The following is a 57,671-nucleotide window of genomic DNA, read 5'->3' as shown; positions in this document are numbered from 1 at the left end:
ACCAGCCTTGCACCGGCATCACTGGCCGCGCGCATCAGCGTCCGTATCTGCCGGCCACTCGCCCGCAGGTTCTCCGGGTTTGTGGGATCTTCCGGGACCGTGCTCTGCGCGACCGCCAGCCGCAGTCTCCGTCCCCGCCTCCGTCTCATGTCCATCGGGGCACGATAGGGCACGCGGGCCGCTACGCAATTTCTATCGGCCGATGGCCACGGCGCCACCGAAGAATCGACATGCCGAAAAGCCACGCTGCCGCAGCGAAGCGCCGTTCGGTGCTTCGCTGCGGCCATATGCGCAAGTTCTACTGCACGTCGCCCCGGTCCCCCGCGGCGCCTGACACGCGCGCTATCCACTCCTCCACTTCGTGGGAACTGCGCGGCATCGCGGCGGACAGGTTTTCGTAACCGTCCTCGGTCACCAGCACGTCGTCCTCGATGCGTACGCCGATGCCGCGGAACTCCTCCGGTGCCAGCAGGTCGTCCGCCTTGAAGTACAGGCCCGGTTCGACCGTGAGGATCATGCCGGGCTTCAGCTCGGCGTCCATGTAGTCCTTGCGCAGCAGCAGTTGGCAGTCGTGTACGTCCATGCCCAAGTGGTGGGAGGTGCCGTGGACCATCCAGCGGCGGTGCCAGCCGCCGTGCTCCGGGGCGAGGGTCTGTTCGAGGGTGACGCCTTCGGGCAGCAGGCCCCACTCGTGCAGGCGGCGTGCGACAACCTCGTTCGCTGCGGCGTGGATGTCGCTGAACTTGTTGCCGGGCTTCACCGCCGCCAGGCCGGCCTGCTGGGCCTCGTACACCGCGTCGTACACCTTGCGCTGTACGTCGGTGAAGCGGCCGGTCACCGGGAGGGTGCGGGTGATGTCGGCGGTGAACAGGGAGTCGATCTCGATCCCGGCGTCGATCAGGATCAGGTCGCCGTCGCGGACCTCGCCGGTGTTCTTCGTCCAGTGGATGGTGTTGGCGTGGTCGCCGGAGGCGCAGATCGACTCGTATCCGATGCCGTTGCCCGCGTGCCGGGCGTACAGGCCGAAGATTCCCTCGACCCACCGCTCACCGCGCCCCTTGCGCACGGCTTCCGGCAGGGTGGCGATGATCGCCTCGAACCCCTCGTGGGTGGCGGCGATGGCCTTGCGCATCTCGCCGACCTCCCACTCGTCCTTGACGATCCGCAACCCGGACAGGTGACGGGCCAGTTCCTCGTCGGCCTCCTGCTGCTGTGGTCCGGACAGGGACGTTCCTGCCTGGGCGCGGGTGGTGTCGACGAGCTCGGCGAGCTGCGGGTCGGCGGCCCGGACCACGCGCAGCCGGGCGGCGGCGTCGTCCTTGGCCAGGTCGGCGGCGAGCGAGTCGATGTGGCGGGCGGTGAGGCCGAGTTGCGACTCGATGTCCGCGATGGTCGGGCGGTAGCCGACCCAGAACTCCCCGTACCGGGAGTCCGTGTAGAACTCCTCGGTGTCCCGCGGGGCCGGCGGGCGGAAGTACAGGACGGCGTGGTGGCCGCCCTCGGGGCGGGGGTCCAGGACCAGGGCGCTGTCGGGGTCGGCGTGTGCGCCCATCCCGGACAGGTGGGCGAAGGCGGTGTGCGGCCGGAAGGTGTGGTCGGTGTCGTTGCTGCGGACCTTCAGGCCGCCGCCGGGGATGACGAGCCGCTCGCCGGGGAACTGCCGGGACACGGCCTCCCGTCGGCGGGCCGCGTGGTCGGCGACCTCGGCACGGGGCGTGGGCGAACGGTCGTCGGTTGCCCATCCGGAGGCCATGAACTCGCGGAACTCGGTGCTGGTGGGGGTGTCGCGGTGGCCGGCCTTGGGCTGATTCTCGCTCGTCATGCCGGACATCTTGTCAGAACGACCGACCATTCGGACCCCTATCGATCAAACTGGCGAACACGCGGAATCGGCGTGGCGCAACAGCCGTCGGAAACGGCGGTCGCGCCTCCGGATCACGGTTCTCCGGCGTACCGGATCGTGGATTTCCGGCGCACCGGACCATCGGTCTCCGGCACACCGGATCATGGGTTCCGGCACTCCGGACCACGTACTCCGGCACACCGGATCACGGGTTCTCCAGCGCACCGGCCCCCTCGCGGCAGCGGACCATGAAGGCCCGCTCGAAGACGATGACGGTCTCTCCCGTCGACTTCGTTCCCGTCGTCTCCACCGTGATGATCCCCTGCCCCGGCCGGGACCGGGACAGCCGCTTGCCGAGGATCCGGCTCGTCGCGTAGAGGGTGTCGCCGACGAAGACGGGTTCCTTCAGACGGACCCGGTCCCAGCCCAGGTTGGCCACCGCCCGCGCCGACAGCGCCTGTACGGTCATCCCGCCGACCAGGCACAGCGTGATACCGCTGTTGACCAGGACTTTCCCGTACTCGGCGCCGGCGCCGTAGTGCTGGTCGAAGTGGAGCGGGTGCTGGTTCATCGTCAGCAGGGTCAGCCAGGTGTTGTCGGCCTCGGAGAGGGTGCGGCCCGGCCAGTGCCGGATCTCCATGCCGGGTTCGAAGTCCTCGTAGTCCCCGCCGTGTTCCTCGACGTACTCGTTGTCCTTGACGTGGCGCAGGGTCATGCGGTGTCACTCCGGTGATGTCGCTGAAGGGGGTCGGCGCGGGCGGCACGCCGGGGCGGAGAAGCGGGCGTGAGCGGTGCTGTCGTCAGATCGCGACCATCACGTTGTCGGAACTGCTCGTTCCTGCCCGGACGCTGACGATGCCGGCGGAACCGTCGCCGTAGAACCGGCAGAACAGCCCGGCGGGGCGGCCGCCGAACACCAAGGGACCCAGCACCGGGGCGACTTCGGCGTCGTACGGCTCGTCGGAGCCGTCGGCGATCAGCGAGACCCGGCAGGTCTGCGGCTGCACGAATTCCTGCACCACGCTGGTGCCGCCGTCGACGGCGTCGCCGACGGCGGATTCCCACACGGCCTGGTCGACCTCGCGGCCGATGACCACTTGGCGTCCGCACTCCCCCAGTCCGGCCTTGAGCACCAGCAGGTCCCGGTTCCCCAGTACGAACGGGAGCAGGTCGACCTGCTGCCCCTCGCGGTCGGTCTTCCGCTCCGTCAGGATCCGCGTCCACGGCAGGTACCGCCGGACGAGTCGGCGTTCGGCCTCGGTCATCCAGGGGCGGCCCTCCGACAGCAGGCCCATGGTGAGCTTGCTGTGCAGGAAGGTCGATGTCTGGGTGCCCACCAGCAGGCAGCCGTGGTCCAGGGCGTCCTGGACCGGCGTGGTGTCGAGACCCACGTCGAGCCAGTCCGGAATGGTGAAGTTCCGCAGTCCGATGGGATGACGCAGGTGCGGGGCGCAGTCCCACGCCGCGGGCAGGTCCTCCGGCTCGAAGAAGCGTGCGGTCAGGCCGTGGCTGTTGTAGTAGTCGGCCTCCATCTCGAAGTACCGCCGCTCCACGCCGATCACCCGGGTGCTGCCGACGACGGCCACTCTGGGTGCCAGCGCCAGCTCCGCGGCGAGCGACCGGAACATCTCGGCGCGTACGGCGAACGGGCTCGGCGAGCGGTACGGGGTCCGGCCCTCCTCGTCGGCGTGGAGCGCGCGCCACACCGCCAGTCGGCTCTGCGTCTCCACCACGCCACCGAGTGCGCCGCTGACGTTGAACTCCATGAACTGCGGCCCGTCCGGCCCGATGACCAGGTCCGGTCGGACCACGCAGTCGGCGTAGCGCTCCTCGATGAACGGGTCGCGCACCCACAGCCGGTCCTCGGTGGCGGGCATGCCGTAGGCCGTCAGCCTGTCGGCGGTGGTGGGTCCGGACTCCAGGGCGGTACGGCGCAACAGCTCGACCAGGGCGACGCTCGCCCGGAAGATCTCGGCGTAGGCCGCGCGCGGGATCGCCATCGGTGCCGCGGGGAGGACCGGCTGGTACGGCCAGCCGGTGTCCCGGAGTTCGTGCCGCAGCAGGTGGCGGATCGTGTCCGCCGGTGCGGCGGGCCGCAGCCGGTGACGGCCGAACCACGGGTGTCCGCTTCCCGTACCGAGGTCCTCATACGTGTCCATCCGGCGCTCCCTCCCCTGCTGACGGAACGGCGGACGGGCCGCCCGTTCCCTGTTCGGCCGCCCGGCACGTCCCGGACAGCGCCACCGCGGCGGCGGTGTCCTCGATGGCCATCCCGACCGTACGCAGCACCGAGGTCCGGCCGACGGCGTCGACGGCGCCGCTCACCAGCCCGCCCAGCTCGTACAGGTCCTCGGCCTTGATCAAGCCGCCGGCCAGCGCGGCTCGGATCTCACCCGCGCCGTCCAGGGCGGCGGCCCGGTCCTCGACGAGGTTCACGGCGTCGCCGAGCAGGGCCGGGTCGAGTTCGACGGCTTCCGGGTGAGTGCCCCCGATCACGTTGACGTGTGCCCCGGGGGCCACCCAGTCCGCCTCCACCACGGGCGTGCCGTCGTCGGTCGAGGTGGCCGTGCAGATGACCGGCGCGTCGGTGACGGCTTCCCTGGCGGTGTCGCAGACCGTCACGCGGACGGGGCGGTCTGCGGTGTCCCGGATCCAGTCGGCGAACTTCTCGGCACCGGCGCGCGTGCGCGAGTGGATCCGGACGGTGCGGAGGGGCCGCACTGCCGCCGTCGCCCGGATCAGGGCGCGCGCCTGCACCCCCGCGCCGATCACCGCCAGGTCGTCGGTGTCGTCGGGAGTGCACCACCGGGTCGCCAGGGCGGCGACCGCGCCGGTGCGGACGGCGGTGAGTTCGGCGCCGTCCAGCAGGGCGGTGATCTGTCCCGTCTCCAGGTCGGTGAGCGCGACGATCCCGTGGATCAGCGGCAGTCCGCGGGCCGGGTTGTCGGGGGTGAGCGTGGTGACCTTGACGCTGCCCACCCCGCGCTGCTCCCAGACGGCGGGGCTGACCAGGAGGACGCGCTGGTCGCCGTGTTCGACGACGGTGCGGGCCGGGGACCTGGTGCGGCCGGCGGCCAGGTCCGTGAACATCTCGCCGAGCACGTCGATCACGCGGGTCATCCGCCGGGTGCCGGACATGTCGGCGGCGTGGATCATCACTGGCGCGGTCATGAGGCCGCACCTCCGCCGAAACGGTTCGTCCAGGCGTCCTCGCGCGCCACCGTGGCGCGGGCCAGTCTGGCGAACGGCGGGCCGACCATGTTGCCGTCCAGGACGGCGATCCCGCCGTCGGCCGCCGTCACTGCCTCGGTGACCCGGCGCGCCAGTGCCAGCTCCTCGGGCCGGGGCCGCAGGATGCGGTTGATCACGTCGAGTTCGCCCGGGTGCACCGTCGCCTTGCCGTGGAAGCCGAGTGCCCGTACCCGGGTGGTCTCCTCGGCGAGGGCCGCCGGCTCGGCGAGCCGGAAGTTGGCCGTGTCGATGCAGGCCGTGCCGTGCCGGGCGCAGGCCATCGCCATCGCCTGCCGGGCGGCCTGCAGGGCCTCCCAGGTGATCTCCACACCGAGCGTGGCGGCCAGATCGGCCGAGCCGAGCACCAGGCCGTCGGCGGCGGCCGCGAGGGCGTCGATGCCGGTGACCGCCTCGATCGTCTCCACCGTCACGTAGATCTCCGGATGCGCGCCCGCCGACGCCAGGATCCGGCGCAGCAGGTCGATCTCGGCCGCCGAGGTCACCATCGTCATCATGACGATGCCGGGCTTCACGGGGCTGTCGGTCAGCATCAGCACGTCGTGCACCGCCGCGATGCTGCCGAGTTCGTTCATGCGTACGGCGATGTTCGCCGGCTGCGCCGACTTCTCCAGCGCGGCCCGGCAGACCGTGCGGGCGGCCTGCTTGTCCGCGGGCGGTATGGAGTCCTCCAGGTCGATCAGGTGGACGTCCGCGTCGTACGACCAGGCCTTCATCACCCGTTCCGGCGACAGGGCGGGCGTGTACAGGATGCTGCGCGGGATCGCGCGTGCCGCGCCGGTCACCGGGTCACCGATTCGGGCCGGGCGGCCGCCGGGCGTGCCCCGGCTTCGACCAGCGCGGAGCAGAGCCGCTTGATCTGCTCCTCGGTCTGGCCGGCCCGCAGCATCACCCGCAGTCCGGCGGTGCCGCGGGCGACGATCGGGAAGAACACCGGCGAGGTGTAGAACCCGGCCGCGAAGACCTGCTTGGCGCCGTCGACGACCGTCTCGTCGTTCATCGGCACCACGCGGATCGGGTACGTGCTGCCGGACTGCTCGGTTGCGACCAGCGAGTCGAACAGCGCGATGTTGGACCGCAGGCGTCCCTGCAGGCGGGTGAGTTCCTCGGTGCGGTGGATCTCGGCCGAGGCGAGCGCCGCGCCGACCGCGGCGGCGTTCATCTTCTGCGAGTAGCCCAGCGGGCCCGCGAACCGTTCGACGAGCCGCCGCGTGTCCTCGCCGTATCCGTCGAGCAGGATCGCCGTGCCGCCGGCGCCGAAGCCCTTGCTCAAGGTCGCCACGGTGATGGTCCGCTCGTCCAGCACCGGAGCGTGTGAGCGTACGTAGCCGATGCCGCGCTCACCGTATGCGGACAGCGAGTGCGAGTCGTCGTAGAAGACCAGGAGGTTGTACTTCTCCTGGAGCCGGGCCAGCTCGTCGACGGGCGCGTAGCCGCCGAGGCTGTCCGAGCCGTCCACCACGTAGGCGACGCGTTCGTAGGTGCGGCACTGGTCTTCGAGGAAGTCGAGGTCGTGGTGGCGGCAGGTCACGACTTCGGTCTCGTCGGCGCAGCTCGGCTTGGCGTTGGCCATCGAGACATGGGCGTTCTTGTCGAAGACCATCAGCGGCCGGGTGCCGTTGCCGAGGTGGCCCGACGCGATGAGCGGCAGCAGGCCGGTGCTGGCCGCGGCGGTGGAGACCGCGCTGATCACCATCGCGTCGAACAGTTCGCCCAGCGACTCCTCCAGCTCCAGCAGTACCGGTGTCTGGACGCGGGTGCGCGGGATGCAGTGGTCCAGCACGCCGAAGCGGCGCAGTGCGGCGACCGCTCCGTCGATGACCTTGGGGTGGGTGTCGAGGTCCAGGTAGGAGCAGACGGTGAAGTTGACGAATGCGTGGCCGTCGGGCATCTGGAAGACACCGTCTTCGAGGTCGCCGACGATGCCGGCGACCCCGTGTTCGTAGGACATGTTCCAGAAGGTGTTGCCGATCCCGATGAGTCTGTCGTTGTTGCGGTACCGGTGGGTGGGGGTGATGGTCTTGCGTTCGCTCATCAGGAATTCACCTCGGTGGGCTGGTAGCTGTAGACGCCCTTGAACCTCCGGTAGGCGTACGTGTACAGCGCGACGCCGAGCACGTGCGGTCTGCGGAGGATCTTCTTGGACTTGAGCCAGAAGTTGACGTTGATGTTGATCTCGTCCAGCGACTCGGCCTGGTGCCACCAGCCGAGGGGCAGGTAGAGCATGTGGCCCGGTTCGAGGACGAAGTCACGGCGCTGGGCGAGCTTGGGCGCCAGCCTCGGGTAGCGCTTCAGGTCGACGTCGTCGAGGTCGACCACCTGCGACTTGTCCCCGAACCCGCGCAGCACCGACCGCGGGTAGTAGTGCCGCACACCGGGTGGGGCGATGATGAACCGTTTGCGGCCCTCCAGCGCGATGTTGAAGTTCTCGAACTCGTCGAAGTGGTTCTTGGTGAACACGCCGCGGTGGCTGATCCACAGGTTGGCCGCGTACAGGGAGTCGCCGTAGCCGAAGAACTTCTCGGCGTCGAAGCCGATGACGGCGTTCACGTCCGCCGGGCTGCTGCGGATGTTGGACACCACCCGGTGCCAGGTGTCCGCGCTGGTCAGGTGCCGCTCGTCCGCGAAGAACTCGCGGAGCAGGATGTCCCGTGTCTCCCAGCGCCCCGGGTGGTTCTTGTCGCCCGGCTCGGTGAACAGGGTGACGGTCATCCCGGCCAGGCGGGCCGCCACTTCGTCCCGGCCGAGACCCTGCACGCTGCTCGGCAGCTCGATCACCACGGGCCGGTCGGCCTTGTACAGCCCGCGGGGGCCGACGGCCAGGAACGCGTCGAACGACATGCGGGTGATCTCCACACCCGCTGAGACATCCGTTGTCACACCCGCTGACATACCTGCTGCCACACCCGCCGTCCCTCTCGACTCGGGCACCGCGTCCGGAACTGCCATGTCGTTGGTCCTCCTTTCTCAAGGGCCGGGTCGCAGAACCCGTCAGCCGTCGGTCCTGCCGCCGCTGAGTTCCGCCACCACGTCCACGATCAGGTCTTCCTGGCCGGCGATGGCCTGCCGCCGGCCGAGTTCGAAGAAGACGTCGCGCGGGTCGACGCCGGCCGCCCCGGACAGTTCGGCGACCCGGTGCCGGAATCCGGAGAACACTCCCGCCAGGCCGCTGACGATGCCCGTCGAGGTGATCACCGGTGGTGCGGGCATGAGTTCGCGCTCGGCGAGGTCGGCGGCGTCCAGCAGCCCGTACAGGTCGACGCCCGTGGCGAACCCGCTCCGCTCCAGTACCGGGACCAGCACTTCGAGCTGGGTGTTGCCCGCCCCGGCGCCGAAGCCGCGGGCGCAGCCGTCGATGATCAGGGCGCCGGCGTCGGCCGCGGCCACCGAGTTGGCGACGGCCATGCCGAGGTTGTTGTGCCCGTGGAAGATCACCGGGAGGGGGTCGACCGCCTCGACGATCGCGCTGATCCGCGCGGTGACGTCGGCGGGCAGGAAGTGGCCGGCGGAGTCCATGATCCCCACGGCCTGCGCGCCGTATCCGACGGCCTGCGCGGCCTGCGCGGCCAGTTCGTCCGGGGCGGCCATGTGGCTCATCATCAGGACGCAGTGGGCCTCGGCACCGGCGTCCCGCAGGAAGCCCAGGTGTCGCTCGGCCAGCGACGCCTCGGTGGCGTGTACGCCGATGCGGAAGACGTCGACCCCGTGGGTGATCGCCCGCCGGAGGTCGCCGGACGTCCCCCAGCCGGGCAGCATGAAGGTACCCATCCGGCTGTGGCGCAGTGCCTCCCGGACGGTCGACAGCATGTCGTCGTCGCTCGCCGCGGCCGTCCCGACCTGCAGGGAGGAGGCGCCCAGGCCGTTGCCGTGGCCGACTTCCACCACCGGGATCCGCGCCGCGTCCGCCGCTTCCGCGTAACGGCGCAGCGCGGCCGTTCCGAGCTGGTGCCGGACCGCGTGCTGGCCGTCCCGCAGCGTCGGGTCGTGGATCACCACGTGCTTCATGAGGTCACCCCTGTCCGGGACACCCGGTCCGGCCGGGCCGCGTACTGTTCGGCGACCATGACGGCAGCGGAGTTGATGATGTCGAGGTTTCCGGCGTACGGCGGCAGGACGTCGCTGTGCGCCATGACCTGGAGGGTGATCGTCACCAGGTCACCGACCGCGGTGCAGGCGGTGACCTCGTAGCCGGGGGCGAAGGACCGCACCTGCCCGGCCACCCGGTCGGCCACCGCGCGTACCGCCGCCGGGTCGGCGTCGGCCATGCGGGCGTGGACGGCCGTCCGGAAGGTCGCCGGCGGCACCGCGGGGCTGATGTTGAGGATCGCCTTGACGTCGGTCACGCCGGAGAACGCCGTCACGGCGGCACCGGTGGTCGCCACGTACTCGTCGAGGTTCAGCCTGGTGGCGCGGCCCGCGACGTCGCTGGCCACGGTCGAGACGACTTCGAGGTACGTCACCGGGAAGCGGGCCGCGAGGGCGTGCACGACCGGTACGGACGCCTGCCCGCCGCAGCTGATCAGGTTGACGTTGCGGCCGGTCGCCGCCGACACCCCGGTCACGGTGGGCGCCACCATCTGCCCGACCTTGCTGGGCGTCAGGTCGATCACCAGCGTGCCGAGCGGTTCGAGCAGCGGCCAGTGGTCCCGGTGGGACGCGGCGCTGGTGGCGTCGAAGACGACGTCGAAGGGGCGCGCGGCCGCCAGTACGGCCTCGATGCCGGCGGCGGTGGTGGCGTAGCCGAGGCGCTCGGCGTACCGCAGACCCGCCGACTCCGGATTGCGTCCGGCCACCAGCCGGCAGTCCAGCGCGGGCGACCGGTGGATCTTGCTGACCAGGTCCCGGCCGATCGCTCCGGTGCCGATGACGGCGACCGTCACCGGTTCGACGACGTCCGGGCGGGCGGTCATCAGGCCCACGCCGAGGCTCACCGTATGCCTCCGTGGGACCGGAGCCGGCCGGTCAGCGGATGACATGAGAGGCGGCGGCGGGTGCCCGTCGCACGCCTCACCGCAGCCGGTTCGCAGGTTCCCATGATCATTGTCCTCACCCTCGACGTGCGCGACTGCTCAGTGGCAGCCCTGTCCGCAGGCCCCAACTGCAGGCACCCTGGTGCCTCACCGGGATGTCCGTCCGTTCCGGAGCGTGTGCCGTCGCGGCCGGCCACGGGGCCTCTGCCGCGACCACCGGTCAGCCGGCACGGCCGACGGGCCGCCGAGAGGCATACGTGAGGAAGCCGACGCGTGGTCGCGCTACTGGAGGACGAAGAGACCAAGACCGCCCGGCCGCAGGTCGTCGCGCCGAATGCATCGGCTGCGCACACGAACCAGGAGTCTTGACGCAGTATGTGAAAGCCCCGTTGACGGCATGCCCTCCCATGCATGCACGTTGCTGACCACCGATTCAGCGCCCAGCGGCGGCGAACATATCAGAAGACCGCGGACACAAACCCTGTCCACCGCAGGGAAATTGATCTTCCGCGGAGGTGCCCGGCCGGTTCGCCCCGGGCCTTCGGGCGACAGGTGCACCGTCCACCGACGGACCTGATCATTTTTCCTCGACGCCGCTGCGGACGCCGACTATTGTCGGCAACCCCGTGCACCTGACCGTACGGGCCTCGGCGATCGGCGACGGGTGACGGGCGTCGACGACGGGGGACGGCGTATCTGAGGGGGAGACCATGGACGGTCGGCTGCGCTGCCGGACGGTGTCATGAGTGTGTCGACGACCGACAAGACCGGCTCGCAACGGCCGCGTCTGGGAGGCGACTTCTCGCGGCTGTGGTGGTCCGCCGCCGTCTCCTCGCTCGGCGACGGCGCCACGATCGCCGCCGGTCCCCTGCTGGCGACCCACCTGACCGACGACCCCCGCCTGATCGGCGCGGCCTCGGTCGCCTTCACCGCGCCGTTCATCCTGTTCGGCATCCCGGCGGGGCTGCTGGTCGACCGTCTCGACATCCGGGCGATGATGGTGCGGATCGACATCGGCCGGGCCGTCCTGCTCACGGTGCTCGCCCTCGGGATCCTCGGCGGCTGGGGTGGACTGCCGCTGCTCTACGCGTGCATGTTCCTGCTCGGCGTCGGCGAGGTCCTCTGCCGCAACGCCGCCCAGGTGCTCGTCCCCTTCATCACCCCGAAGACCGGGCTCGCCACCGCCAACGCCCGCATCATGGCAGCTCAGGAGGCCGGCACCGGCTTCGTCGGCCCGCTCGTCGGCGCGTTGCTGTTCGGTGTGGCGGCGGCCCTGCCCTTCGGTGTGGACGCGGCCACCTTCCTGTGCTCCGCCGTGCTGGTCAGCCGTATCCGCCGCACCCGGCCGATCCGGTCCGGTCCCGAGCAGGGCGGCGGCGTGCTGTCGGAGATGCTGGCCGGTGCCAAGTGGCTGTTCGCGCACCATCTGCTGCGCAGCCTCGCCCTGGTGTCCTGCCTGATCAACCTCGCCGGGAACGCGATGCTCGCCGTGCTCGTGGTGCACAGCGGCAGGGAGCTGCACCTGGGCCCGTTCGGGTACGGCGTCCTGCTCGCCTGCCAAGCCGTGGGAGCCGTCACCGCCTCACGCTTCGCCCCCGCCCTGACGGAACGTCTCGGCCGGGAAGGAGCGCTGGTCGCCACCGCCGCCCTGATCGCCACGAGCGAGACGGTGCTGGCCACCGTCCCGTCGGTGTACGCGGCCGGTGCGGCGCTCGCGCTCTTCGCGTGCGGGACGGTGACGTGGAACGTCGTCGTGGTCGTCCTGCGGCAGACGCTGGTGCCGCAGCACCTGCTCGGGCGGGCCAACAGCGTGTACCGGCTCGTCGCCTGGGGCGGGCTGCCCATCGGTGCGGCGGCCGGAGGCATCGTCGCCGCCGAGATCGGCACCCGCGCCGTGTTCGGCGTCGGCGCGGTGGTCATGGCGGCCGTCGCGGTGGCGCTCCTCGTGGGCGCCCGCCACCGGTGGATCACCCGCGCCGAACAGGCTCCGCAAGCGACGGACACGCACTGAGCGGGCAGCCGACCGGCGCACGCACGGCGCCAGGGCGCTTCTGATGGAACTCCGCGGCTACGCGCGCCCCGGGCACCGACGCCGTACCGGACACACGGTCCGCTCCGGAAAGGACATGCGATGACGACCACGAGCCCGCCCGAACCGCCCCGGTCGCGGTTGGGCCATGCGTACGGGGAGCAGCTCGCGCGGCACGCGCCGACGGGCCACCCCGCGGCCGCCGCCCGGGAATCGGCCGAACTCACGCTGGCGTACCAGGACCGGTTCCTGAACGGCCCCGCCTTCCTCAGCGAGACCGAGCGCCGCGCCGTCGTGGGAGATCTCCACACGGTGTACGGTCTGCTGCGCTCGCTGCCGGACCGGGTGTTCGGCGGAAGCCTCGGCGCACTGGCCGCCGCGGTCGGCATGGACCCCCTGCAATCGGCGCTGATCACGCGCAGTGCCCGGACCGGGTCGCTCCTCCCGCTGGGCCGGGCCGACCTCTACCACGACGGTGCGGGGTTCAAACTTCTCGAATTCAACATCACCAGCGCGCTCGGCGGCTTCGAGAACGCCGACATCAACCGGGCCATGCTGGCGTACCCGCCGCTCGACGCGTTCGTACGACGGCACGGGCTCCGCTACCGGGACACGCTGGGCTGCATGGTGCGGAGCATGTACGCCGAGTGCGCCGCGACCATTCCCACCGGCCGGACACCCGTCGTCGCCGTGGTGGACACGGTGGACAACTTCGCCATCGTGGGGCCCCGGCTGCGAATCCTCGCCGCGAAGCTGGCCGACCACGGGGTCGAGGGCATCGCCTGCGACCTCGGCGCGCTCACGTACCCGAACGGCCGTCCCACGGTCGCGGGCCGGACCGTCGACGTCGTCTTCCGGTATTTCCTGCCCGAGGACCTCACCGACCCCGCCTCGACGGCCCAGCTGGAGTCCCTGCTCGTCGCCGCCGAGCAGGGCAGGGTGGGCCTGTTCAGCCGGCTGGACGCGGAGCTGTACGGCAACAAGGGCACCCTGGCGATCCTCTCCGACGAGCGGCATCGCGACCTGTTCGATGCCGCCGAACTGGCCTGCGTCGACCGGCTCCTGCCGTGGACGCGGTACGTGCGCCCGCGTACGACGGAGCCTGACGGCGCCCGGGTCGACACGCTCGCCTACGCCTTGGCCCACCGGCCCGAGCTGATCCTGAAGCCGACGCTGCTGCACGGTGGCAACGGAATCGTCGCCGGCTGGGACGTGGACGCGGCACAGTGGGAGAACGAGGTCGCCTCGGCGATGAACGGCCCCTTCGTGCTCCAGCGCCGTGTACGTCCCACCGCCGAGCCGTTTCCCGACGGCACCGGCGGCGTGCGGGAACTCTTCCTCAACTGGGGCATCTACGTGGGCGCACGCGGCGTCGACGACGACGGTTACGGCGGCGGCTTCGTGCGGGGCAGCACCGACCCGGCCGTGGGAGTGGTCAGCGTGGGCAGTGGTGCCGCGGTCGGTTGCGTCTTCCACGGTGGTGACTGTTGATGCCGGGCCGCGGACTCACGGCAGTCAAGGGTGGGGCTGGGACCGGAGTTTCCGGGTGAGTTCCGGGGTGTATGACGGGCTTGGTGGACTTGGTGGGCTTGCGGGGCCGCTGAGGGAGTTCGGGTGGATGTGGCATGGCTCGATCTGAATGGCGGGATGGCGATGAATGAGCCGATACGTGATAGTGCCGTGACACGACGGTAGGGGGATGGCAAGGTGACGGGACGAGCTCGACCAGCCGCCGGCCGGCGTCCACCAGACCCATCGACCGCGAGAGGGTGTGGCACGTGGCAGAGCAGACCGCTTCACCGGGGTCCTTCTACCGGCGTATCGACGCAGTGGTGAGGGCCAAGGGCAACGACCCCATCACGTGGATCCTCAAGGACAACTCGTACGTGCGCTACGACATCAAGGAAGACCACGGCTTCGAGGGGTACCCGAAGCTCATCGAGGGCAACTGGCCCGGCCTGGTGGACAGCTTCGGGCGCGGCATCGACGCCGCGCTCAACCGCCGGGACCAGCCGCAGATCGTGTACCTCTTCAAGGACAGCCAGTACGTCCGCTACGACCTGGACTCCGACAAGGTCGAGCCGGGCTACCCGCTCAGCATCGCGGAGCAGTGGTCGGGGCTGCCGACGGACTTCCAGCTCGGCGTCGACGCGGCGGTCAACCACCAGAGCAACCCGAACGTCAGCTGGTTCTTCAAGGACGACCTGTACGTTCGCTACGACGTACCGAACGACAAGCTGCTGGGCGGGCCGACGCCCATCCTGCGCGGCTGGCGCGGACTGCCGGAGAACTTCCAGCGGGGCATCGACGCGGCCGTCAACTCGGTGCTCGACACGGACAAGGTGTACCTGTTCAAGGACGACCAGTACGTCCGGTACGACCTGGCCAGTGACCGGACCGACAGCGGCTATCCGCTGCCGATCGAAGGGAACTGGAACTTCTTCGTGTGACCCGGGCAGCATGATGCCCTCGTCGCCGCAGTGCCCCGCCCGGCTGGTCCCGGGCGGGGCATCTGCTTTTTCGATGGCTGCTCAGCGGCCGTCGACAGTGCGGCCGGCGCGACCGGGAGGCTGACGGCGCGTTCCAGCCCCGTCCTCCGGCGCGGCCCGCGTCGCGGCCCTGGCCGCACATACGGCTCGGACATGCGGCTCGGACGCGCGATGCGGACGCGCGAACCGGACACCGGGCCGGAGCACGGTTCGGGCACACGGCGGTGGAGCGCGGTTCGGGCACACCGCCCGGGTACACGGTTCCGCTGTACCCCGTAGGTGAGGAACCCCTCCTGGACGTGCCTTCTCCGAGCCTCGTAAGAAGCGGCTGAAAACCGCCTAAAGCGTATGTTTGTAGGTCATTCGGCAGGGGAGTGATCCCTTCGCTTCAAGATTCTTCTCGCGGCAGCGTCGCCGCACCACCACCTCTTCAGCCGCAGTTACGAGACAGGAGTTCGCCCATGCTTCCCGCCATGTCGCGCCCCGACCGTGAACGTTTCCTCGCCGAACCACGCGTCGGGGTCCTGAGCGTGACGGACTCACGGGGCGGTGACCGGGCGCCGTTGACCGTGCCGGTCTGGTACGGCTACGAGCCCGGTGGCGAGGTCGTCGTCCAGACGGGGCGTCAGACCATCAAGGCCCAACTCCTACGCGCCGCAGGGCGGTTCAGCCTCTGCGTGCAGGACGAGGGGCGGCCCTACCGGTACGTCAGCGTCGAAGGGCCGATCACGGCGATCGGGGACCCGGTGGGTGCCGCCGTGCGCGAGGGCCTGGCCCGGCGGTACCTGGACGACGCCGAGGAGGCGCGCGGGTACCTGGCGGCCACCGCCGACCAGCTGACGGACGACATCGTCTTCCGGATGCGCCCGCAGCACTGGCGCAGCGCCGACTTCTCCGCCTTCGCGGCCGACTTCGCCGAAGCAGGCGCCGGCGAGGGCCCCGGTACGCCCTGAGCGCACCCGTCTGCTGCTCATCGCCGTACCACACGCACGTTGGAGCGAAAGAGACTCGATGACCGACACCTCCGTTTCCGTACGCCCGTTCTCCCGGCCGCCGGCCCGGGACACCGGTGCCCCCTCCCCCGGCTACCCCAGGGACAGCCTCCTTCCGGAGCTGTTCGAGGCCCAGGCGGCGGCGCGGCCGCACGCCCCGGCGGCCCGGCACGGGGAGCGCACGCTGACCTACGGACAACTCGACGCCCACGCCGACGCTTTGGCGGCGCGCCTGGCCGCTCGTGGAGTCCGGCCCCGTGACCTGGTCGGCGTGTGCGGCAGCCGCTCGCTGGAAGCGCTGGTGGCGCTGGTGGGCATTCTCAAGGCCGGTTGCGCGTACGTACCGCTGGACGAGGATCTTCCGCCCGCCCGGTTGCGGGCGATGGCCGAGGACGCGGGGCTCAGTGCCGCGGTCACCTTGCCGGGCAGTACGCGCCGGGTGCGAGGTCTACGCGTGTCCGTCGGGCTCGGTTCTCTCGACCGGCCCGACGACGCCCCCCGTGCCGACGCGTCGCGCACCGGATCCGCCACCGACTGCGCCTACGTGGCCTTCACCTCCGGCACCACCGGCCGCCCCAAGCCGGTCGCGCTCACCCACCGCGGCGTGGTCCGCCTCGTGCTGTCGGACCCCGGGCTCGCCCCGCCCGCACCGGGCGACGGGGTGCTGCACGCCTACGGGCTGTCCTCCGACGCCTCGACGATCGAGATCTGGGGCGCCCTGCTGACCGGCGCGTGCCTGATCGTCGCCGACCGCGAGGAACTGCTCTCGCCCACGGCTCTTGAGCAGTTGTTCCGTGCGGGCGACGTGACCATGGCCTATCTGACGACGAGCGTCTTCCACCTCGTCGCCCGGACGCGGCCCGCGGCCTTGGCCCCGCTGCGTTTCGTCTCCGCGGGCGGGGAGGCGATGGACCCGCGCCTGGCGAACGCCGTCCTCGCGGCCTGCCCCGGCACCACGGTGGTCAACTTCTACGGCCCGACCGAGAACGCCGTGGTCTCCACCGCCCACGTACTCGGCCCGCTGCCCGAAAACGCCGCGCACGTTCCGCTGGGACGCCCCTTCGGCGCCTCCACCTGCCACGTCCTGCGGGCCGACGGCTCGCCCGCCGGTCCGGGTGAGGAAGGGGAGCTGTACGTCGGCGGGGACGGGCTGGCCCTGGGCTATCTCGGCGACCCGCAGCTGACCGGCGAGCGTTTCGTGGCGCTGCCCTCGGTGGAACCGGGCGGGCTGCTGTACCGGACCGGCGACCGGGTCGTACGGCACGCCGACGGCCTGCTGGAGTCCCGCGGGCGGCTCGACCGCCAGGTCAAGCTCCGCGGTGCACGCATCGAGCTCGACGAGGTGGAGACCCGATTACGAGCCCATCCCGAGGTCGGCGAAGCGGCCGTCGAAGTCGACGCGCACGGCCTGACCGCCTACGTCACGGCCACCGCTCCCGGCCGCCTGCTGCCGCTGCCCGCGCTCCGCGCGTACTGCGCCGAGTGGCTGCCGCCGCAGGCCGTTCCGGCGCTGGTGCCCCTGGACCGCTTCCCGGTGACCAGCGGCGGCAAGATCGACCGCACCCGTCTGAAGTCCGCCGCACTGCTGTCCGGCCCGGACAGCCGTACCGGCCAGGAGTCCGCCACACCACCGCCCGCAGCGGGCGCCCGGACCGGCACAGGCCGGAAACCCGTCGCATCCCCGCCCGGCCCCGGTGACGCCACGGCGACCGCGCAGCGCCCGGACGAGCCGGAGGTCTCCCCCGGCCTGCTCGGCCTCCTCACCGAAGTGTGGGAGCAGGTGCTGCGCGTCCGGCCCACGCCCCAGGACGACTTCTTTCTCCTCGGCGGTGACTCCCTGCTCGCCTCGGAGGCCGTCACCCGGACCCTGACCGTGCTCGGCCTCGACGCCGCTCTGGGCTCCGCCCTCATCAGGGCCTTACTGGCCGCGCCCACCCTCGAACGCTTCACCGAAGCCGTACACCAGGCCCGCCAACACCGGGCCGGCGACGGCGCAGGCGGACCGGCGGGCGCGGAAGAACCGGCCGTCGACTTCGTCGAGGAAACCGCACTCGGCTTCAGCCTCCCGCCTGCCGAGGGCCCGGCCCCCCGACCGCACGACGCGCGGGACGTCCTCCTCACGGGCGCTTCCGGATTCGTCGGCGCCTTCCTGCTGCACCGCCTGCTGCACGCGACGCCCGCCACCCGCATCCACTGCCCCGTACGGGCGACGAGTCCCGCCCACGCCCGGCAGCGCATCCGTACCGCGCTCACCCGCTACGGTCTGCACCTCGACGGCGCCGACTGGCAGCGCGTCGAGTGCTTCCCCGGGGACCTGACCCAGCCGCGGCTGGGACTCGACGCCGACCACGCCGACGCGTTGGCCCGCTGCCTGGACCTGATCGTTCACAACGGCGCCCGGGTCAACTTCCTCTATCCCTACCGGCAGCTGCGCCCGGCGAACGTCGAAGGAACCCGCGAGGTCATCCGGATCGCCGCGCCCCGCCGGGTGCCGGTGCACTTCGTCTCCACCGTCGCGGTCGTCGCCGGATTCGGCGCCGCCGGGGTGCGCGAGGTGGACGAGGACCTGCCGCCGGCCCATGCCGAGGGATTGACCATGGGCTACGCGGAGAGCAAGTGGGTCGCCGAAGGAGTGCTGCGGCGGGCGGCCGAGCAGGGCCTGCCGGTGGCCGTGTACCGGCCGTACGAGGTCACGGGCGACCGGGCGCACGGCGTGTGCAACACCGAGACGGCCATCTGCTCGCTGTTCAAGATGATCGCCGATACGGGACTGGCACCCGACATCGAGCTCCCGATGGACTTCGTCCCCGTCGACCATCTCGTCGAGTCCCTGGTCCACATCGCCACCCACCGACCGGCCGAAGGCCAGGTCTACCACCTGACCAACCCGCGCCCGGCGATGCTGTCGGACGTCCTGGACCGGATGCGCGCGGCCGGCTTCCGCCTCGGCACCCTGCCGTACGACGCATGGGTCGGCGAGCTGGTGCGTCACGTCGCCGAGAACCCGACGACCGCCACGGCGCCGTTCGTGTCCCTGTGCGTGGACCGCAGCCGCACCGCCGACATGTCGGTCAAGGAGATGTACCTCAAGGGGACCTTCCCCGTCCTGGGACGCCGCAACGTCGACCAGGCGCTGGCCGGCAGCGGGCTGCACTGCCCGCCGGTGGACTCCGCCCTGCTGGACCGCTACCTGGAGTACTTCTTCACCTCCGGTTACCTCACGCGCCCGACGCCCGCGCCCGCGCACATATCCGCGCCCGCGCCCGCATCCCTACCTGCGCCCGCGCCCGCGCCGGGGCGGACCACACCGTGCACCTCCACGACGGGACCGGAGACCACCCCATGAGCCAGTCCGAAGCCCCCGAAACCCTCGTCCCGGTCCCGGAGGTCGAACCCGGTACCGCCGGGCCGCCGTGCGCCTACGCCCGCCTGCGTGCCGAGGCGCCCGTCGTCAAGGCGCAGCTTCCCAACGGCGAGACCGGCTGGCTCCTCAGCCGCTACGAGGACGTGCGTGCCGCGTTCGCCGACCCCCGGCTCGTACGGCCGCTGCTGTCGGCCTGGCCGCCGCGCGAGGGCGGCGACGCCCCGCCGCCGTGCCTGCCGACCTTCCTGGAGATGACCGGCGCGCATCACGAGCGTGTCCGCCGTACCGTCCTGCCGATGTTCGGCCGCCGGCAGCTGGCGTTCATGGAACCCCGGATCCGCACGATGGCCGAGGATCTCATCGACACGATGGTGGCCGGGGCGGACGGCGGCACGGCGGATCTCGTCGCCTCCTACGCCGAGCCGCTGCCCCTGCGGGTGCTGTGCGAGACCGTCGGGCTGCCGTACGAGGACCGCGGGATCTACCTGCCGCACACCCTCGCGCTGCTGGGCGCGTCGGGACTGACGATGGAGGAGGTACTCGCGGCCCTGTACGCCCTGCAGGACTACGCCGGTGAACTCATCGCCCGCAAGGAGGACGACGGCGACGGCGACGACTACATCCGCCTGTTGCTGGCCGAGGCCCGCCGGTCCGGGAGCGGGATCACCCGGGACGACGTCGTCAGTTTCGTCGTCACCATGCTCATGGCCGGTTACAAGACCAACATCCAGCACACGGGCAACGCCCTGCTCGCGCTGCTCACCCACCCCGAGCAGCTGCGAACGCTGCGCGAGGTGCCCGAGCGGACCGGCGCCGCGGTGGAGGAACTGCTGCGGTACGTCCCGCTGATGAACGCCATCAACATCCTCGTGGCGACCGAGGACCTCACCCTGCACGGGCAGCACATCCGTGCCGGTGACGCGGTCGTGCCCGTACCGGCGTCCGCCAACCGCGACCCCGCGGCGTTCGCCGAGCCCGACCGCCTCGACCTGGCACGGACCCCCAACGCGCACGTCGCCTTCGGGCACGGGCCGCACGCGTGCACCGGCGGGCACCTGACGCGGATGCAGCTCACCATCGCGATCCAGGTCCTGCTGGAACGGTTGCCCGGAATCGAACTGGCCGTACCGGCCCAGACCGTCGACTGGGACGAATCCACCCCGCTGCGCGCACCGGCCAGGCTCCCCGTCCGCTGGTGAACCCCGGCGCCGGGCCCTGGAAACGAAACCGACCGCACGACCGACTCGCAGAGAGGCACTCACCACGTGACCACACCGCCGCAAGCGCCCGCCCCCGGTCCGGCCGCGCACGACGAGCCACTGCCGCACTACCCCTTCAGCACCAAGGGCGACCGGCTCGCGCCTGAGCTCGACGAGCTGCGCGGCCGCTGCCCCGTGGCGAAGGTCAGGACCAATTCCGGCGAACAGGCGTGGCTGGTGACCGGCTACGAAATGGCCCGGCGCGTACTGCGGGACCGTTCGTTCGCCCGCTCCGCGCTGGCCGAGACGGACCGCCCCGCCCAGGACACCCCGATCCTGGCGCCCGAACTGCTCGACGCCATGAACCACCTCGACCGGGCCGGGCTGCGCGACGAGGTCCTCCGGTCCCTCGGCCGCGACCAGCCCGAACTGCCCGCCGACTGGGTCGCGGGCATCACCGCGGAGGGCCTGGACGCCATGGTCGGCCAGGGCAGCCCCGGCGACCTCCAGCGTCATTTCGCGCAGTGGGTCGCCGCCCAGTGCATGTGCCGGCTCCTCGGTCTGCCCTTCGCGGACCACGACTGGCTCACCGTACGGGCCGACCTGGACCTGACCATGGTCACCCCGGCTCCCGAGGAGCTCGCCCGCAACTGGGAGGAGATCCGTGCGTACATGGACGCGCACATGGCCGGGCGCCGCCCCGGCGAGCCGCGTGGCCTCGCCGACCGCCTCGCCGACCTCAACGCCACGCACCGGAAACCGACGGACCGGAAACTGACGGACCGGCAGCTGTCGAACATCCTGGCCGTTCTGTTCGTCAGTGGTTACGAGGACTTCGCGAGCTTCCTGGGCGTGGGGGCCTTCAATCTGCTCCAGCACCCCGAGGTCATGGACGCCGTGCGGGCCCGGCCGCAGACGATGCCGCAGTGCGTGGAAGAGCTGCTGCGGTGCAGCGTCGTCCTGGGCAACGCGATACCCCGCTTCGTGACCCGGGACGCGGACCTGGGGCCGGCTCAGGTGAAGGAGGGCGAAATGATCCTGCTCTCCCTGGACGCCGTCAACTTCGACTCCACCGCCTTCACGGACCCCAAGTCCTTCACTCCCACCCGCTCCCCCAACCCGCACTTGCGATTCGGCTACGGCCGCCATCACTGCCCCGGCGCCCACCTGGTCCGCCGCCAGTCCGACACCGCCTTCCGCGTCCTTCTCGCCCGCCTGCCGGACATCCGGCTGGCCGTACCGCCAGCAGACGTCTCCTGGCACCCGAACCGCATGGCGATCATGCCGGCCGAGGTCCCCGTGACCTGGTGAGCCGTGGGGCGGGCCCTGCGGAATGCGCCGTGTCACCACCACGGCCCACAGGGCCCGCCTCCGCGTCCACGGCGCCGAGCAGATCCGCGGCCGGCCGTCCCGAAGTTCCCGCTCCGTGAACCATCCGACCTCACCTCAAACACACAATTACCTAGACTCCGGGTTCAATACCTCCGCCGCACTTTACCTCCTTTTTACCCGCCAGAAAAACGCGGAGCCGGTGTGACGTACGCCATGTTGCGACCGGTCTTTGTTTCCCACACCATCCTTGTGACGCCGCCCCGCCTATGCTCCCGATGCACGTGACCGGGGTATGCCCGGCGCGATCCGGGCGTTGCGCCGCAATGAGTCAGCACCGAAGAAAGTGAAGCAATGATCAGGCACGTCCCTTCGCCATCCGGATATTTAGTCCGAACTCTTTTGCCTGCGCGTTCCGCGACAAGGACAGGGGAGGACCTCCGGTGAATATCCAGCCGCAAGGGGACGGGACGGAGAATTCCCAGGAACACCCTGGCATTCCTTCGTTCAGCGTCATATCCGGCGCCCAGGTCAAGAAGGTGCTGACCGGCCGGGAAGACATGGTCGTCGATCTGGTGTCCGACACCTACCGACTGCACGACGCCGGCGGGACCGTCAATCCCCCCTCTTATTTTCTTCGCTTCCCCGACCGGCCCAATTCGCGCATCATCGCGCTTCCCGCGGCTCTCGGCGGGGATTCCGGCGTGGACGGCATCAAGTGGATATCCAGCTTCCCGGACAACGTCCGGCACGGAATTCCGCGCGCCTCCGCCGTACTGGTGTTGAACGATCCGGAGACCGGATATCCGTTCGCCTGCCTGGAGAGTTCCATCATCAGCGCGGTGCGGACCGCCGCTTCCGCGGCACTCGCCGCCGACCGGCTCAGCCAGACCAGGGGCCGGGCCACGCGTATCGGCTTCATCGGTACGGGACTGATCGCGCGGTACATCCACACCTATCTGGCGGGCACCGGATGGGAATTCGACAGTGTCGGCATCCACGACCTGTCCGTGGAACACGGTTCGAGCTTCCGCGCATACCTGCAGCGAACGGACGGCGCCCGCGACGTCGTGCTCCACGACAGCGCCGAAAGCCTGATCAAGTCCTCCGACCTGGTGGTGTTCGCGACGGTCGCCGGCACCCCGCACGTACACGCCCCCGAGTGGTTCGCGCACCATCCGCTGGTGCTGCACGTCTCGCTGCGCGACCTGTCCCCGGAGATCATTCTCGGCTCGGCGAACATCCTGGACGATGTCGAGCACTGCCTCAAGGCGGACACCTCACCGCACCTGGCCGAGCAGCGGACCGGGAACCGGGACTTCATCACCGGCACGCTGTCCGAGGTCATACGTGGTGACGTACAGGTCCCCCAGGACCGGCCGGTCATCTTTTCCCCGTTCGGTCTGGGCGTCCTGGACCTCGCGGTGGGCAAACTCGTCTGGGACGAATTGCGCAGGTCCGGCGATTTGATGGTCGTGGACGAGTTCTTCTCCGAGGTCCGGCGTCATGGGTGACGCACATCATGCCCATGACGTCCGTGAGGCACACGACGCACGTGACGGCTCGCTTCGCCTGAGGACGGGGGTGCGATGTGCCGATCATCGCCAGCCCTGACGAGTTCAACGTGGAAGACTTATATGTCGACTTGAGCCCCATGGCGTCCGAGTCGCTCTACCTGAAGTGCGAAGGATTCAATTTCGCCGGCTCCGTCAAGCTGAAGGCCGCGGTCGAGATGGTGGATTCCGCGGAACGGAGCGGACTGCTCTCCCGGGACTCCGTCATCGTCGAGTCATCGTCCGGAAATCTCGGCGTGGCGTTGGCCATGATAGCCGCGAGCCGCGGCTACCAGTTCGTCTGCGTGACCGACGCGCGGTGCAACAGGGCCACCCGCGAGCTGATGGAATCCTTCGGGTGCCTGGTGCACACGGTCACCGATCCGCAGCACGAGGGTGGTTATCTCGGTGCCCGCCTGGAGTACCTGCGGAAGTTGTGCGCTTCCGACGACCGTTACGTATGGCTGAACCAGTACGCGAACCCGAGCAACTGGATGGCCCACTACCGGAAGACCGCCCCGGCCCTCTCGCGTGATTTCGAGCAGCTGGACGTCCTGTTCGTCGGGGCGGGAACGACGGGCACCCTGATGGGCTGCGCCCGGTATTTCCGCCAGAACCGGCCCGACGTCACCATCGTGGCCGTCGACTCGGTGGGGTCGGTCTCCTTCGGCGGTCCGGCGGGCCGGCGGATGATTCCGGGACTGGGAGCGGGTGTACGGCCCCAGCTGCTGGACGAGTCGCTCGTGGACGACGTGGTCGTCGTACCCGAATACGAGACCATCCGGACGTGCCATCAACTGGCGTCGCGCGGATACCTGTTCGGCGGTTCCACCGGGACGGTGGTGACGGGCGCCGTGCAATGGCTGGCCGAGAAGCGCCCGCGGGCGAACTGCACGGCGGTCGCCATCTCTCCGGACCTCGGGGAGCGCTACCTCGACTCGGTGTACGAACCCGACTGGGTTCAGCGGAATTACGGCCTGGACGTAGACCGGCAGGCCGCGCGCGGCAAGTCCCTCACCACCTCCGGAGCCGTGGAATGACATCGTCAGAGGTTCCGGTCACGATGCCGGACGTACCCATGGAGCCGCCCTGGCCGGCCCAGGGCATACCCGAACTCGTCGCCGCACAGGCAGGCCGCACGCCCCACCGGGTGGCCGTGCGCTGCGGCCGGCGGTCGCTGACCTACGGGGAACTGATCGGTGCCGCGTCAGCGGTGGCGGACCGGCTCGAACGGCACGGCATCGGCCCCGGGCAGCGGGTCGCGGTGCGGATCGACCGCTCGGCCGACCTTCCCGTGGCCCTTCTCGGGGTGCTCCTGGCAGGCGCCGCGTTCGTACCCGTCGATCCGGCTTATCCGGCGGAGCGCCAGGACTACATGCTGCGCGACAGCGAGGCGCGGGTCGTTCTCACGGTCGGCAGGCTGACGGGTGGCGCGGAGTCGGCCGAGGTCCTCCTGCTGGACGAGCCGGACACCGGCGCGTACCCGTCGCACGCGGACACCTCGAACACCGCAGACGCCGCAGACGCCGCGGTTGCGGAGGTGCGCCCGCGTGCCGGGCAGGACGATCTGGCGTACCTGATGTACACCTCCGGTTCCACCGGCCGGCCCAAGGCCGTGGCCGCGGACCACCGTTGCCTGGTCAAGGGCGTGCTGTCGATGGCGTCCGTGGTCGGTCCGGGCCCCGATGACGTGTGGCTCTCCCTCACCTCGCCCTCGTTCGACCCGGTCCTCGTCGACCTGTTCCTCCCGCTCGTGTCCGGTGGATCCGTCGTGATCGCCGAGGACCAGCAGATTCTGGACGGCCAGGCGCTGAGCGAGCTGATGGCCGAACGTCGGGTGACCGTGGTCCAGGCCACGCCCTTGGCCTGGAGCATGCTGCTCGACGGCGGGTGGAACGGAGGTCTGCGGGTCGCCCTGTGCGGGGGCGAGCCGTTGTCCCCGTCCTTGGCGGCGCGCCTGTGCGCGGGGGCGCAGCACGTGTGGAACATCTACGGGCCCACCGAAACCACCATCTGGTCGACCGCTCACCCGGTCACGGGCGCCGACGAGGGCGTTGTCCCCGTGGGCAAGCCGCTGCCGGACACCACGCTTCACCTCCTGGACGGAGAGCGCCGGCCGGTCGCCCCCGGGATGCAGGGAGAGATCTGGATCGGCGGCGGTGGAGTCACGCGCGGCTACGCCCGGCAGCCGGGATTCACGGCCGAGCGTTTCGTGCCTGACCCGTTCGGCCCGCCCGGTGGGCGGCTCTACCGCACCGGAGACACCGGACGGCTGAACGCGGCCGGGGATCTGGAGCTGACGGGACGCGTCGACCACCAGATCAAGATTCGCGGCCACCGGGTGGAACCCGGCGAGATCGAAAGCCGGCTGGCGGAGGAACCGTCCGTCGCCGAGGCGGTGGTCATGCCGCACGGGACCGGTGAGAACCGGCGGCTGGTCGCCTGTGTGCGGCCGGCGCGGGACGCGGTCGTGGACGAGACGCGGCTGCGAGCCCATGCGGCGGCGCGGCTCCCCCGGCACATGCTGCCCTCCGCGTACGTGACCGTCGGCGAGTGGCCTCGCACGCCGAACGGCAAGGTCGACCGACGCGCCTTGGCCGAGCTCCCCGTTCCGGCTCCGGCACCCGAACCCGGGTCCGGACCGTCCGACGACGGAGTGCACGGGGTGACCGACGTGCTGGCCGGCATCTGGCGGGACCTGCTGGGTGCTCCGCCGCACGGCGAGGAGGCGGACTTCTTCGCGCTGGGCGGCACGTCTCTGGACGTCATGCGCATGACGAAGGAGATCCGGTCCCGCTTCGGCGTCCGGCTGAACGCCGTGCAGCTCATGCGAAGGGCGACGCTGGGCGCCCAGTCGGAGGCCGTGGCACAAGCCCTCGCGCTCTCGGAACCCGCCCGCCCGCAGTCGTAGGCACCTCGTTGGAGAATGATCACGCATGCACGACACCGCTGAACCCCGGCCTCTCCCGGCCATCATGCGACCGGTGTGGATGGCGAGCAGACTGACGCAGGATCTGCCCGTCTACACCGAGGCAGAGGGCTTCCGGCTGACCGGACCTCTGGACACCGCCGCCCTGCGGCGGGCCCTGGACACACTCTACGAACGGCACCCGGCCCTGCGCACGACGGTCGCACCGGACGAGGACGAGCAGCCGCTGGTCCGCGTCCTGCCGGCCGGCCCGTTCCCCTGCCAAGAGCTGGACCTGCGCCGGCATCCGTACGAGCAGGCCCTCCAGCAGGGCATGCGGGCCGTCACCGAGGCGGCGCGCAGCACCTTCGACCTCAGCGACGGACCGCTGGCTGCCGCTCACTTGATCCGATGTGCCGACGAGGAGTGGCTCTTCGTCCTGGTGCTGCACCACTTGGTGTGCGACGGGGACAGCTTCCGTGTGCTGTTCGAGGAACTGGGCGCACTGTACGCCGGTACCGCTCTCCCCCCGGCCCACGCCGATCCCTTCGAGGCGCAGCGGTCGCTGCGGGAGGACGTGGACACGGCTCAGGAGCAGGCCGACCTCGACTACTGGCAGGGGCAGCTGGGCGGCGTCACGGACCAGTCGCTGCTGCCGACCGACCATGTGGGCGGGCCGCTCGCCGGACATCTGGGGGCCAGGTGCCCCGTACCGCTGGACGACGCCTGGTTCGACCAGGTGCGGGCCGCGGCCGCGGCGTCGCGGGTTTCGCCGTTCGCGGTCGTGTCCACGGCGCTGTCGGTCGTCCTGTCCCGGTTCGCCCGCTCGAACGATCTGCTGCTCGGCAGCACCATGAACATGCGCTCGGCAGCGGACGCGGACGACGCGGTCGGCTACTTCATGAAGACCATTCCCCTGCGTTTCGGCGTGGACGGTGCGGCTCCGGCCGGCGAGCTGCTGCGCTCGGCGCACGAGACCGTGCTCGACGCGATGGAGCACACCGGCGTCGAGTTCGACGAGATCCTGGGGCGGCTGCCACGCCGCGGGGACGGGCATGCCCCGTTGTTCCAGGTGGCGTTGGAACTTCATTACGAGTCGTCCGAGCTGCGCCTTCCCGGGGTGGCCGCCGCACGGTTGCCGATCGATCCGGGAATGGCGAAGTTCGACTTCACGTTCCATCTCGGGGCCGCCCGCGGCGCGGAGAGCTACCTGGAGTACCGCACCGAGCTCTACGACGCGGCGACCGCCCAGGCCCTGGCCACGGCGTTCCGTACGCTGCTCGCCGGGCTGTGTGCCGACCCGTCGTCGGCGGTGGAGCGCCTCCCGATCGTCGAGCCGACCGAGGGCGAGTCCGCACAACAGGAGCAGTCCGACCGTACCCAGGACCTCGGAGACCTCGTCCCGCTTCCGCATGCCGTCCGCGCGCGGGCCGCACGCCACCCGGACCGTCCGGCGGTGGTCTTCGGCGACGAGACGCTGAGCTACGCGGAGTTCGTCCGCCGCGCGGACCTGGTGGGGCAGGCACTCACCGCGCAGGGCGCCGGGCCTGGCGACGTCGTCGGCGTGGCAATCGGGCGGTCCGCCGCCCAGCTCTGCGCGTCGTTCGGCGCCTGGTCGGCAGGGGCCACCTGTGCCGCGCTCGATCCCGCCCTGCCCGCGGACCGCCTCGGCTCGATGATGGAGGCGGCCGGAATCAGGCTGGTGCTGGTGGATGCCGACAGCGAGGTGTCGCCTGCCTTCGCCGGTGCGCGCCGCGTGCCGGTACACACCGTGATCAGCTCGGCGGACAGCTCGGCGGACAGCTCGGCGGACGGTGCGGCCCGTACCGACGACCGCACCGTGCCGTCGTCGCCATCGACGGGGACGGGGACAGGGACAGGGACGGCGATACGCCCCGGCCCGGAGGACATCGCCTATCTCGTCTTCACCTCCGGGACCAGCGGTCCGCCGAAACCCGTCTCGGTGCGCCACCTCAGCCTGACGGCGTTCGGCCAGGCGATGGACCGCTTGGCCTTCGACGGGCTGCCGGAGTCCGCACGCGTGGCGGTCAATGCCCCGTTCTCGTTCGACGCGTCCTGGCAGGGCACCCAGTTGCTGCACGCGGGGCACACGCTCTACCCGGTGCCGGACAAGGTCAGGGCGGACCCCGATGTCATGGTCGCCTTTCTGCGCGACAACGCCATCGACGTGCTGGACGGCACCCCCACCCATATGGGTGCGCTGGTGGACGCGGGCCTGCTCGATGACGGCGCACACGTACCGCAGACTCTGGTGATCGGCGGCGAGGCGCTGCCCGCCGGGCTGTGGCGGCGTCTCGCCACGGCCGGTACCCGGGCGTTCAACGTCTACGGGCCGACTGAGTTCACGGTGAACGCCACCGGCTGCCGCATCCGGGACGCCGACGCCCGCCCGGTCATCGGCCCGCCGCTCGCCGGAGTGACCGCGCAGGTCATGGACCCCCTGATGCGTCCGGTCCCGGACGGCTTCCCCGGCGAGCTCTTCCTGTCCGGCGCACAGTTGGCGACCGGGTACGTCGGCCGGCCCGACCTCACGGCCGAGCGCTTCCGCCAGGGCCCGGACGGCAGGCGCATGTACGCGACCGGCGACGTGGTCCGCCACCGGAGCGACGGCAACCTCGAATTCCTGGGGCGCGGCGACGACCAGGTCAAGCTGCGGGGCTATCGCATCGAACCGGCGGAGATCGCCGCGGTGCTGCGGGCGGCGCCGGGTGTGGTGGATGCCGCCGTCGTGGTCCGGCACCCCGGTACGGCCGCGGCGGGGCTGCACGCGGCCCTCGTCCTGACCGACCCGTCCGGCGCCCCGGCACCGGTGAGCGCCTTCGCGGCGGCCCGCCTGCCCGCGTACATGGTCCCTTCGTCGTTCTCGGTCGTGCCGCGCCTGCCGCGGACCTCGGCCGGGAAACTCGACGCCGCGGCGCTCACGGCCCTCGCCGACGACCACCGGGAACCGGCGGTGCGAGAGGACTTCACGGATCCGGTCCAGCGGCGCATGGCGTCGCTCTGGACCCGGCTGCTGCCCCGCGAGGCCATTTCGGGCAGCGACGACTTCTTCGCGCTCGGCGGGAACTCGCTGCTCGTCAGCCGCCTCGTGCGGGAGATCACGCGGGAGTTCGGCGTCCGGCTGCCGCTGCGGACCGTGTTCAGCAGCCGGACCCTCGCAGCCCTGTCCGAGGCGGTGCGGGGCGAGCTGTCGGCCGACGCCGCTCCCGCCGACGCCGACGAGGCCCACGACGGGCTGACGGTACTGCTGGCAGAAGGCGCCGGGGCCGGGAGCGCCGACTCCGCGATGGTCATGTTCCACCCGCTCGGCGGCACGCTCTACTCGTACCAGCCGCTGCTGGGTCTGCTTCCGGCGGCGTTGACCGTGTGGGGAATCCGTTCCCCCTCGGCCGCCGACGCCGGTCCCGAACCGGCCGATCTGGCGCATCTGGTGAAGCAGTACGCCGACGAGGTCACCGAGCGGATCCCCGCACGGCGCCTGGTGCTGTTCGGCTGGTCCCTGGGCGGCTACATCGCCCTCGCGGTCGCCGCCGAGCTGGAAGCGCGCGGCGTCGTCATCGACTTCGCCGAGGTGTGGGACTGCGGCGTGGGCACCGAGGAGCCCCTCGGCGACCGGGAGTCGCTCCGGATGGCCCTGCGGGCGGCCTTCGGTGCCGACGCCCTCCAGGAGCACGCACCGCTGGTGTCCGGGATTCTCTCGGCGGTACCGGACGGGATGACGCTCGACGAGGACGCGCTGCTCTCCGTTCAGCAGCAGACCCGGGCGCTCGGCAGCGCCACCGACCATGACGCGCTGCTCCGGCACTTCCATGTGATCCGGCACCAGACGGCGCTCTTCCGGAGCTGGGAGCCCACACCGCTGCACGTGCCGCTGCACGTCGTCTACGCGGACCCCAGCCTGCGGGACGGAAGCGTCGCCCGCACGGACTGGCAGCGTTTCACCTCCGGTCCCTGGACCGAGGACGTGGTCGATGCCGACCACTACGGCATGATGCGGCCCCCGCACATCGGCACGTCGGCGCGCGGACTGCTCGCCCGCCTGTCCGCCGACGGCGCGCGTCCCGGTCCGTCCTCCACCAGAGCGAGGACCTGACCCGCGAGCAGGTGCCGGAACACCGTCGCGGCGTGGGCCCCCGCCTGCGGACGGCGCGGCGCATTCGGTACGGCCAGCCCCGTACGGCTGCGCCGCGCCACCTCGCGACGGTCCCCGCTGCCCCCGATCTCCCGATCTCCCGATCCCCCGATCCGAAGAACTTTTCAGCCCCGCAAATGAGGAGACAATGTTGGACCGCTCCACTCCCGTACGGCATCTGCTGTCGCTCAACGATGTCAGCGACGAGGAGTTGTACGCCATCGTCGACCGGTCGCACGCGTACGCGCGCGGCGCGGTCCCGATGAACCGCCCGCTCGCCGACCGCGTCGTGGCGACCTACTTCCGCACCACGTCCACCCGCACCCGTACCGCCTTCTCCGCCGGCGCCCTGCGACTCGGCGCGCAACTGGTCGCTTACGGTCCGGGCGACCTCCAGGAGAACACCGGCGAGGAGACGGGCGACACCGGGCGGATCCTCGGTCTCATGCTCGACGCCCTGGTCGCCCGCACCTCGGCCGAAGCCGCCGAGCTGCGCTCCATCGCGTCCTGGAACACCATGTCCGTGATCAACGCGATGACCGAGGACGAGCACCCCACGCAGGCCGTCACCGACCTGTCGGCCATGCTCACGACGCTCGGCCGGCTGGACGGCCTGCGCGTGCTCTACGTGGGGGAAGGCAACAACACCGCCGCGGCCCTGAGCCTCGCCCTGCCGCGCTACCACGGCACGGAGCTGTACGTACGGACTCCGCCCGGTTACGGCCTGCCGCAGCCCGCTCTCCAGCGGGCGGGCGAGTACGCCACGGCGCACCAGGCGCTGATCGAGGAACGCCATGACATGGACGACCTGCCGGACGACGTCGATGTCGTCTACACGACGCGGTGGCAGACCACCGGAACCGTCAAGCACGACCCCGACTGGATGACCTCGTTCGAACCGTTCCGCGTGGACGACGTTCTGATGAAACGTTTCCCCTCGGCGGTCTTCATGCACGACCTGCCCGCGCACCGGGGCCAGGAGGTGGACGCCGACGTCCTGGACGGCGACCGGAGCGTCGCGTTCCGGCAGGCGGAGCACAAGCTGTACGGCGCCATGGGCGTCCTTGAGTGGTGCCTGGCGGGCCTGCCGCCGGCGAACCGTGCCGCAACCCGATGACCACGCCCGATGACAACGGAGGACACATGTACCTGACCATGCTCAAGTCCAAGATCCACAGAGCCACCGTGACCCAGGCCGACCTGCACTACGTGGGGTCGCTCACCCTGGACGAGGACCTCATGGACCAGGCCGGACTGCTGCCCGGCGAGAAGGTCGACATCGTCGACATCAACAACGGCAACCGGCTCTCGACGTACCTGATCAAGGGGCCGAAGGGCTCGGGCGTCGTCGGCATCAACGGCGCGGCCGCCCGGCTGATCGGCGTCGGCGACCTGGTGATCATCATCGCCTACCGACTCTGCCCGGAGGAGACGGCGGGCGACATCGCGCCGCGCGTCGTATTCGTGGACGAGCGCAACCGGCCCACCTCGCTCTCCGAGGACCCGGCGGAGCCGGGGACGCTGCCCGGTGCGCTGCGCGGCGACGTGGCCCACTCCGCCGGCTGAGTGCACGACGCCGGCCGTCGTCCAGCCGGACGGCGGCCGGCGTCGCCGCATCCTCACCTCCCGGGACCGATACCAATTCAGCCCCTGCCGTCGGCCGTCCGCCCGGCCGCACCCGATCAAGGAATGCCATGCCGACCGTTGCCCCCGTCGCCGTCATCGTGGACGGCTATTACAACGCCGCGTTCTATCCCGCGGCCTTCGCCCGCCACGGCGTCCGCGTCATCCACGTACAGAGCACAGCCGACCCGATCCCCTCGTGGAATCCGCCGGACCCGGCGGCCTACGAGCAAAGCATCGTGCACACCGATGACGAGACGACTCTCGATCTCCTCAAGCAGTACGACCCGCTCTGCGTCATCGCGGGCCAGGAGCCCGGAGTGCCGCTGGCCGACCGGCTGAGCGAAGGGCTGGGCCTGCCCACGAACGGCTCCCGGTGGTCGGAGGCCCGCCGCAACAAGTTCGTCATGACCGAGACGCTGCGCGCGGCCGGCGTGCGCAGCGCGGAACAGCACCGGACCGACTCGGCGGAAGCGGCCGTCCGATGGGCGACCCGACGCGGCGTCTTCCCCGTGGTGGTGAAGCCTCTGAGCTCCTGCAACGCCGACGGCGTCCGCATCTGCGCGACGGCCGACGAGGTCCGGCGGGCGGCCGACGAGGTCCTGGCGAGCCGGGACGCCTTCGACCTGCCGAACACGGAGGTACTGGTTCAGGAGTACCTCGACGGCGAGGAATACGTCGTGGACACCGTGAGCCGCGACGGGCAGCGCTTCGTCAACAGCGTCTGGAAGTACGAGAAGACCCTGGCCGACGGCAAGAACCTGTACGACAGGGAGATCCTGCTGCCCGCGGACGAGGGCCCCGCGACCGAGTTGATTCCGTATGTGCTCACCGTGCTGGACGCCTTGAACATCCGTCACGGCGCGGCGCACAGCGAGGTGAAGCTGACCTCGCGGGGGCCGGTTCTGGTGGAGACCGGCGCACGCCTGAACGGCGGCATGCTGCCCAGCCTGCACGACATCTGCCTGGGGCAGAACCAGGCGGATCTGGCCGCCATGGCGTTCGTGGACCCCGCCGGATTCCTGGAGACGTACGCCGGGAAGGTCTGCGAGCGGCGCCGGCCTGCGATCTGCTACATGGCCGCCACGACCGCGGAGGGCGTCGTCCAGGCCGTCGACGAGGAGACGCTGGCCGCCATCAACGCACTGCCGAGTGTGCACCGGGTCGACCTGCACCTGAGCCCGGGACAACGGATCCGGCCGACCGTCGACGCGGCCACCTGCGCGATGCGCGTCTACCTGACCGGACCGACCCAGGACGCGATCCTCGCCGACTACGCACGTGTCCGCACGCTCAAGGACTCGGTATACCGCCTCTGATGTCCGTTCTCAGCAACGTTCTCAGCAACACGGTCGCGGCAGTGCGCCGACTCGGGCCCGGGAACCGCGTCCTGTTCCTGGCCACGTTCATCTTGCAGGGCGGCAGCGTGGTCCTCCCGTTCCTCACGGCGTACCTGGTGAACCAGGACCGGTACGCCATCGGAACGGTGGGCCTCATCGTGGCGTGCTACAGCGTCGGCGGACTGCTGGCCGACCTGTGCTCCGGGCCACTGCTGCGGGCGCTGACCGCTTCGACACTGATGAAGGCCGGTCTCGCGGGCAACGCCGTCATGGTGATGGCACTCCCCTACGTGCACGCCCCCGTGGCACTCGCCGCGGTCGTGCTCGCATGGGGATTTTGCTACGAGGTCTTCATGCCCGCCTCCTACGGGGAGACGGTCCGGCTGTCCCCGGAAGGCGATCTGAAGATCGCGTTCTCGTTCAACCGGCTCGCCTTCAACCTGGGCATGGGGGCGGGCCCCGTGGTGGGCGCCTTCCTGTTCGGCCGATGGCCCGCTGTGCTGTTCGTCGTGAACGCGCTGGCCGCCGTGGCCGTGGGACTCTGCCTTGCGTCCCGGTGGGGAAGCCGGGCGTTGCGGCAGCCGACGGCGGGGCGGGACCTTCCGACGCCGCCCGAAACGGCAACACCGTCCGGAACAGCGACGTCCTCCGAGACAGCGGAGGAAACCACCGCCGCACCGAATCCGCGGCATTCCGGCAGACGCTTCTGGACCCTGCTCCTGCTCAGCCTCCCGATCCATTACGCGTACGGCCTGCCGCTGATCTTCCTCAGCGTCTACATACCGCACTACCTCCACCTGCCGACCATGTGGGTGGGCCTGGTCTTCGCCGTCAACGCCGGAACCGTCGTACTCTTCGAGATCCCCCTGAACACCATGATGCGCAACGTCGGCAGCCTGCCCACCCTGATCATCGGGTACGTCCTGGCGGCCGGAGGTTTCGCGCTCATGGGGGTGGCGCAGACGGGACCCGCACTGGTCCTCACGACGCTGCTGTGGACAGCGGCCGAGATGATGGTGTTCCCCGGACTCATCCATTACGTCTCGGTCCTGTCACCCCCGGCGGCGACGTCGCGGAACATGGGCCTGTACGCCGCCGTGATGAATGTGGGCCTGATGGCGGCCTCACAACTCGCCCTCGTCGTCGCCTCGTACGCCGGACCGTCCATCCCCTGGTACTCCGCCGGAGCCGCCATCGGCGTGGCAGCGGTCGTCTTCCACTTCCTCCGGCGGAGCGACCGCAGACGGCACAGGGAATCGGGAGGGGTGGTCGGCGAGTTCGTGCGTGGCTGATGTGAGGGGGTGGGGGGAGCCGGATGTCGGGGGCCGGGGGCGGATGGTTAGTGCCGGGTGATCGGCGACTGGTGACTGGTAACTGATGAAGCAATCAACTCTCGACTCCCGGCTGTCCGGAACGGGCCATGATGGACACGAGTGTTCGCCGGGAGGGGAGCAGGACGTGGCGGAGCGGGGCGTGTCGCGGCGGGAGTTGATCCGGCGTCGGCGGCGTGACGGGTTCGTGGGGCGGCGCAGCGAGTTGTCGGTCTTCCGGGAGAACCTGGAGTGCCCGCCGGAGGACGAGGCGGCGGATTTCTTCTTCCATGTGCGCGGGCCCGGTGGCGTCGGCAAGACGACGCTGGTGCGGCGGTGGGAGGCCATCGCGGGCGAGCACGGCGCGGTCACCGCGTACGTGGGCGATGCGGTGGCCGACGTCATCGAAGCCATGGAAGCCGTCATGGCCCAGTTGGCGCGGCAGGGGCAGGGTGCGAAGGACTTCGACAAGACGCTGGCCGCGTACCGGCAGCGGCGCCACGAGGCCGAGTCCGCGGCTGCTGTGCCGCAAGGGGACGGTGCGTCGCAGGAGGCGAGCGGTGGCGGACCGGGGCCGGGGGCGGGGCCGGGCCCTTCGCCGGTGAGCGTGGTGGCGTCGCAGGTCGGGCTGGCAGGGCTGGGGATGCTGCCGGGGGCGGGGCCGTTGGTCGGGGCGGTCGACGCCGCCCAGGTGGCGCAGAGCGCCGACCGGGTCCGCGCGGCGCTCGCGGCCCGCTTCCACAACCGCAACGACGCCCAGTTGGTGCTCTCCCCGCTGGAGATGCTGACGCCTCATTTTGTTCGGGCCCTGGTCGATGCGGCGCAGCGGGCGGAACGGGTGGTGCTGTTCTTCGACACCTACGAGAACACCGGCACCTTCCTCGATACGTGGCTGCGCGACACGCTCATCGAGGGACGGTACGGAGAACTGCCCGCCGGTGTGATGGTGGTCGCGGCCGGGCAGGGCCGCCTCTCCCCCATCGTCTGGGGCGACCACCTGGACCTGGTGCGCGAACTGGAACTCCACGTCTTCACCGAGGCCGAGGCGCGACAGCTGCTGGCCGCCAAGGAGATCCATGACGAGCAGGTCATCGAGGTCGTTCTGCGGCTGTCGGGGCGGCTGCCGGTCCTGGTGCATCTGCTGGCGGAGTCCCGTCCGGTCTCCGCCGAGGACGTCGGTGACCCCAGCGGCACCGCGGTCGAACGGTTTCTGCGCTGGGAGAACGATCCCGCCCGACGTGCCGCCGCACTGGCGTGCGCGCTGCCGCTGGAGCTGGACGAAGACATCTGCCGGCTGCTGACCGGCGAGGAGAAGGGGGCGGAGGCGTTCGACTGGCTGCGGAAGCGCCCGTTCGTCACCGACCTGTCCGGCCGCTGCCGCTACCACGACGTCGTACGCGACGCCATGCTGCGCCTGCAGCGCGTCCAGTCACCCGGGCAATGGCAGCACCAGCACACGCTCCTGGCCGACGCCTACGCCCAGCGACGCCGGCAGGAAGAACAAAGCGATGACCGTATGCCGGAGCAGCGGTGGCAGGACCAGAGATGGCGGGAACACCGACTGCGAGAGACCTACCACCGGCTCTGCGCGCACCCTCACCGCGCCCTGCCCGCCGCCCTCACCGAAACCCTGCATGCCTATGCTTACAGCCCCGCCGCCCTGCGCCGCTGGTCACAAACCCTGCTCCGAGCCGGTCAGGACACCGACGCACCGGCCTTGGCCCAGTGGGGGGAGGATTCCCTGACGGCCCTGGAAGACAGGCCTCACAGCATCATCGGCGTGCTCAGTCGCATGCTGACCAGCGGGAGGCTCGACACCGACGGCCGTGCGCTGGCACACGCCCTGCGAGGACGCGAACTCGGCTACGCGCACGACGAGGACTCCGCTCTGGCCGACTTCTCCGCCGCACTCGACCTGGAGCCCCACCTGGCTCACGCACTCGTAGGTCGCGCGTGGTTGCAGACGCTCAAAGGCTGTCACGAGGAAGCTATGGCCGGATTCACCCGCGCCATCGAACTCGAACCCCACAACGCTGATGCCTATTTGCGCCGCAGCACCACCTGCATCTTCATGTATCGCTATGACGATGCTCTCGCAGACGTGACCCGCGCGATCGAACTCAACCCCGGCGCTACCGTTCCTCTTGGCAACCGAGGTGGGTTGCTTGCACGCTTGGGGCGCTACGCCGAGGCCCTTGCCGACTGCAACGGCGTCATCGCCCTCGCGCCAGGCGATTCCTCATCACACACTGCCAGAGGGCGGGTATATGCACAGATGGGGCGCTTCGAAGAGGCGCTCGCGGATCACGACCGGGCCATCGAGCTCCGTGCCGATGACCCTTGGGCCCATGTCCAGCGCGGTGAGACGTACCGGTGGATGGGCCGGTTCGAGGAAGCGCTCACGGATCTTGACCGCGCCGTCGAGCTGGGGCCCGACCACTCCTGGCCGTACATCGACCGCGCGAAGGTCCGCCGGCTTCAGGGCTGCTACGAAACGGCCCTCACCGACCTCGACCGCGCCGTCGAGCTGGAGTCCGGCAGCGTCTGGACAAGGACTCACCGCGGCAGCCTGTACCGGCTCCTGGGCCGCTACGACGACGCCCTCACCGACCTGACGCCCCAGGAAAAGCCGGGACCGACTGAGGCCTGGAAGCGTTATGAAATCGCCCTGGTGCGGCGTGTGACGAACAAGCCGGGCTGGGAGGAACAGTTGCTGTGCTCCGAGGAGCTCTACCGCAACGTCCCCGCCGTCGGCTTCTCGACCCGCATGGACTCAGCAGCGATGCTGTTCGTCATCCAGTGCGCTCGCGGGCGCTGGACGGAAGCCGAGCAGATGCTGGAGAGCTTTCTCCGCACCGATCCGCTCCCCTTTCGTCTGCGGGAGATTGCGGACGATTTGGAAGAAGCCGCGGCGGCCTTCCGTCTTCCGGCAGAACCGGTGCAGGCCCTGCGCCACAGGCTCCGCCAGGCCCTGCCGGAATAGCGGTACGCGTCTCTTGGCGCGTTTCCGCCTGCCGTCAGCCGTCGTCGTTGACCGGATAGACCCCCGCCGGTTGGCTCGCCCTGGCCGGGCGGGCGGCGACAGGGGCACGTCGGCCTGGCCTCAGGGGAGGACTGATCAACGTGAGACGGATGAACGTGAAAGGGATGAGCGTGAGACGGGTGAGCGGCGGAATCGGAAGGCGCGGAGCCGGACGACGGTGGCGGGGGCGCTGGGGCTGCGGGCTCGCGGCAGCCGTTCTGCTGGCGGGGCCTGCGTTACCGGCGCAGGCGGCCACGCAAGGGGACGGCATCATCCAGGTGGACCTCGGCCTCGAAGGCGCCCAGCCCGACAACTGGTCGCAGGCACGCGGGGTGAGCGCGGACGGCAGATACGGCCTGTTCACCTCGCTGGCGTCCAATCTGGTGCCGGGCGACACCAACCGCCTGTACGACATCTTCGTCCGGGACCTGCTCACCGGGCACACCGAGCGGGTCAGTGTCGCCGATGACGGAACCCAACTGGACGGGTCCACGAGCCAGGCGACGATCAGCGCGGACGGCCGGTACGTGGCGTTCAGCTCCGACGCGCCCGGCGTCGTGCCGGGACAGCCGACGGACGGCGGCTCGAAGATCTTCGTCCGGGACCGCCGGACCGGACACACCGAACCGGTCCCCGCGGCCCGGAACGCCGAGAGCCCCGCCATCAGCGCGGACGGCCGGTACGTGGCGTACACGTCGGACCGTCGCGACATCCACGTCACCGACCGCCGGAAGGGAATCACCCGGCTGGTCACGGCCGCCGCGGACGGCTCGCGGGCCGACAACGCCTCCGCCGATCCCGTGATCAGCGCGGACGGCGCCACCATCGGATTCCGTTCCCAGGCCACCAATCTGCTCCCCCGTGGCCGGGCCGGTTCCAGGCCGCCCACGCGCCACACCTTCCCCTTCTTCACCTACGACGCGGGCACCGGGCGCATCCACGGCGCGTCCATCGACCCGGCCGGCGCACTGCGCGACGCGTTCCCGTACGCGACGCTGAGCCCCGACGGGCGCTACGCCCTGTTCCGGGTCTTCGAAGCCAACGGGCCGGTCGCGGACGGCACGCACGCCGAACTCTATGTCCGCGATCTACAGCGGAAGACGACCACGAAAGCCGGTCCCCCGCTGCCGGGCACCCAGACGGTGCGCGATGCGTTCCCCGGCACCGTGACGGCCGACAGCCGCTGGCTGTTCTTCGGCTCGGACGCCGACAACCTGACGCCCGGTGACACCAACCAGGCCGCGGACATCTTCCGGCGCGACCTGCGGACCGGCCACGTCGAACGCATCAGCATGGCCGGGGACGGCACGGAGGTTTCCTGGACGCCCAACTCCCTTTCCGTGGACGGCGTCGGCACCCTCGCGCTCTTCGACGGAGGCGGCAAGGTCTACGCCCGCCGGCTGCCGTCCCCTTGACCACCGCTTGCCGTTACTTCCTGGCCGCGCGTCGGCAGGCTTCGCCGGCCACCACCGCGGGGACGTAGTCCTGCCGCAGCTCGGCGTAGCAGGCCCGGAAGTTCTCCGTTCCGCTCTTGCCTCCGATGCGGCAGGCTCGTTCGGCCACTTCTTCATCGGCGCCGGGATGCTGCTCCAGCACGTAGAAGAAACAGGCTTGCGGGGTGGCCTGGGCGGCGGGGGCGGCGGCCACGGCACCGCCGAGGGCGAGGGCGAGGCAGCTGAGGACGGCAGCGAGACGCTTGGGCATGACAGTTCCTTCCGGGCGGCTCTCCGAGTTCGTCACTCGGAGTAGCGGTTTCGTCACAGACGTACCCCACGCCACTCCCGGGCACGCGATCGGACACAGGGCGTGAGCAGTGAACAGCGGGCGCACGGGGCGCACTTCGCAGCGGGCACTCCGGCTCGGACAACGGTACGGACGGCCGGGCGCCTCGCTGTCCACCACCGCTTTCGCGCCCACCTGCCGCGCCGGAGCCGTCCGGGCAGGCCGGACCGGACACCTGCCTTACCGCCCATTTGCCCTGCTCACGCGACTGGCCCCAGAAACTCTGCAATTGCAAGGTTTTCTGCGGAGGTCCTAGGCAACTCCCTATGAACGCCACTCCGGGCCACTCCTGCCTCACCAGGTTCTCCCTGGCCAGGCGCGCGGCAGCCCTCTTGAGCACCTCGGTCGTGCCGGTCTGACTCAATACGGCCTCTCGACGCTGATCTTGCGGACCTAGCGTGTATCGGGTCCGTTTGCCCCAGAGAGGAATGGATCCTGTGAAGAGACTGACAGCCGCCTTGCTCGCCGTCGGCGCGTCGCTCGCCCTCGCGACGCCCGCAGTGGCCGTGGCCGCCCCCCAGGGCGGGCAGGCCGAGGGAGCCCTGTGGATCAACCCCAACAAGCCCTGCACCGTCGAGGGCAAGATGTTCGGGTCCATCCGCGCCCCGTACGAGTTCGCGTACTGCAAGAAGATCGGCGAGCGGCCCTCGACGGGGAGCTGCGGCTTCGCCTACTTCGACCCGATCAAGCTCTTCTGCGTCGGCCGCGATGTGTGGGACTACCCCGATTTTCCCGGCGACGGTCGGCCTCAGGGGTAGAGCAACATCTGAGGACTGTCCCGTAAGAGAGTTGCACGGGATGTTTCAGCCCGCCGTCGGCGACGGTCGTGATCTCGCCGACGGCGCGCGCGGCGCCGTATTCCGCCCGCGCCCCGCAACCGTCACGATTGCCGGGCCAGGGCGCCGACCGCGCGCGAGAGTGTGGCCCGGGTCGCGGCGAACAGCGGCTACGTCGGCCGGCCTCATCCGCACCGGGACGTGTCCGTCAAGAGGGTGCGCCAGCGGTCGGCCGACTCCTTCATGTCCAGGATGACCCGCTCCAGGAACGTCCCTCCCCTGGCCAGCCGCTGCCCCACGGGCCCGTCGAGCCCGAGTGCCTCCGCCGCCGCCATCGCGGCCTGCGCGGCTGCGAGCGTCTGCCGTGAGCTGATCACGACCGAGTGGTACCAGGCCTCGTCGTCGACCACGTAGAGGTCGCGGCGCCGCTGCGGATCGCGCTCGCGCCGGACGTATCCCTGCTGGACCAGGTAGTTCACGGCCACGGAGACGGAGGCCGGGCTGACCTCCAGCCTGCGGGTGAGCTCGGCCGCGGTCCGCGTGCCGCCCTCGGACAGCACCAGGTCGACGTGCACGCGTGCCGTGATCCTCGGCATCCCCGACCTGACGGCCAGCTCGACCATTTCCTTCTCCACCGTGCCGCCGGGCTCTCCGGCCGCGCGTGGGGGTGACGGTGTGCCGCGCCGCGCCCGCTGGGCCGTCGCCCGGTGCGCCTGCTGGGGCCGGTAGCCGCCGGGGCCGCCGTTGCGTCCGATCTCCCGGCTGATCGTCGAGGTCGGCCGGTCGAGCCGCCTGGCGATCTCCGCGTAGGAGAGGTCGTCGGCGAGTCCGGCGGCGATGCGCTGGCGCTCCTGCTGGGTCAGTCGTCCTCCTGGCATGCCGCCAGTATTGCCTTCGCCGTCATTCATTGCAACGTTGCATTGCATTCGAGCTCAGCGTCATTGCATCAATTTACCGCCCTGCACCTGCGCAAATGGCATTTCTATGATTGACGTCATCATGAATGCAACGTAGCTTTCAGGAAATCCCGAACATGTGATGACGCGAGACGAGGAACGGCCATGAGCGAGGCTCTGCACACCGTCACGGCGCTGCCGACAGGACGTCGGTCCGGCTGCCCCTTCGCCCCGCCGGCGGAGCTGACCGACGCCCGCCGGCACGGCCCCATCAGCCACTACACCCACCCCGGTGGACAGCCCGGCTGGCTGATCACCGGGTACGACCTGGTCAGATCGGTCCTGGCCGACTCGCGGTTCAGCTCACGCAAGGATCTGCTGAACGTGGTCGACTACGAGATTCCTCCGGCGCCGCCCGGCGAGTTCGTCCTCATGGACGACCCGGAGCACCGGCGCTACCGCAAACCGCTGGCCGGCAAGTTCACCGTACGGCGGATGCGGCAGCTCTCCGAGCGCGTCGGGCAGATCACCGCCGACTGCCTGGACGCCATGGAGCAGGCCGGGCCGCCGACGGACCTGGTGACCGCGTTCGCCAAGCCCATTCCCGCCATCATGATCTGCGAGCTGCTGGGAGTGCCGTACGAGGACCGGGCTTCTTTCCAGGAGCAGGTCGAGTCGTTCATGGGCGGGGAGACGACCGATGAGGAGCTGATAGCGGCCTACACCGCGACCCAGGACTATCTGGCGGGTCTGGTGGCCGCCAAGCGCGCGAACCCCACCGACGACATCCTCAGTGAACTCACCGACAGCGATCTGACCGATGAAGAGCTGAAGGGGATCAGCCTGGTCCTGCTGTCGGCCGGGCTCGACACCACCGCGAACATGCTGGCACTGGGCACCTTCGCGCTGTTGCAGAACCCGGCGCAACTGGCCGCGCTGCGCGCCGATCCCGCGCTCACCGACCAGGCCGTGGAGGAGCTGCTGCGGTATCTGAGCGTCGCCAAGTCGTTCCTGCGGACGGCGCTGGAGGACGTCGAGGTGGGCGGGCAGACCATCAAGGCCGGTACGACGGTCGTCCTGTCGTACCACACCGCCAATCACGACCCGGAGCGTTTCACCGACCCGCACGTGCTCGACCTCGGGAGGAAGAACGGCGGGCATGTGGCCTTCGGCCACGGCATCCACCAGTGTCTGGGGCAGCAGCTGGCCCGCGTCGAGATGAGTGTCGCGTTCGCCGCACTGGTCGACCGCTTCCCCACGCTCCGCCTGGCCGTACCGGCGGAAGAGGTTGCCCTGCGCCCGGAGACCGCGGACATCCACGGGGTGAAGAGCCTCCCGGTCACTTGGGACGTGTGACCGCGGGCCCGCGGCAGCGGGCCTCGGCGCCGAACCCGGAGGGCTGATCCTCTGCCCAGGAGTGGTTCGCCGCCCTCGACTTCACCGATCCCGCCGCGCGGATCGCGCGTGAACGCCCCCGGCCCGCGCCGGACCCGGCTTCCAGTTCTCTCGAAAATCGTTTATCTTGGGAGTCAAGGCAAATGGGAACGGTGAGAGGACGTGCGTCCAGTGGCCGAGAAGACCGAGGCGATCAGGGCGGCCCTGGGAAGGGGCATCCAGGCGTACCAGGGAGCGGTCGACGACTTCGACCGTGAGATGGCGCGCCTGCTGGGGGTCAACGAGACCGATCTCCGGTGTCTGGAGCTGCTGCTGCCGGCCGAGCGGGCCACCCCTGGTGAGCTGGGGAGCCGTCTGGGGCTGACCACGGGCAGCGTGACCGCGATGATCGACCGTCTGGAGAAGCGCGGCCACCTCACCCGCACTCCGCACCCCACCGACCGGCGCAGCACCCTGGTGCAGGTCACCCCTGCCCTCCGGCAGCAGGCCTTCGCGCTGATGGAGCCGTTCCTCGACGATTCCGCCACGGAGGTCTACGCCCGGTACAGCGACGAACAGCTCGCTCTGGTCGCGGACTTCCTCGACTTCTCGCGCGGCATCCAGGAACGCCACACCGAGCGGCTGCGCGCCGTGGCCGCACCGAAGCGGGGCGGCAAGGCCGGCCCGGCGCCCGCGTAGCAGGCGGTGCGCTGTGGCCCGGAGTCCGCGGCGCGCTCGTACGGCACCCCACCAGAACCAGGACTCGTACGGCACCCCACCAGGATCAGGATCGGAAGGCAGGAACACCATGCATGTGATCATCATCGGTGCCGGCACCGGCGGTCTCGCCCTGGCCCACGGCCTCAAGCGGGCGGGGATCAGCTGCTCGGTCCACGAACGGGACCGGACCCGCGGCGGCGGCCTGCAGGGCTACCGCGTGGGCATCGACCACGACGGGAGCCGCGCCCTGTCGCAGGTGCTGCCGCCGGACCTGTTCGACACCTTCGTGGCGACCTGTGCACGTACCCCCGACCGGTTCAACATGTTCACCGAGAAGTACCGGGAAGTGCTGTCGCTGGACGGCTTCGCGCGGGCCAGCGCCGACGGGTCGGGCGCCGAACGCTCCGTCTCCCGGATGACGCTGCGCCAGATCCTGCTCACCGGCATCGAGGAGCTGGTGCACTTCGACAAGGTCTTCACCCGCTACGGGCGCAACGCCGACGGCACGGTCACCGCACACTTCGAGGACGGCACCTCCGCCACCGGCGACGTCCTGGTCGGCGCGGACGGATCCCCTTCACGAGTCCGCCGCCAGTACCTGCCCCACGCCGCGCTGGAGGACTCCGGGATAGCCGCCGTCGGCGGCAAGGTGCCCCTGACGGACGAGACCCGCGCGCTGCTGACCGACAGGACGATCGACGGCGTCAACCTCTTCCTCGCCCCCGGCGGATACTCCCTGATCCTCCATGTCATGCAGTTCCCCTGGGATCAGGACGGCGTGCCCAAGAGCGGCATCGGCGCCACCGACGCAGATCTCATCAAGAACTGGCCGGGCCTGCACTTCGACAACACCCGTGACTACATCCTGCTCGGCCTCAGCGGCGCCGGGCAGAACCTGCCCGGCGACATCCTGGAGCGGGACGGGCGGGGGCTGCACGAACTGCTCCAGGAGCTGATGCGCACCTGGGACCCGCGGCTGCGCGCCCTGGCCGGGCTCGTGGACCCCTCGACCTGCTTCCCGATGCGGATCCGCACCTCGGTACCGATCGAGCAGTGGCCCTCCAGCACCGTCACCCTCATCGGCGACGCCATCCACACCATGACCCCGGGCCGCGGGGTCGGCGCCAACACCGCGCTGCGCGACGCCGTCCTGCTGTGCCACCGGCTGACCGCCGCCCGCGACGGCCGGATGCCGCTGGTCCCGGCGATCCGTGACTACGAGACCCGGATGATCGGCTACGGCTTCGACGCGGTACGCAAGTCCCTGGCCCAGATGAGCGGCAGTGCCCCGATCCACAAGCCCCTCGTCGGACGCGCCGTGCTGGCGGCGATGCGCACCGGCATGCGCGTCGTCAACCATCTGCCGCCGGTGAAACGCAGGATGGCCGCTTCCCAGCAGGCATACCGGGGGCAGGACCGCGACGAGGGGTAGCCCGGCGGCTGTTCACAGGTCCAGGCTCACCTCGTAGGACGTCAGCCATGCGTTCAGGCCGAGGACCAGCTCAAGGCCCATGCGGTCGCTCTGGCGGCTCATCTTCCCCGGCGCGGTGTTCAGGAACCGGGACACCGCGGCCGGGTCCAGCAGCGGCACGACCGGTGCGCCGGGTTCGGCGAGCACGGCGCGCAGTTGGTCGCGCAATGCCGTCTCGTAACCGGGGTTGTGCGTCGCGGGGTAGGGGGCTTTGGCGCGTCGGAGGACCGATTCGGGCAGCAGATCCTTGGTGGCCGAGCGCAGCAGGCTTTTCTCCCGGCCGTCGTGTGTCTTCATTTTCCAGGGGACGTTGAAGACGTATTGCACCAGCCGGTGGTCGCAGTACGGAACGCGGACTTCCAGGCCGGTGGCCATGCTCATACGGTCCTTGCGGTCGAGCAGGGCCTGGACGAACCGTGTGAGGTGGACGTAACTCAGCTGCCGCATCCGCCGTTCGGACGGTTCCTCGCCCGGGAGTTCGGGCGTTTCGGCGCGGGCCTGCGCATAGCTGTCCCGTACGAAGTCGTCCAGGCCGAGCTTGTCCAGCAGACCGGGGTCGATCAGGGAATTGTCCCCGAAATACTTGCTGGTGACGGGTGAGAGCCAGGGGAAGATGTCCCCTTGGGCGGCCTGCGGGTCGTGGAACCACCGGTATCCCCCGAACACCTCGTCGGCGGACTCGCCGGAGAGCGCCACCGTCGAGTGTTCCCGCACCGCCTGGAACAGGCGGTACAGCGAGGGCCACAGGTCGCCCCAGTAGGCGGTGGGGAGGTCCGTGGCTCCCAGGACCGCGGCACGCAGTCCCGGGTCCGCCAGTGACACGCCGTCGAGGAGTATTTCGGAGTGGTCGGAGTTCACGTGGCCGGCCAGGTCGCGGACGAAGGGGGCGTCGGCCATCTCGCGCAGGGGGTCGTTGCCGAAGAGGTCCGCGTTGCCCTCGAAGTCGACGGAGAAGGAACGTACCGGCGTTCCGTCCTGCGCACCGAGGCGGGCGGCCGCGAGGGCGGTGAGGGCGGAGGAGTCCAGGCCTCCGGACAGGAGGGTGCACAGGGGCACGTCGGCGACCAGCTGCCGGTCGACGATGTCCTCCAGCAGGGCGCGGACCGTGGTGACGGTGGTGTCGAGGTCATCGGTGTGTTCCCGGGCTTCCAGGGCCCAGTAGCGGCGGACCGACATCGCGGAGCGGCGGATGCGGACGATGTGGCCGGGGCGCACCTCGCGCAGCCCCGTGAAGATGGCCTGTTCCGGCGTTTTGACCAGGGCGAGGACCTCGCGCAGGCCGTCGGCGCCGACCCGGCGGGGCGCTTCGGGGTGTGCGAGGACGGCTTTGGGCTCGGAGCCGAAGACGACTCCGTCGGCGAGGCGGTGGTAGTAGAGCGGTTTGATGCCCATGCGGTCGCGGACGAGGAGCAGTTCTTCCGTGCGGGTGTCCCAGAGCGCGAAGGCGAACATGCCGTTGAGCCGTTCGGCGACACCGCTGCCCCATTCGAGGTAGCCCCGGAGGACGACTTCCGTGTCGCTGCGGGTGCGGAAGCGGTGTCCCCGGGAGACGAGGTCGGCGCGCAGTTCCTCGAAGTTGTAGACCTCGCCGCTGTAGGTGAGGCACGCGAGGGTCCTTCCGTCCTCCTGGGCGGTCATGGGCTGGCGCCCGCCGTCGATGTCGATCACGGCCAGGCGCCGGTGGCCCAGTGCGGCGTTCCGCGCGGTCCACACTCCTTCCGCGTCGGGGCCGCGGCAGGACATGCTCCGTGTCATGGCGTCGAGCAGGGCGCCGTTCTCGCGCTGGTCCTGTTCGTAGTTCACCCATCCGGCTATTCCGCACATGGTTCGGCTCCCGACGTGGAGAAGGAATGTGATGAGGGGTGGTCCGGCCGGGCACCTGCTGGGAGGCGGGGTCCGGGCCGGTGGTGACCGGGAGGGGCGCCGGGCGTCCGGTACGTACGGATGCCGTGCGGGGGCGTCACGGCATGGACGCCCACGGCCGTCCGGCCGCCCCCTCGATGGCGTTTCTGGCCCGCGTGACGACTGCGGCCAGGACGGCGGTGTGCTGCTCGTGGAGGTGGAAGTGGCCGCCGGGGAAGGTGAGGAGTTCGCAGGGCCGGTCTGTCGTCTCCGTCCAGGCCCGTGCCTCGTCCTCGGTGACTTCGGGGTCGGCCGTGGCGTGCAGCACGGTCACCGGGAGGTTCAGGGGGTGGCCGTGGCGGGGGCGGTAGGTCTCGATGAGTTCGTAGTCGCGCCGCAGGGACGGGAGCATCGCGTCCATGAGGGCGTCGTCGTCCAGGACGCCGTCCGCGGTGCCGCCCAGTCGTCGCAGGTCCTGGACCAGTGCGTGGTCGGTGGCGCGGTGCAGTTCGCCGCTGCCCGAACGGTGCGGAGCCGACTGCCCGGAGACGAACAGGGCCGCGGGCGGCCGGTCGGCCCCGGAAAGGCTGCGCGCGGTCTCGTAGGCGACCGCGGCTCCCATGCTGTGCCCGAACAGCAGCGTGGCGCACTGCGGCCGGGCCGTCTGCTCGCGCAGCAGGTCCGCGGCGAGTTCCGCGACGAGGTCGTCCATGGCGCGGTGCGCGGGGTGCGCGTAGCGGTCGCCCCTGCCGGGGTACTGCATCGCGCACACTTCGATGTCCCAGGGCGCGCCGTGGGCCCATGGCCGGTAGGCGGCCGCGGTTCCCCCGGCGTGGGGGAAGCAGAACAGCCGGGCGCGGGCGTACGGGCGGTGCGAGAAGACGCGGACGGACGACGGCCGGTCCGCCGCCGGTACCTGGGGGGTGTGCTCTTCGGGTGCGGTGGTCACAGCTCCCCTTCCTCGTACGTCCCGTCCGTCATGCCCCGCTGTGCGTGCAGCCGGCCGATCAGCGCGCCCATCGCGGCGATCGTGGGGGCGGACAGCACGTCGCGCATCGGCAGGTCCGCTCCCAGTTGCCGGCGCACCTCGGCCAGCAGGCGGGTCGCCAGCACGCTGTCCCCGCCGTGCAGGAAGAAGTTGGCCTCGCGGCCGGGTGCGGAGACGCCCAGGAGGAGGGACCACAGTCCGGCGAGCACCTGCTCGACGTGGCCCCGGGGCGGTTCGCCGGTTTCCTGCGGCTGGGGGGCGCAGGTCGCCAGGATCTCCTGGATACGGTGCCGGTCCACCTTGCCGTTGTCGCTCAGCGGCAGAGCGGGGAGGGCCACGAGGGACATCGGGACCATGTGCGGGGGCAGGCGGTCCGTCAGCCAGGCCCGCAGCGCGTCGGGGTCGAGCACGGGCGTGCCGGAACGGCGGGCGCCGACCAGCTGGACGCCGTCCGCCTCGGACCGCGTCACGTGGACGTCGGTGAAGCCCGCGCGCTCCAGCGTCCGTGTCCAGTCCCCGGTGCCGTACGGCGGCGGTATCCGTTCGGTGGCGAGTCCGGTCAGGAGCGCGGTCGGAGAGGGGATGTGCCGGGTCAGGAGCAGGAGGCGCCCGCCCTCGGCGAGGAGGAGGGCCATGCTGCGCGCGGCGGTGTCCGCGTCCGGGAGCGTGGTGAGTACGGAGTCCACCACCAGGGCGTCGAAGTGGTGCAGTTGCGCCTCCGTGACGGCTGACAGGGGCTGCGGGGCTCGCGTCTGCTCCGGGCCGGGCTCCCGGGCGCCGGGCTCCCGGTCTTCGGCCGCGGCCGGTCCCGGGGCGGGTTCCGGTGCCGTGATCCAGGTGACGTCGAAGGCGCCGGAGCACAGGTCCGCGGGCATCCGGGCCTCGGTGCGCCCGTGTGCGGCCACGGCGACGGCCGGCGGGTGGGTGCCGTTCTCGCCGAGGGCCGCGAGTTCGTGTGCCACGGTGGCCAGACATCGCCGCGTTCCGGGCAGGGCGTCGCCGAGGCCTTCGGGGCCGAGCAACGGGTCGGCGAGCAGCGCGGCCCCGTCCGCCTCCCCGTTGAGGATCGCCTCCATCAGCGGGACGGCATGGGTCCAGGCCGCTGCCAGGCCGGTCATGGCGTCCGTGGCGTCCGTCGGAGGGTACGGTCCGGTGGCCTCGGCCCAGCGCGGGCCGGGCAGGATCTTCTCTCCGGACCTCAGCAGCACGGTGCGCGCGCACAGGTAGTCCAGCCAGGTGCCGATCGTCGTGCGCCGGGTTTCGGGAACCGGCAGGGTGCGTTCGTCGACCGGGGAGCCGGTCACCGCGAACCGGGAGAGCAGCGCCACGAGGGTGCGTTCGGTGATGGCGTGTTCCGGTTCTGGGTCCGCGCCGGGGGCTCCGTGGTGTGCCCACCGGCTCTCCGGCGCGCGTTCGTCCGGGCCGTCTGCGCTCTGCGGCGGGGTGACGGCCGCGGCGAGCAGTTGCCCGGCGCCCACGCCGATCACGCCCGCTGCCGCGTGGGACACCGACGGATGCGCCGAGAGCGCCGCGTCGATCTCGCCCAGTTCCACCCGGAAGCCGTTGATCTTCACCTGGTGGTCCAGCCGGCCGAGGAGTTCCAGGGTGCCGTCGGGCCAGTACCGTCCGAGGTCGCCCGTGCGGTACCAGCGCTCGCCGCCGTGCACCACGAAGCGGTCGCGGGTCTGTACGGGGTCGCCCCGGTAGCCGCGTGCCACCCCGGCACCACCGATCCACAGCTCCCCCGGCACCCAGTCCGGGCAGTCCCGCCCCTGCGGGTCCACCGCCCGGAACTTCTGGTGGGGCAGCGGCTTGCCGTACGGCACCGAGCGCCAGTGCGGGGGCACCGCGTCGACCTCGAAGACGTTGGACCAGACCGAGGCCTCGGTGGCGCCGCCCAGCGCGACGCACCGGCACCGGCCGCCGGTGGCTCCCGCCAGCCGTCCGGGCAGGTCCAGTGCCACCCAGTCGCCGGAGAGCAGGGCCAGCCGCAGGGTCCGCGGCAGTGCCCGGTCACCGGATGCGGTGAGCAGCATGTCCAGCAGGGCCGGGACGGAGTTCCACACCGTCACTTCGTGGCGGGAGCACAGGTGCAGCCAGCGGCGTGCGTCGCGCCGGTCGGCCTCGTCCACCAGGACCACGGCTCCGCCCGCGCCGAGCGGGCCGAAGATGTCCCACACGGACAGGTCGAAGTCGAGTGCGGAGACCGCCAGTACCCGGTCCCCGGCGGTGATGCCGTACCGCTCGCCGACGGCTTGGACGGTGTTGACCACGGCCTGGTGTGCGATCTCGACGCCCTTGGGGGTGCCGGTGGATCCGGAGGTGAAGATGACGTAGGCCAGGTCGTGCGCGGATCCGTCCACCGGGGCGGCGCTCGGTTGTTCGCGCAGCGCCTCGGCGACGGACAGCGTGCCGGTGGGCGTGCCGGGCGGGGCGGCGCCGTCCCCCAGGATCAGTGCGGCTCCGCTGAGCGCCACGATGCGGTTCCTGCGGTCGGCGGGCTGGTCCGGGCTCATGGGGACGTAGGTTCCGCCGGCCGCCAGCACCCCGAGTACGGCGATGATCTGGTTTGGTTCCCTGGGTGTGCTGACCACCACGGAGCTGCCGCGGCGGATGCCGCGCCGGGTCAGGGCGGCGGCCACGCGCAGGGCGCGTTCGGCGAGTTCGCCGTGGGTGAGGCGTCCTCGTTCCCCCCACAGCAGGGCCGGCCGGGCGGCGCGTTCGGTGGCGCCGGCGAAGAACGCGTCGTGCAGGCGGGCGGTGCCGGCCGGGCGGCCGGGCGAGCTAAGGGCCCGGCGGCGTTCCTCCTGTTCCGGCGGCAGCGGAAGGGGCGGCTCGGCCGTCCAGTCCGCCGTGGCCAGGTGGTGCAGCAGCGTCCGGCAGGCGTCCGTCATCGCGTCCAGCAGCCCGTCGGGGAACAGGTCCTCCACCGCGTCCCACGCGAGGAGCAGGCTGCCGTCGTGGGCCAGGTGTACCTGGTGGTCGAGCCATACCTGCGGGGTCTGGGAGACCATCCAGGACAGGTCGCCGAACCGCCGCGCGAAGGCCGCGGGGACCAGGGGTGTGTCCAGGTTGCAGGCGAAGACGACCGGTGCCGTGCGCGGTGCCCGCGGATCGGCGCGTACGAAGTCGCGGAGCACGTCCACACCGGTGTACGCGGCGTGCCCCACGTCCTGGTGCAGCCGGGTCTGCACGGCCCTGGCCTGCTCGGCGAAACCGTGCCCGCGGGACAGGTCGACCTCCAGCAGCACCAGGCTGGTGAAGTCGGCCACGAGGCGGGTGACATCGGGGTGGGCGGCGGGATCACGGTCGAACAGCGGAACGTTCAGCAGGAAGTGCTGCTGCCCGCTCCAGCGGGCCAGGATCTGGGCGAAGGCGGTGACGAGGAGGACCGACGGGGTGATGCCGTGTTCGGCCGCGCGGCTGCGGAGTGCGTCCCACTCGTGTGCGGGGAGGGTGTGCGAACGCCGGACGAAGCGGGGCGTGGTCACGTCTTCGGGCCGGCCTGCCAAGGGCAGGGCGGGGCCGCCGGGCAGGTCCGGCAGGCGTGCCTGCCAGTAGGCGCGGGCCCGTTCGCGGTCCGCGGTCCGGCCGGCCGCGCGGTCGCCGAGGTAGCGGGGGAAGGAATAGGCCAGTTCCGGCAGGGCGTCGGGGTCGTCGTAGAGGGCGGCCAGGTCGCCCAGGAACAGGCTGAGGCTGTGTACGTCGGCCACGAGCAGGTCCACGCCGATGTGCAGGCGGCAGGCGGCGTCCGGCAGACGGCTGAGCTGTACGTCGAAGACCTCGCCCTCCTTGACGTCCATCCGGCGGTGGGAGAGCGTCTCGCGCAAGTCCAGGAGGGCGCGTGCGGTCTCCGGCCCGGAGGTGCCGCGGTGGTCGTGGACGGTCAGGCCGGGCCACGGTGACCGGCCGGTCACCCGCTGGGTGGCGTCGTCGTCGAAGCGCGCCCGCAGCATGGGATGACGGGCCGTCAGGGCGTGGACGGCCGTTTCCAGGCGCCCGGGGTCGATGTCCGGGACGTCGAACTCCAGGTAGGCGTGGCAGCCCACACCGCCCAGTCCCTGCCCGTCACCGCGGCCGATCCAGTACGCCTGCTGCACGGCGGTGAGGGGAAAGGACTGTTGCCCGTCGGTCGCGGGAGACGCCGCGTCCGCAGGCGCCGCGGCCGGTTCCGCGGTCTCCTCCTGCGGGGCGTTCAGCAGGCCGTGCCACACGGCCACCCGCGCGTCGCCCGCCAGGTCGGGGAACCGCGCCGTCCCGCCGGACCGGTTGATGCGATTGATCAGCATCATCAGCTGTACGGACTGCAGGCCGAGTTCGAAGAGATCCGTGTCGTCGTCCGCGGCGCTCAGCTCTTCGCCCAGCAGCTCGGCGACCGCCTCGCGCAACGCGTCGAGGGACCAGGCACCGGCAGCGGCGGCCGGACAGCCGGATGGCTGTGGCGGTGTGCTCATCCGTGTCTTCCTCACCTTGTGGTCTTCGCGGGTTCCGTGGCGTGCGGTCGCCGGAGCGCCGTACGGTCTGCCGTGCGCGGGCGCGGCCGCCCGGCGGGCCTCACTCCGCGTCGTGCGCGGCGGCCTTCCAGAAGTCGGCGTACCGGCCGCCCAGCCGGACGAGTTCGTCGTGGGTGCCGTGTTCGACGATCCGGCCGTCCTCCAGGAAGGCGATGCGGTCGGCGGTGCGGACCGTGTGCAGGCGGTGCGCGACCATCACGACCGTGCGGCCGGACCGCAGGCGTTCCAGTCCTTCCTGGATCGCGGCTTCGTTTTCCGCGTCGAGCGCGGAGGTGGCCTCGTCGAGCAGCAGGACGGGGGCGTTCTTCAGCAGTGCGCGGGCGATGGTGACCCGCTGGCGCTCGCCGCCGGACAGTGCCGCTCCGCCCTCGCCGACGCGGGTGTCCCAGCCCTGTGGGAGACGGGTGACGACCTCGTCCAGCCGGGCCGCCGCGGCCGCCGCGCGCACGTCCTGGTCCGTGGCGTCCGGGCGGCCCAGCCGTACGTTCTCCTCGATGCTGCCCTCGAAGAGGTAGACGTCCTGGAAGACCGTCGACACCTGGGCCATCAGGTGCTCGGTGCCGATGTCGCGTACGTCGGCGCCTCCGACGCGCACCGCGCCGCTGTGTACGTCGTGGAACCGTGCCGCCAGGTGCAGCATCGTGGTCTTGCCCGCCCCCGACCGGCCCACGATGGCGACGCTGTGTCCGTCGGGCACGTCGAGGCTCAGCCCGTCGAGCACGTTCCGGCCGCCGCGGGCGAAGCCCACCCGGTCGAAGGTGATGCCGCCGTGGGCCGCGGGGACCGGCCGCGCGGGCTCGGGCAGGGGTGCCTCCCGCAGGACGGCCTCGATGCGTGCCAGTTCTCCCCGGTTCGCGCGCAGGGCGCCGCCGAGTTCCGCGAGCGACAGCAGGGGCTCTGTGCAGCGGGCGGTCAGCACCAGGATCGCCATCGCTTCCGCGGCGCCGATCCGGCCGTACAGCGCCGTGTAGACGGTGACGGTGAGGACCGCGGTCAGGGCCGCCTGGACGGTCAGCGTCATTCCCAGGAGGCCGGGCAGCGCGCGCAGTGCCGAGCGGCGCTCGGTGCGCGACTGCTCGCGCAGTGCCTGCTCCAGCAGGCGCATGTGCTCGCCGGTGCGGCCGGCGGCCCGCAGCACCGGCTGGGCCCTGACGTACTCCACGACCCGGCCGGTGGCTTCGTCACCGAGCCGGGCCCGCTCGGCGTCCTGGCGGGCGGTGGCCCGGCCGGTCGCGTGGTGGACCAGCGCGACGACGGGTACGCACAGCAGTGCGGCGAGCGCGGGGCGGAAGTCGACGAAGAACAGCGCCACGAACACGGTCAGCGGCACACAGCACGCGTTGACGACCGGGCGCAGCTGGTGCGCGGGCACGGACATCACCGCCAGTACGCTGCGGCTGGTGACGCCCGTGACCTCGCCGACCCGGCGCAGGGTGAACCAGCCCAGCGGCAGCCGTACGAGGTGGTCCCCGAGCCGGTGGTGGAGGCTGCGGGACAGTTCGCCTCCGGTGCGGAAGCCGAGCATGTCGCTGCGGTAGCCGAGGTAGGACACCAGCGCGACGGAAGCGGCGAAGGCGCCCAGCCACGGCCAGGCGGAGGCGGGATCGGGGCCGAACAGCGCCCGCAGCACCGGCAGCAGCAGCATCAGGGACAGTCCCTCGGCCACCGCGCAGACCACCATCAGCGCGACGGTGCGACGGACAGCGCGCGCTTGCCCGCGTTCGAGTACGCGGTGGAGTTGCCGGATCACCGGTGCGTCCCTTCTTCTGCGCTGCTGTACGGGCGTGCAGCGGTGTCTCCGTACCGTGCGCGCCACAGTGCGGCGAACCTGCCGTCCTGTTCTGACAGTTCTTCGAAGGTGCCGCTCTCGACGATGCGGCCGCCGTCCATGACGACGATGCGGTCGGCGCGGGCCGCGGTCTCCAAGCGGTGCACGATGACCAGCTGGGTACGGCCGGGCGCCAGCGCGTCCAGGGCGCGCCGGACCTCCGCCTCGGTGCCGGCGTCGGCGAAGGCCATCGCTTCGTCGAGGACGAGCACGGGGGCGTCGGCGAGCAGGGCGCGGGCGATCGAGAGGCGCTGGGCCTCTCCCCCGGACAGGCCGGTGTCCTCGCCGATCACGGTGTCGTACCCGTGCGGCAGGGCCTGGATGCGGTCGTGCAGGCCGACGGCGCGGGCGGCGTCGACGACGGCCGCCCGGTCGGTCGTGGGCGCCGCCACGGCGATGTTCTCGGCGACGGCGGCGCGCAGCAGCCGCACGTCCTGGGAGACGACCGAGACGTTGGCGTGCAGCGTCCGGCCGGGGATCCGGCGCAGGTCCACGCCGCCGAGCAGGACCGTTCCGGAGGTGGGGTCGAAGTAGCGGGACAGCAGGTGCGCGAGCGTGGACTTGCCGGCGCCCGACGGGCCGACCAGCGCGGTGACGGTGCCCGGTTCGAGGATCAGGTCGATGTGGTGCAGTACGGGGTGTGCGGGCTCGTAGGAGAAGGAGACGTCCCGCAGTTCGACCCGGCTGCCCTGAGGGGTGAGCGGCTGCGCCGGTTCGGGCAGCGGAGGTACGGACAGCAGGGCCCGGATGCGCGTGGCGGCGTTCGCGGCCGCGTTGATGGTGTCCATGCCGTGTCCCAGTGCGGCCACCGGCGCGGTGAGGGCCATGGACAGCAGGAGGAAGGGCAGCAGGTCGGCGGGCGGCAGCAGGCGGGCCGTGACGAGGCCACCGCCGCCGAGGAGCACGACCAGCAGGACGAAGGGCGGGGACAGGACCGCGGCGGCCTGGGCGGCCGGACCGGCGCCGCCGGTGACGTACTTCATGAAGGAGTCGGCGAACGCGTCGGCCGCCTCGCGGTACCGGCGGTGGGCGCGGTCGCCACCGCCGAAGGTCTTGACGACGGCGATCCCTTCCACGAACTCGACGGCCCCGGCGCTGATGTGTCCCATGGCCTCCCCCACCTCCTGCTCGGCCTGCCGCCTCGGCGGTGTCATCAGCCGGCTGTACAGGGCCAGGCCGAGCAGGGGCGGGAGCAGCGCGATGAGGGTCAGGCGCCAGTCCACCGCGGCCAGATAGGCCAGTGAGGCCACCGGGACGACGACGGCGGAGGTGAACTCCCCCGGGGTGTGCGCGACGAGGTGGTGCAGTTGGTCCACATCGGTCTGCACCACGGAGCCGATCTCGCCCGCGCCCCGGCGGGCGTACCGGCCCACGGGTGCCCGGCCCAGTGTCTCCGCCAGCAGCATGCGCAGGGAGAACCTGAGGCGGCTGTCCAGCAGGTGGGCCAGGCCGCCGGACAGCCCGGTCAGCAGGGCCCGTGCGAGCAGGCCCGCCACGGCGACGGCGACGGCTGTCCGTACGGCGTGCTCGTCGACGGGGCCCGGGGCGAGCAGCGCCCGTCCGAGTTCGACGACGGCGATGAACGGCGCGAGTCCCGCCAGGGCACCGGCGGCCTGCAGCATCAGCACGAGAGCCAGGCTTCCGCGCCGTGGTCGCAGCAGTTCCCGGAGTGCCCGTCGGCCGGAGTCCTCCCCGTCGGGCGCCGCGCCCGGTTCGTCGGGGCCGGGCCGCGGTGGGGGCCGGTCGCTCCCGGCGCCGTCCCACGCGTCTTCTGCCACGGTCATGAAAGGCCCCCATCCCCCGGGGCGGTCCGGCCGCCGCCCCGCGCACACCACGCATCATGCGCAGAGTGCACCCGTCACACAAGATCCGCCAACTGGAAGATAAACACCGGGACGTCACGGACAAGGCCCGTAGTAAGGTCGGCCCGGCCCGCCCGTGGCGGCACATTCGACGGCTCCGCAGGTATGCGCGGAAAGCACCGCACGGGCGTGGGGCCGACCGGCCGGAAATTCTCCCCCAGAAAGCGGGAATCATGCGCGTTCTGCTTTTGAGCGGGCTCGGACCCGCGAATCTGAATTTCGCTTATCTACAGGGGTCGTTGTTCGGCGGGCAGCCGGACGCGCACGGCCGTGAGGCGCTGCGGCGGTCCGGTCACCCGGATCTGGACCTGCGGCGGCTCTCCTTCACCCGGTCCGGCCGGAGTTTCGCGCTGCTGAGGCCGCGGCCGGCCGCGGCCCCGCACCTGACGACCGTCACGCTCCGGTCCATCCTGCGCTCCTGCGGCCACGACTTCGCGGCCGTGGACCTGGAGGACGTCTGGACCGGCCGGGCCGTGGTGCCGCCCGGCGACTTCGGCGCCGTCCTGCTGTCGACGACCTACATCTGGAACGCGCCGCTGCTGGCCACCGCGGTGGACTGGATCCGTTCCCGCCTTCCGGGCGTGCGCGTCATCACCGGCGGCCAATTCACCAATCTCAAGTTCATGCGGGCGCTGAACGACCATACGGAGATTTTCGCGGTCGTACGCGGCGACGGCGAGACCGCGCTGCCGAAGACCCTGGACGCACTCGCCGCGGGTGGCGATCTGAGCACCGTGCCCAACCTCGTGTGGCGGGACGGTCCGCACCTTCGCATCAATCCCGTCGAATACGTGGACATCGACGGGCATCCGTCTCCGGGATTCACCGGTGAGGCGCCCGTCATCCCCTACGAGTCGATGCGCGGCTGCCCCTTCGACTGCAAATTCTGTTCTTTCCCGGCGGCTTCCCCCAAGTGGCGTTACAAGTCGGCCGAAAAGATCCGGGACGACTGGGCCGGGTACGCGGAGGTCAACGGCGCGAAGAGCATCGACGCCATGGACTCGACCTTCACCATCCCGCCGACCCGGCTGCGGCGGCTCCTGGAGATCCTGCCCGGTTCCGGGGCGCCTCCGTGGGACGCCTTCAGCAGGGCCAACACCATCAACTCGCCCCAGCTCGTGGAGGGACTGCGGGAGGCGCGCTGCGCGCAACTGCACATCGGGTTCGAATCCATGAACGACGGCACCCTCAAGCGGATGAGCAAGCGGGTCAGCGTCAAGCAGAACCGCCGGGCCATCGAGCTGCTCGGCGACGGCGGCATGTCGTACCACGGTCTGTTCATGGTGGGGTATCCCGGCGAGACGCCGGAGATGTTCCAGGACACCATGGACTACCTGACCGGGGACTACCGCGGTTACTTCTCGGTCGCCCGGTTCTCCATCACCGACGAGACCATGCCGCTGTGGCAGGACAAGGAGGAGCTGCGCATCGTCGCTCAGGACGCGACGGATCCGGCTTCGCCGTGGTCGCACATCGGGATGGACAGCGACGAGGCGGCGCGGCTGCAGAAGGAGACGCTGGACCGGGTCCGGCGCGGCAACGACCACGCCGTGCTCGACCTGTGGCAGTACGACTACGCGCCCCGGCTGCTGCCCGATCACGATCACGCCACCAACCTGGCCGTGGAGAAGTGCGTCGAGCGCCTGGGCATGGCTCCGGTGGACCACCCGGACCCGGACGCGGCGGCCGAAGCGGTGCGTGTCCAGCTCCGGCGGCTGGGCGCGCTCGGTGTCGGGCTGAGCCCCGTGGGGCAGGAGCTGTGCCACGACGCGATCTGACGCCCGGCCCGTGAGCGGGCGTGGCAGGCGCCGGACGGCGGGGAGGTGCTGCCGTCCGGCCCGGCGTGTTCAGAGCACTCCCTCGTCCTCGGCGATGCCCGTGGTGCCCACACCCGCCCCGCTGTCTTCCCCCACCCGCTCCTCGGACACCGTGGCGGTCAGCCGCGGGACATGGCGCCGCAGCCACTCCAGCGCCGCCTGCGGGCGGAGCACGTCACCGGCCTGGTGTACTCCCGCGCCCACGCGCCCGCCGAGCACCTCGTGGGCGGCGAACGCGCCGACGGCGCCGGTCAGTTCGGAGCCGTCCGGTGCTCGCAGGAACACGCTCCTGGCGGTCGGCTGTCCCTGGTGGTCCGTGCCGTCGAGGCGGGCCCACAGGACGTGGTACGGGGTGTGCCCGGCGGCGTCCAGTGCGCTCGCCCGGACGACGTCGTCCACGCGGGTGTCCAGCCCGCGGCGCACAGCGC

40 protein-coding genes (2 of these 40 only partly in view) are annotated in these 57,671 nt (G+C 71.0%); 22 read left to right on the top strand and 18 right to left on the bottom strand.

Going from position 1 to position 57,671, the window contains the following annotated elements:
- From A6A06_RS23315 to A6A06_RS23270, 10 genes are all read right to left on the bottom strand, one after another.
- Window positions 1-155 carry the 5' portion of a carbon-nitrogen hydrolase family protein gene (locus A6A06_RS23315; protein ID WP_242440882.1) on the bottom strand. It extends 757 nt beyond the left edge of the window, so 155 of the gene's 912 nt are visible here — the first part of the coding sequence; it begins with the start codon at window positions 153-155; the stop codon falls past the left edge of the window.
- Window positions 156-298: 143 nt separating this feature from the next.
- Window positions 299-1,822, bottom strand: a complete 1,524-nt coding sequence (locus A6A06_RS23310; protein WP_073763184.1) for an aminopeptidase P family protein — start codon at window positions 1,820-1,822, stop codon at window positions 299-301.
- A gap of 226 nt (window positions 1,823-2,048) precedes the next feature.
- Window positions 2,049-2,558 carry a MaoC family dehydratase gene (locus tag A6A06_RS23305; protein WP_073763183.1) on the bottom strand — a complete coding sequence of 170 codons (510 nt, stop codon included), beginning with the start codon at window positions 2,556-2,558 and terminating at the stop codon, window positions 2,049-2,051.
- An 85-nt stretch (window positions 2,559-2,643) separates the two neighbouring features.
- Complete coding sequence (locus A6A06_RS23300; protein WP_073763182.1) at window positions 2,644-4,002, bottom strand: hypothetical protein; 1,359 nt, start codon at window positions 4,000-4,002, stop codon at window positions 2,644-2,646.
- Complete coding sequence (locus A6A06_RS23295) at window positions 3,989-5,014, bottom strand: ornithine cyclodeaminase family protein (RefSeq protein ID WP_073763181.1); 1,026 nt, start codon at window positions 5,012-5,014, stop codon at window positions 3,989-3,991. Before A6A06_RS23295 ends, A6A06_RS23300 begins: the two co-directional genes overlap by 14 nt.
- Window positions 5,011-5,877 (bottom strand): HpcH/HpaI aldolase/citrate lyase family protein, encoded by an 867-nt coding sequence (locus A6A06_RS23290; RefSeq protein ID WP_073763180.1) that lies wholly within the window; start codon window positions 5,875-5,877, stop codon window positions 5,011-5,013. The genes A6A06_RS23295 and A6A06_RS23290 overlap by 4 nt, the downstream gene beginning before the upstream one ends.
- Window positions 5,874-7,127 carry an 8-amino-7-oxononanoate synthase family protein gene (locus tag A6A06_RS23285; protein ID WP_073763179.1) on the bottom strand — a complete coding sequence of 418 codons (1,254 nt, stop codon included), beginning with the start codon at window positions 7,125-7,127 and terminating at the stop codon, window positions 5,874-5,876. The genes A6A06_RS23290 and A6A06_RS23285 overlap by 4 nt, the downstream gene beginning before the upstream one ends.
- Window positions 7,127-7,948, bottom strand: coding sequence for a cupin-like domain-containing protein (locus tag A6A06_RS23280; protein WP_199931077.1), 822 nt, complete (start codon window positions 7,946-7,948; stop codon window positions 7,127-7,129). Before A6A06_RS23280 ends, A6A06_RS23285 begins: the two co-directional genes overlap by 1 nt.
- A 135-nt stretch (window positions 7,949-8,083) precedes the next feature.
- Complete coding sequence (dmpG, locus tag A6A06_RS23275) at window positions 8,084-9,097, bottom strand: 4-hydroxy-2-oxovalerate aldolase (RefSeq protein ID WP_073763178.1); 1,014 nt, start codon at window positions 9,095-9,097, stop codon at window positions 8,084-8,086.
- Entirely contained in the window at window positions 9,094-10,023 is a 930-nt protein-coding gene (locus A6A06_RS23270) for an acetaldehyde dehydrogenase (acetylating) (RefSeq protein WP_073763177.1), read from the bottom strand. Before A6A06_RS23270 ends, dmpG begins: the two co-directional genes overlap by 4 nt.
- Before the next feature lie 781 nt (window positions 10,024-10,804).
- On the opposite strand from A6A06_RS23270, the gene A6A06_RS23265 reads away from it, so the two are divergent.
- The 17 genes from A6A06_RS23265 (at window position 10,805) to A6A06_RS23185 (ending at window position 38,788) form a co-directional block, all read left to right on the top strand.
- On the top strand, window positions 10,805-12,073 hold the full coding sequence (locus A6A06_RS23265) for an MFS transporter (RefSeq protein ID WP_073763176.1): 1,269 nt from the start codon (window positions 10,805-10,807) through the stop codon (window positions 12,071-12,073).
- A gap of 120 nt (window positions 12,074-12,193) precedes the next feature.
- Complete coding sequence (locus A6A06_RS23260) at window positions 12,194-13,582, top strand: hypothetical protein (RefSeq protein WP_073763175.1); 1,389 nt, start codon at window positions 12,194-12,196, stop codon at window positions 13,580-13,582.
- 287 nt (window positions 13,583-13,869) lie between these two features.
- On the top strand, window positions 13,870-14,541 hold the full coding sequence (locus A6A06_RS23255; RefSeq protein WP_073763174.1) for a hemopexin repeat-containing protein: 672 nt from the start codon (window positions 13,870-13,872) through the stop codon (window positions 14,539-14,541).
- 512 nt (window positions 14,542-15,053) lie between these two features.
- On the top strand, window positions 15,054-15,533 hold the full coding sequence (locus A6A06_RS23250) for a pyridoxamine 5'-phosphate oxidase family protein (RefSeq protein ID WP_242440881.1): 480 nt from the start codon (window positions 15,054-15,056) through the stop codon (window positions 15,531-15,533).
- Window positions 15,534-15,591: 58 nt separating this feature from the next.
- A complete protein-coding gene (locus A6A06_RS23245; protein WP_079194250.1) occupies window positions 15,592-18,918 on the top strand; it encodes an amino acid adenylation domain-containing protein in 3,327 nt (1,108 codons plus the stop codon).
- Window positions 18,915-20,135, top strand: coding sequence for a cytochrome P450 family protein (locus A6A06_RS23240; protein WP_073763172.1), 1,221 nt, complete (start codon window positions 18,915-18,917; stop codon window positions 20,133-20,135). The genes A6A06_RS23245 and A6A06_RS23240 overlap by 4 nt, the downstream gene beginning before the upstream one ends.
- A gap of 66 nt (window positions 20,136-20,201) precedes the next feature.
- Window positions 20,202-21,446 carry a cytochrome P450 gene (locus A6A06_RS43560; protein WP_073763171.1) on the top strand — a complete coding sequence of 415 codons (1,245 nt, stop codon included), beginning with the start codon at window positions 20,202-20,204 and terminating at the stop codon, window positions 21,444-21,446.
- A gap of 461 nt (window positions 21,447-21,907) precedes the next feature.
- Entirely contained in the window at window positions 21,908-22,978 is a 1,071-nt protein-coding gene (gene sbnB, locus A6A06_RS23230; protein ID WP_079194249.1) for a 2,3-diaminopropionate biosynthesis protein SbnB, read from the top strand.
- 77 nt (window positions 22,979-23,055) lie between these two features.
- On the top strand, window positions 23,056-24,057 hold the full coding sequence (gene sbnA / locus A6A06_RS23225) for a 2,3-diaminopropionate biosynthesis protein SbnA (protein WP_073763170.1): 1,002 nt from the start codon (window positions 23,056-23,058) through the stop codon (window positions 24,055-24,057).
- Complete coding sequence (locus A6A06_RS23220) at window positions 24,054-25,928, top strand: non-ribosomal peptide synthetase (protein WP_242440880.1); 1,875 nt, start codon at window positions 24,054-24,056, stop codon at window positions 25,926-25,928. Before sbnA ends, A6A06_RS23220 begins: the two co-directional genes overlap by 4 nt.
- A gap of 79 nt (window positions 25,929-26,007) precedes the next feature.
- Complete coding sequence (locus tag A6A06_RS23215) at window positions 26,008-30,039, top strand: non-ribosomal peptide synthetase (RefSeq protein ID WP_242440879.1); 4,032 nt, start codon at window positions 26,008-26,010, stop codon at window positions 30,037-30,039.
- 187 nt (window positions 30,040-30,226) lie between these two features.
- Complete coding sequence (locus A6A06_RS23210) at window positions 30,227-31,195, top strand: ornithine carbamoyltransferase (RefSeq protein ID WP_073763167.1); 969 nt, start codon at window positions 30,227-30,229, stop codon at window positions 31,193-31,195.
- 26 nt (window positions 31,196-31,221) lie between these two features.
- Window positions 31,222-31,644, top strand: coding sequence for an aspartate 1-decarboxylase (panD, locus tag A6A06_RS23205; protein WP_073763166.1), 423 nt, complete (start codon window positions 31,222-31,224; stop codon window positions 31,642-31,644).
- A 128-nt stretch (window positions 31,645-31,772) separates the two neighbouring features.
- Entirely contained in the window at window positions 31,773-33,020 is a 1,248-nt protein-coding gene (locus A6A06_RS23200; RefSeq protein ID WP_073763165.1) for an ATP-grasp domain-containing protein, read from the top strand.
- Window positions 33,020-34,333 carry an MFS transporter gene (locus A6A06_RS23195; RefSeq protein WP_073763164.1) on the top strand — a complete coding sequence of 438 codons (1,314 nt, stop codon included), beginning with the start codon at window positions 33,020-33,022 and terminating at the stop codon, window positions 34,331-34,333. Before A6A06_RS23200 ends, A6A06_RS23195 begins: the two co-directional genes overlap by 1 nt.
- A 166-nt stretch (window positions 34,334-34,499) precedes the next feature.
- Window positions 34,500-37,334 carry a tetratricopeptide repeat protein gene (locus tag A6A06_RS23190; protein ID WP_073763163.1) on the top strand — a complete coding sequence of 945 codons (2,835 nt, stop codon included), beginning with the start codon at window positions 34,500-34,502 and terminating at the stop codon, window positions 37,332-37,334.
- A gap of 164 nt (window positions 37,335-37,498) precedes the next feature.
- Window positions 37,499-38,788 (top strand): PD40 domain-containing protein, encoded by a 1,290-nt coding sequence (locus A6A06_RS23185; RefSeq protein WP_199931076.1) that lies wholly within the window; start codon window positions 37,499-37,501, stop codon window positions 38,786-38,788.
- A 13-nt stretch (window positions 38,789-38,801) separates the two neighbouring features.
- Here the strand turns inward: A6A06_RS23185 and A6A06_RS23180 are convergent, their stop codons facing one another.
- Window positions 38,802-39,077, bottom strand: a complete 276-nt coding sequence (locus A6A06_RS23180; RefSeq protein ID WP_073763161.1) for a hypothetical protein — start codon at window positions 39,075-39,077, stop codon at window positions 38,802-38,804.
- Between the two features lie 515 nt (window positions 39,078-39,592).
- Here A6A06_RS23180 and A6A06_RS23175 point away from each other — a divergent pair.
- Window positions 39,593-39,913 carry a hypothetical protein gene (locus A6A06_RS23175; protein WP_073763160.1) on the top strand — a complete coding sequence of 107 codons (321 nt, stop codon included), beginning with the start codon at window positions 39,593-39,595 and terminating at the stop codon, window positions 39,911-39,913.
- Between the two features lie 203 nt (window positions 39,914-40,116).
- Here the strand turns inward: A6A06_RS23175 and A6A06_RS43985 are convergent, their stop codons facing one another.
- Complete coding sequence (locus A6A06_RS43985; RefSeq protein WP_073763159.1) at window positions 40,117-40,809, bottom strand: MarR family transcriptional regulator; 693 nt, start codon at window positions 40,807-40,809, stop codon at window positions 40,117-40,119.
- Window positions 40,810-40,992: 183 nt separating this feature from the next.
- Between A6A06_RS43985 and A6A06_RS23165 the strand changes: the two genes are divergently transcribed.
- From A6A06_RS23165 to A6A06_RS23155, 3 genes are all read left to right on the top strand, one after another.
- Window positions 40,993-42,183, top strand: coding sequence for a cytochrome P450 (locus tag A6A06_RS23165; RefSeq protein WP_073763158.1), 1,191 nt, complete (start codon window positions 40,993-40,995; stop codon window positions 42,181-42,183).
- A gap of 210 nt (window positions 42,184-42,393) precedes the next feature.
- Window positions 42,394-42,900 (top strand): MarR family winged helix-turn-helix transcriptional regulator, encoded by a 507-nt coding sequence (locus A6A06_RS23160; RefSeq protein ID WP_073763157.1) that lies wholly within the window; start codon window positions 42,394-42,396, stop codon window positions 42,898-42,900.
- 109 nt (window positions 42,901-43,009) lie between these two features.
- Window positions 43,010-44,353: an FAD-dependent oxidoreductase gene (locus tag A6A06_RS23155; RefSeq protein WP_073763156.1), complete on the top strand. Its 1,344-nt coding sequence runs from the start codon at window positions 43,010-43,012 to the stop codon at window positions 44,351-44,353.
- A gap of 12 nt (window positions 44,354-44,365) precedes the next feature.
- On the opposite strand, the gene asnB is transcribed toward A6A06_RS23155, so the two are convergent.
- From asnB to A6A06_RS23130, 5 genes are all read right to left on the bottom strand, one after another.
- Window positions 44,366-46,216 carry an asparagine synthase (glutamine-hydrolyzing) gene (gene asnB, locus A6A06_RS23150; RefSeq protein WP_073763155.1) on the bottom strand — a complete coding sequence of 617 codons (1,851 nt, stop codon included), beginning with the start codon at window positions 46,214-46,216 and terminating at the stop codon, window positions 44,366-44,368.
- 136 nt (window positions 46,217-46,352) lie between these two features.
- Window positions 46,353-47,183 carry a thioesterase II family protein gene (locus tag A6A06_RS23145; protein WP_073763154.1) on the bottom strand — a complete coding sequence of 277 codons (831 nt, stop codon included), beginning with the start codon at window positions 47,181-47,183 and terminating at the stop codon, window positions 46,353-46,355.
- Window positions 47,180-51,676 carry a non-ribosomal peptide synthetase gene (locus A6A06_RS23140; protein ID WP_073763153.1) on the bottom strand — a complete coding sequence of 1,499 codons (4,497 nt, stop codon included), beginning with the start codon at window positions 51,674-51,676 and terminating at the stop codon, window positions 47,180-47,182. Before A6A06_RS23140 ends, A6A06_RS23145 begins: the two co-directional genes overlap by 4 nt.
- 100 nt (window positions 51,677-51,776) lie before the next feature.
- Window positions 51,777-53,486: an ABC transporter ATP-binding protein gene (locus A6A06_RS23135; RefSeq protein WP_073763152.1), complete on the bottom strand. Its 1,710-nt coding sequence runs from the start codon at window positions 53,484-53,486 to the stop codon at window positions 51,777-51,779.
- A complete protein-coding gene (locus A6A06_RS23130) occupies window positions 53,483-55,348 on the bottom strand; it encodes an ABC transporter ATP-binding protein (protein WP_079194247.1) in 1,866 nt (621 codons plus the stop codon). Before A6A06_RS23130 ends, A6A06_RS23135 begins: the two co-directional genes overlap by 4 nt.
- 251 nt (window positions 55,349-55,599) lie before the next feature.
- Here A6A06_RS23130 and A6A06_RS23125 point away from each other — a divergent pair, with 251 nt between their 5' ends.
- Window positions 55,600-57,204, top strand: a complete 1,605-nt coding sequence (locus A6A06_RS23125) for a B12-binding domain-containing radical SAM protein (protein WP_073763151.1) — start codon at window positions 55,600-55,602, stop codon at window positions 57,202-57,204.
- A gap of 69 nt (window positions 57,205-57,273) precedes the next feature.
- Here the strand turns inward: A6A06_RS23125 and A6A06_RS23120 are convergent, their stop codons facing one another.
- On the bottom strand, window positions 57,274-57,671 hold the final stretch of the coding sequence (locus A6A06_RS23120) for a saccharopine dehydrogenase NADP-binding domain-containing protein (protein WP_073763150.1). 748 nt of this gene lie beyond the right edge of the window; the window shows 398 of its 1,146 coding nt (coding positions 749-1,146); its start codon lies beyond the right edge, outside the window; its stop codon occupies window positions 57,274-57,276.

This window comes from Streptomyces sp. CB02923 (assembly GCF_001905005.1).
In the GTDB taxonomy this organism is placed as follows: domain Bacteria; phylum Actinomycetota; class Actinomycetes; order Streptomycetales; family Streptomycetaceae; genus Streptomyces.
Note: the sequence above shows the minus strand (reverse complement) of the source record. Positions and strands in the feature narration are given on the sequence as shown.

Excerpts from the sequence above, each read along its gene's own strand:
- A6A06_RS43985 (WP_073763159.1), bottom strand. The coding sequence starts at position 40,809 with ATGCCAGGAGGACGACTGACCCAGCAGGAGCGCCAGCGCATCGCCGCC.
- dmpG (WP_073763178.1), bottom strand. The coding sequence starts at position 9,097 with ATGAAGCACGTGGTGATCCACGACCCGACGCTGCGGGACGGCCAGCAC.
- A6A06_RS23165 (WP_073763158.1), top strand. The coding sequence starts at position 40,993 with ATGAGCGAGGCTCTGCACACCGTCACGGCGCTGCCGACAGGACGTCGG.
- A6A06_RS23195 (WP_073763164.1), top strand. The coding sequence starts at position 33,020 with ATGTCCGTTCTCAGCAACGTTCTCAGCAACACGGTCGCGGCAGTGCGC.
- A6A06_RS23240 (WP_073763172.1), top strand. The coding sequence starts at position 18,915 with ATGAGCCAGTCCGAAGCCCCCGAAACCCTCGTCCCGGTCCCGGAGGTC.
- A6A06_RS23250 (WP_242440881.1), top strand. The coding sequence starts at position 15,054 with ATGTCGCGCCCCGACCGTGAACGTTTCCTCGCCGAACCACGCGTCGGG.
- A6A06_RS23295 (WP_073763181.1), bottom strand. The coding sequence starts at position 5,014 with ATGACCGCGCCAGTGATGATCCACGCCGCCGACATGTCCGGCACCCGG.
- A6A06_RS23130 (WP_079194247.1), bottom strand. The coding sequence starts at position 55,348 with ATGACCGTGGCAGAAGACGCGTGGGACGGCGCCGGGAGCGACCGGCCC.
- A6A06_RS23125 (WP_073763151.1), top strand. The coding sequence starts at position 55,600 with ATGCGCGTTCTGCTTTTGAGCGGGCTCGGACCCGCGAATCTGAATTTC.
- A6A06_RS23265 (WP_073763176.1), top strand. The coding sequence starts at position 10,805 with ATGAGTGTGTCGACGACCGACAAGACCGGCTCGCAACGGCCGCGTCTG.
- A6A06_RS23310 (WP_073763184.1), bottom strand. The coding sequence starts at position 1,822 with ATGACGAGCGAGAATCAGCCCAAGGCCGGCCACCGCGACACCCCCACC.
- A6A06_RS23210 (WP_073763167.1), top strand. The coding sequence starts at position 30,227 with ATGTTGGACCGCTCCACTCCCGTACGGCATCTGCTGTCGCTCAACGAT.
- panD (WP_073763166.1), top strand. The coding sequence starts at position 31,222 with ATGTACCTGACCATGCTCAAGTCCAAGATCCACAGAGCCACCGTGACC.
- A6A06_RS23185 (WP_199931076.1), top strand. The coding sequence starts at position 37,499 with ATGAGCGTGAGACGGGTGAGCGGCGGAATCGGAAGGCGCGGAGCCGGA.
- asnB (WP_073763155.1), bottom strand. The coding sequence starts at position 46,216 with ATGTGCGGAATAGCCGGATGGGTGAACTACGAACAGGACCAGCGCGAG.
- A6A06_RS23215 (WP_242440879.1), top strand. The coding sequence starts at position 26,008 with ATGGCGAGCAGACTGACGCAGGATCTGCCCGTCTACACCGAGGCAGAG.
- A6A06_RS23200 (WP_073763165.1), top strand. The coding sequence starts at position 31,773 with ATGCCGACCGTTGCCCCCGTCGCCGTCATCGTGGACGGCTATTACAAC.
- A6A06_RS23140 (WP_073763153.1), bottom strand. The coding sequence starts at position 51,676 with ATGAGCACACCGCCACAGCCATCCGGCTGTCCGGCCGCCGCTGCCGGT.
- A6A06_RS23260 (WP_073763175.1), top strand. The coding sequence starts at position 12,194 with ATGACGACCACGAGCCCGCCCGAACCGCCCCGGTCGCGGTTGGGCCAT.
- A6A06_RS23245 (WP_079194250.1), top strand. The coding sequence starts at position 15,592 with ATGACCGACACCTCCGTTTCCGTACGCCCGTTCTCCCGGCCGCCGGCC.
- A6A06_RS23220 (WP_242440880.1), top strand. The coding sequence starts at position 24,054 with ATGACATCGTCAGAGGTTCCGGTCACGATGCCGGACGTACCCATGGAG.
- A6A06_RS23285 (WP_073763179.1), bottom strand. The coding sequence starts at position 7,127 with ATGAGCGAACGCAAGACCATCACCCCCACCCACCGGTACCGCAACAAC.
- A6A06_RS23155 (WP_073763156.1), top strand. The coding sequence starts at position 43,010 with ATGCATGTGATCATCATCGGTGCCGGCACCGGCGGTCTCGCCCTGGCC.
- A6A06_RS23300 (WP_073763182.1), bottom strand. The coding sequence starts at position 4,002 with ATGGACACGTATGAGGACCTCGGTACGGGAAGCGGACACCCGTGGTTC.
- A6A06_RS23305 (WP_073763183.1), bottom strand. The coding sequence starts at position 2,558 with ATGACCCTGCGCCACGTCAAGGACAACGAGTACGTCGAGGAACACGGC.
- A6A06_RS23180 (WP_073763161.1), bottom strand. The coding sequence starts at position 39,077 with ATGCCCAAGCGTCTCGCTGCCGTCCTCAGCTGCCTCGCCCTCGCCCTC.